This window comes from Streptomyces sp. NPDC047974 (genome assembly GCF_040653375.1).
Classification (GTDB): Bacteria; Actinomycetota; Actinomycetes; order Streptomycetales; family Streptomycetaceae; genus Streptomyces.
In genome coordinates this window covers 1-53563 of sequence record NZ_JBEZNU010000023.1, presented here as the reverse complement: position 1 = coordinate 53563, position 53563 = coordinate 1, and the positions used below count along the sequence as shown (strand labels likewise).

The 53563-nt window shown below is 74.9% G+C and carries 60 protein-coding genes (1 of these 60 cut by a window edge); 25 read left to right on the top strand and 35 right to left on the bottom strand.

What is annotated here, in order from left to right; genetic code table 11:
- Both AB0E19_RS27990 and AB0E19_RS27985 read left to right on the top strand, forming a co-directional pair.
- Positions 1-1052: the 3' portion of a carboxylesterase family protein gene (locus tag AB0E19_RS27990; RefSeq protein WP_362185027.1), read on the top strand. The gene continues 544 nt to the left of window position 1, outside the view; the window shows 1052 of its 1596 coding nt (coding positions 545-1596); the start codon falls outside the window, past its left edge; its stop codon occupies positions 1050-1052.
- Positions 1053-1161: 109 nt separating this feature from the next.
- Positions 1162-1602: a CoA-binding protein gene (locus AB0E19_RS27985; RefSeq protein WP_362184954.1), complete on the top strand. Its 441-nt coding sequence runs from the start codon at positions 1162-1164 to the stop codon at positions 1600-1602.
- A gap of 37 nt (positions 1603-1639) precedes the next feature.
- Here AB0E19_RS27985 and AB0E19_RS27980 read toward each other — a convergent pair whose 3' ends face one another.
- A complete protein-coding gene (locus tag AB0E19_RS27980) occupies positions 1640-2203 on the bottom strand; it encodes a YbaK/EbsC family protein (protein ID WP_362184953.1) in 564 nt (187 codons plus the stop codon).
- 92 nt (positions 2204-2295) lie between these two features.
- Positions 2296-2868 carry an XRE family transcriptional regulator gene (locus tag AB0E19_RS27975; protein ID WP_360606827.1) on the bottom strand — a complete coding sequence of 191 codons (573 nt, stop codon included), beginning with the start codon at positions 2866-2868 and terminating at the stop codon, positions 2296-2298.
- A 118-nt stretch (positions 2869-2986) separates the two neighbouring features.
- Here AB0E19_RS27975 and AB0E19_RS27970 point away from each other — a divergent pair, with 118 nt between their 5' ends.
- Positions 2987-3850, top strand: a complete 864-nt coding sequence (locus AB0E19_RS27970) for a DMT family transporter (RefSeq protein WP_362184952.1) — start codon at positions 2987-2989, stop codon at positions 3848-3850.
- A 10-nt stretch (positions 3851-3860) separates the two neighbouring features.
- Here AB0E19_RS27970 and AB0E19_RS27965 read toward each other — a convergent pair whose 3' ends face one another.
- Positions 3861-4625, bottom strand: coding sequence for an acyltransferase (locus tag AB0E19_RS27965; RefSeq protein WP_360606832.1), 765 nt, complete (start codon positions 4623-4625; stop codon positions 3861-3863).
- Between the two features lie 150 nt (positions 4626-4775).
- Between AB0E19_RS27965 and AB0E19_RS27960 the strand changes: the two genes are divergently transcribed.
- Entirely contained in the window at positions 4776-5303 is a 528-nt protein-coding gene (locus tag AB0E19_RS27960; protein ID WP_362184951.1) for a gamma carbonic anhydrase family protein, read from the top strand.
- A gap of 97 nt (positions 5304-5400) precedes the next feature.
- Here the strand turns inward: AB0E19_RS27960 and AB0E19_RS27955 are convergent, their stop codons facing one another.
- The 3 genes from AB0E19_RS27955 to AB0E19_RS27945 all read right to left on the bottom strand — a co-directional run bounded on the left by AB0E19_RS27955 (position 5401) and on the right by AB0E19_RS27945 (position 9421).
- A complete protein-coding gene (locus AB0E19_RS27955; RefSeq protein ID WP_362184950.1) occupies positions 5401-6075 on the bottom strand; it encodes a DedA family protein in 675 nt (224 codons plus the stop codon).
- A gap of 92 nt (positions 6076-6167) precedes the next feature.
- Positions 6168-8798 (bottom strand): glycoside hydrolase family 3 C-terminal domain-containing protein, encoded by a 2631-nt coding sequence (locus AB0E19_RS27950; RefSeq protein ID WP_362184949.1) that lies wholly within the window; start codon positions 8796-8798, stop codon positions 6168-6170.
- A 161-nt stretch (positions 8799-8959) separates the two neighbouring features.
- A complete protein-coding gene (locus tag AB0E19_RS27945; protein WP_360606840.1) occupies positions 8960-9421 on the bottom strand; it encodes a DUF4442 domain-containing protein in 462 nt (153 codons plus the stop codon).
- Between the two features lie 119 nt (positions 9422-9540).
- On the opposite strand from AB0E19_RS27945, the gene AB0E19_RS27940 reads away from it, so the two are divergent.
- Positions 9541-10611, top strand: coding sequence for a hypothetical protein (locus AB0E19_RS27940; RefSeq protein WP_362184948.1), 1071 nt, complete (start codon positions 9541-9543; stop codon positions 10609-10611).
- Between the two features lie 60 nt (positions 10612-10671).
- A complete protein-coding gene (locus tag AB0E19_RS27935; RefSeq protein WP_362184947.1) occupies positions 10672-12009 on the top strand; it encodes an MFS transporter in 1338 nt (445 codons plus the stop codon).
- Here AB0E19_RS27935 and AB0E19_RS27930 read toward each other — a convergent pair.
- Both AB0E19_RS27930 and AB0E19_RS27925 read right to left on the bottom strand, forming a co-directional pair.
- Entirely contained in the window at positions 11971-12816 is an 846-nt protein-coding gene (locus AB0E19_RS27930; RefSeq protein ID WP_362184946.1) for a fused MFS/spermidine synthase, read from the bottom strand. The genes AB0E19_RS27935 and AB0E19_RS27930 overlap by 39 nt on opposite strands.
- Before the next feature lie 67 nt (positions 12817-12883).
- Entirely contained in the window at positions 12884-13669 is a 786-nt protein-coding gene (locus AB0E19_RS27925; RefSeq protein WP_362184945.1) for a DNA alkylation repair protein, read from the bottom strand.
- A gap of 26 nt (positions 13670-13695) precedes the next feature.
- Between AB0E19_RS27925 and AB0E19_RS27920 the strand changes: the two genes are divergently transcribed.
- From AB0E19_RS27920 to AB0E19_RS27910, 3 genes are all read left to right on the top strand, one after another.
- A complete protein-coding gene (locus AB0E19_RS27920) occupies positions 13696-14430 on the top strand; it encodes a TVP38/TMEM64 family protein (RefSeq protein WP_362184944.1) in 735 nt (244 codons plus the stop codon).
- Between the two features lie 80 nt (positions 14431-14510).
- Positions 14511-15386: an undecaprenyl-diphosphate phosphatase gene (locus tag AB0E19_RS27915; RefSeq protein ID WP_362184943.1), complete on the top strand. Its 876-nt coding sequence runs from the start codon at positions 14511-14513 to the stop codon at positions 15384-15386.
- A 219-nt stretch (positions 15387-15605) separates the two neighbouring features.
- Complete coding sequence (locus AB0E19_RS27910) at positions 15606-16901, top strand: trypsin-like serine protease (RefSeq protein WP_362184942.1); 1296 nt, start codon at positions 15606-15608, stop codon at positions 16899-16901.
- 4 nt (positions 16902-16905) lie between these two features.
- Here the strand turns inward: AB0E19_RS27910 and AB0E19_RS27905 are convergent, their stop codons facing one another.
- The gene (locus tag AB0E19_RS27905; RefSeq protein WP_362184941.1) at positions 16906-17499 is read right to left on the bottom strand and encodes a flavin reductase family protein; all 594 of its coding nucleotides are present in this window, start codon (positions 17497-17499) and stop codon (positions 16906-16908) included.
- Between the two features lie 83 nt (positions 17500-17582).
- On the opposite strand from AB0E19_RS27905, the gene AB0E19_RS27900 reads away from it, so the two are divergent.
- Entirely contained in the window at positions 17583-18029 is a 447-nt protein-coding gene (locus tag AB0E19_RS27900; protein ID WP_362184940.1) for a nuclear transport factor 2 family protein, read from the top strand.
- Between the two features lie 38 nt (positions 18030-18067).
- A complete protein-coding gene (lnt, locus tag AB0E19_RS27895; protein WP_362184939.1) occupies positions 18068-19615 on the top strand; it encodes an apolipoprotein N-acyltransferase in 1548 nt (515 codons plus the stop codon).
- On the opposite strand, the gene AB0E19_RS27890 is transcribed toward lnt, so the two are convergent.
- A complete protein-coding gene (locus AB0E19_RS27890) occupies positions 19560-20465 on the bottom strand; it encodes a Gfo/Idh/MocA family oxidoreductase (protein ID WP_362184938.1) in 906 nt (301 codons plus the stop codon). The genes lnt and AB0E19_RS27890 overlap by 56 nt on opposite strands.
- Before the next feature lie 58 nt (positions 20466-20523).
- Positions 20524-21714: an FAD-dependent monooxygenase gene (locus AB0E19_RS27885; RefSeq protein ID WP_362184937.1), complete on the bottom strand. Its 1191-nt coding sequence runs from the start codon at positions 21712-21714 to the stop codon at positions 20524-20526.
- Between the two features lie 154 nt (positions 21715-21868).
- Here AB0E19_RS27885 and AB0E19_RS27880 point away from each other — a divergent pair, with 154 nt between their 5' ends.
- From AB0E19_RS27880 to AB0E19_RS27870, 3 genes are all read left to right on the top strand, one after another.
- Entirely contained in the window at positions 21869-22480 is a 612-nt protein-coding gene (locus tag AB0E19_RS27880; RefSeq protein ID WP_362184936.1) for a TetR/AcrR family transcriptional regulator, read from the top strand.
- A gap of 43 nt (positions 22481-22523) precedes the next feature.
- Positions 22524-23051: a DinB family protein gene (locus AB0E19_RS27875; RefSeq protein ID WP_362184935.1), complete on the top strand. Its 528-nt coding sequence runs from the start codon at positions 22524-22526 to the stop codon at positions 23049-23051.
- A gap of 99 nt (positions 23052-23150) precedes the next feature.
- Positions 23151-23675: a hypothetical protein gene (locus tag AB0E19_RS27870; RefSeq protein WP_362184934.1), complete on the top strand. Its 525-nt coding sequence runs from the start codon at positions 23151-23153 to the stop codon at positions 23673-23675.
- Positions 23676-23694: 19 nt separating this feature from the next.
- On the opposite strand, the gene AB0E19_RS27865 is transcribed toward AB0E19_RS27870, so the two are convergent.
- From AB0E19_RS27865 to AB0E19_RS27835, 7 genes are all read right to left on the bottom strand, one after another.
- A complete protein-coding gene (locus AB0E19_RS27865; protein WP_362184933.1) occupies positions 23695-24168 on the bottom strand; it encodes a hypothetical protein in 474 nt (157 codons plus the stop codon).
- A gap of 71 nt (positions 24169-24239) precedes the next feature.
- Positions 24240-24923 carry a uracil-DNA glycosylase gene (gene ung, locus AB0E19_RS27860; RefSeq protein ID WP_362184932.1) on the bottom strand — a complete coding sequence of 228 codons (684 nt, stop codon included), beginning with the start codon at positions 24921-24923 and terminating at the stop codon, positions 24240-24242.
- A 90-nt stretch (positions 24924-25013) separates the two neighbouring features.
- Complete coding sequence (locus tag AB0E19_RS27855) at positions 25014-26594, bottom strand: ABC transporter substrate-binding protein (RefSeq protein ID WP_362184931.1); 1581 nt, start codon at positions 26592-26594, stop codon at positions 25014-25016.
- 149 nt (positions 26595-26743) lie between these two features.
- Positions 26744-27511 carry an SDR family oxidoreductase gene (locus AB0E19_RS27850; RefSeq protein ID WP_360606880.1) on the bottom strand — a complete coding sequence of 256 codons (768 nt, stop codon included), beginning with the start codon at positions 27509-27511 and terminating at the stop codon, positions 26744-26746.
- A 29-nt stretch (positions 27512-27540) separates the two neighbouring features.
- Positions 27541-28302, bottom strand: coding sequence for a 3-oxoacyl-ACP reductase FabG (gene fabG / locus AB0E19_RS27845; RefSeq protein WP_189947116.1), 762 nt, complete (start codon positions 28300-28302; stop codon positions 27541-27543).
- 166 nt (positions 28303-28468) lie between these two features.
- The gene (locus AB0E19_RS27840) at positions 28469-28852 is read right to left on the bottom strand and encodes a DUF3037 domain-containing protein (protein ID WP_360606882.1); all 384 of its coding nucleotides are present in this window, start codon (positions 28850-28852) and stop codon (positions 28469-28471) included.
- A complete protein-coding gene (locus AB0E19_RS27835) occupies positions 28849-29688 on the bottom strand; it encodes a HipA family kinase (RefSeq protein ID WP_362184930.1) in 840 nt (279 codons plus the stop codon). Before AB0E19_RS27835 ends, AB0E19_RS27840 begins: the two co-directional genes overlap by 4 nt.
- A gap of 259 nt (positions 29689-29947) precedes the next feature.
- On the opposite strand from AB0E19_RS27835, the gene AB0E19_RS27830 reads away from it, so the two are divergent.
- Both AB0E19_RS27830 and AB0E19_RS27825 read left to right on the top strand, forming a co-directional pair.
- Positions 29948-30826, top strand: a complete 879-nt coding sequence (locus tag AB0E19_RS27830) for a dienelactone hydrolase family protein (protein ID WP_362184929.1) — start codon at positions 29948-29950, stop codon at positions 30824-30826.
- A 117-nt stretch (positions 30827-30943) separates the two neighbouring features.
- Complete coding sequence (locus AB0E19_RS27825) at positions 30944-33409, top strand: helix-turn-helix transcriptional regulator (RefSeq protein WP_362184928.1); 2466 nt, start codon at positions 30944-30946, stop codon at positions 33407-33409.
- 22 nt (positions 33410-33431) lie between these two features.
- Here the strand turns inward: AB0E19_RS27825 and AB0E19_RS27820 are convergent, their stop codons facing one another.
- The 7 genes from AB0E19_RS27820 to AB0E19_RS27790 form a co-directional block, all read right to left on the bottom strand.
- On the bottom strand, positions 33432-34091 hold the full coding sequence (locus tag AB0E19_RS27820) for a GPP34 family phosphoprotein (RefSeq protein WP_362184927.1): 660 nt from the start codon (positions 34089-34091) through the stop codon (positions 33432-33434).
- A 76-nt stretch (positions 34092-34167) separates the two neighbouring features.
- Positions 34168-34872, bottom strand: a complete 705-nt coding sequence (locus tag AB0E19_RS27815) for a DUF6230 family protein (RefSeq protein ID WP_362184926.1) — start codon at positions 34870-34872, stop codon at positions 34168-34170.
- Positions 34869-35498 carry a hypothetical protein gene (locus AB0E19_RS27810; protein ID WP_362184925.1) on the bottom strand — a complete coding sequence of 210 codons (630 nt, stop codon included), beginning with the start codon at positions 35496-35498 and terminating at the stop codon, positions 34869-34871. Before AB0E19_RS27810 ends, AB0E19_RS27815 begins: the two co-directional genes overlap by 4 nt.
- Positions 35495-35911 (bottom strand): DUF6114 domain-containing protein, encoded by a 417-nt coding sequence (locus AB0E19_RS27805; RefSeq protein WP_362184924.1) that lies wholly within the window; start codon positions 35909-35911, stop codon positions 35495-35497. The genes AB0E19_RS27810 and AB0E19_RS27805 overlap by 4 nt, the downstream gene beginning before the upstream one ends.
- On the bottom strand, positions 35905-36690 hold the full coding sequence (locus tag AB0E19_RS27800) for a DUF6230 family protein (protein WP_362184923.1): 786 nt from the start codon (positions 36688-36690) through the stop codon (positions 35905-35907). The genes AB0E19_RS27805 and AB0E19_RS27800 overlap by 7 nt, the downstream gene beginning before the upstream one ends.
- Positions 36687-37208: a DUF6114 domain-containing protein gene (locus AB0E19_RS27795; RefSeq protein WP_362184922.1), complete on the bottom strand. Its 522-nt coding sequence runs from the start codon at positions 37206-37208 to the stop codon at positions 36687-36689. The genes AB0E19_RS27800 and AB0E19_RS27795 overlap by 4 nt, the downstream gene beginning before the upstream one ends.
- Positions 37209-37348: 140 nt before the next feature.
- Positions 37349-38029 (bottom strand): DUF6230 family protein, encoded by a 681-nt coding sequence (locus AB0E19_RS27790; protein ID WP_362184921.1) that lies wholly within the window; start codon positions 38027-38029, stop codon positions 37349-37351.
- A gap of 208 nt (positions 38030-38237) precedes the next feature.
- Between AB0E19_RS27790 and AB0E19_RS27785 the strand changes: the two genes are divergently transcribed.
- Positions 38238-38855: a TetR family transcriptional regulator gene (locus tag AB0E19_RS27785; protein ID WP_362184920.1), complete on the top strand. Its 618-nt coding sequence runs from the start codon at positions 38238-38240 to the stop codon at positions 38853-38855.
- 34 nt (positions 38856-38889) lie between these two features.
- Here AB0E19_RS27785 and lepB read toward each other — a convergent pair whose 3' ends face one another.
- A complete protein-coding gene (gene lepB / locus AB0E19_RS27780; RefSeq protein ID WP_362184919.1) occupies positions 38890-39498 on the bottom strand; it encodes a signal peptidase I in 609 nt (202 codons plus the stop codon).
- Positions 39499-39613: 115 nt separating this feature from the next.
- Positions 39614-40759, bottom strand: a complete 1146-nt coding sequence (locus AB0E19_RS27775; protein ID WP_362184918.1) for an AraC family transcriptional regulator — start codon at positions 40757-40759, stop codon at positions 39614-39616.
- Between the two features lie 178 nt (positions 40760-40937).
- On the opposite strand from AB0E19_RS27775, the gene AB0E19_RS27770 reads away from it, so the two are divergent.
- Positions 40938-41357, top strand: a complete 420-nt coding sequence (locus tag AB0E19_RS27770; protein ID WP_362184917.1) for a Rieske (2Fe-2S) protein — start codon at positions 40938-40940, stop codon at positions 41355-41357.
- A 51-nt stretch (positions 41358-41408) separates the two neighbouring features.
- Here AB0E19_RS27770 and AB0E19_RS27765 read toward each other — a convergent pair whose 3' ends face one another.
- A complete protein-coding gene (locus tag AB0E19_RS27765; RefSeq protein ID WP_362184916.1) occupies positions 41409-42062 on the bottom strand; it encodes a cysteine hydrolase in 654 nt (217 codons plus the stop codon).
- A gap of 94 nt (positions 42063-42156) precedes the next feature.
- Here AB0E19_RS27765 and AB0E19_RS27760 point away from each other — a divergent pair, with 94 nt between their 5' ends.
- Positions 42157-42624: a pyridoxamine 5'-phosphate oxidase family protein gene (locus AB0E19_RS27760; RefSeq protein ID WP_362184915.1), complete on the top strand. Its 468-nt coding sequence runs from the start codon at positions 42157-42159 to the stop codon at positions 42622-42624.
- 55 nt (positions 42625-42679) lie between these two features.
- Here the strand turns inward: AB0E19_RS27760 and AB0E19_RS27755 are convergent, their stop codons facing one another.
- Positions 42680-43582, bottom strand: coding sequence for a LysR family transcriptional regulator (locus AB0E19_RS27755; RefSeq protein ID WP_362184914.1), 903 nt, complete (start codon positions 43580-43582; stop codon positions 42680-42682).
- A gap of 73 nt (positions 43583-43655) precedes the next feature.
- On the opposite strand from AB0E19_RS27755, the gene AB0E19_RS27750 reads away from it, so the two are divergent.
- Positions 43656-44684 carry a DMT family transporter gene (locus AB0E19_RS27750; protein ID WP_362184913.1) on the top strand — a complete coding sequence of 343 codons (1029 nt, stop codon included), beginning with the start codon at positions 43656-43658 and terminating at the stop codon, positions 44682-44684.
- On the opposite strand, the gene AB0E19_RS27745 is transcribed toward AB0E19_RS27750, so the two are convergent.
- Positions 44594-45094, bottom strand: coding sequence for a hypothetical protein (locus AB0E19_RS27745; protein ID WP_362184912.1), 501 nt, complete (start codon positions 45092-45094; stop codon positions 44594-44596). The two genes, AB0E19_RS27750 and AB0E19_RS27745, sit on opposite strands and share 91 nt — an antisense overlap.
- Before the next feature lie 49 nt (positions 45095-45143).
- Complete coding sequence (locus AB0E19_RS27740; protein WP_362184911.1) at positions 45144-46478, bottom strand: aminotransferase class I/II-fold pyridoxal phosphate-dependent enzyme; 1335 nt, start codon at positions 46476-46478, stop codon at positions 45144-45146.
- Positions 46479-46527: 49 nt separating this feature from the next.
- Between AB0E19_RS27740 and AB0E19_RS27735 the strand changes: the two genes are divergently transcribed.
- Both AB0E19_RS27735 and AB0E19_RS27730 read left to right on the top strand, forming a co-directional pair.
- Positions 46528-47238 (top strand): pyridoxamine 5'-phosphate oxidase family protein, encoded by a 711-nt coding sequence (locus AB0E19_RS27735; RefSeq protein WP_362184910.1) that lies wholly within the window; start codon positions 46528-46530, stop codon positions 47236-47238.
- Positions 47239-47247: 9 nt separating this feature from the next.
- Entirely contained in the window at positions 47248-47901 is a 654-nt protein-coding gene (locus tag AB0E19_RS27730; RefSeq protein WP_362184909.1) for an FMN-binding negative transcriptional regulator, read from the top strand.
- 4 nt (positions 47902-47905) lie between these two features.
- On the opposite strand, the gene AB0E19_RS27725 is transcribed toward AB0E19_RS27730, so the two are convergent.
- The 3 genes from AB0E19_RS27725 to AB0E19_RS27715 all read right to left on the bottom strand — a co-directional run bounded on the left by AB0E19_RS27725 (position 47906) and on the right by AB0E19_RS27715 (position 50799).
- A complete protein-coding gene (locus AB0E19_RS27725) occupies positions 47906-48916 on the bottom strand; it encodes a DMT family transporter (RefSeq protein ID WP_362184908.1) in 1011 nt (336 codons plus the stop codon).
- Positions 48917-49115: 199 nt separating this feature from the next.
- Entirely contained in the window at positions 49116-50114 is a 999-nt protein-coding gene (locus AB0E19_RS27720; RefSeq protein ID WP_362184907.1) for an EamA family transporter, read from the bottom strand.
- 91 nt (positions 50115-50205) lie between these two features.
- Positions 50206-50799, bottom strand: a complete 594-nt coding sequence (locus AB0E19_RS27715; RefSeq protein ID WP_362185026.1) for a Clp protease N-terminal domain-containing protein — start codon at positions 50797-50799, stop codon at positions 50206-50208.
- A 225-nt stretch (positions 50800-51024) separates the two neighbouring features.
- Between AB0E19_RS27715 and AB0E19_RS27710 the strand changes: the two genes are divergently transcribed.
- Entirely contained in the window at positions 51025-51246 is a 222-nt protein-coding gene (locus AB0E19_RS27710) for a hypothetical protein (RefSeq protein ID WP_362185025.1), read from the top strand.
- Between the two features lie 70 nt (positions 51247-51316).
- Positions 51317-51745, top strand: a complete 429-nt coding sequence (locus AB0E19_RS27705; protein ID WP_362184906.1) for an SRPBCC family protein — start codon at positions 51317-51319, stop codon at positions 51743-51745.
- Between the two features lie 111 nt (positions 51746-51856).
- On the opposite strand, the gene AB0E19_RS27700 is transcribed toward AB0E19_RS27705, so the two are convergent.
- The gene (locus tag AB0E19_RS27700; RefSeq protein WP_360606975.1) at positions 51857-52486 is read right to left on the bottom strand and encodes a PadR family transcriptional regulator; all 630 of its coding nucleotides are present in this window, start codon (positions 52484-52486) and stop codon (positions 51857-51859) included.
- A gap of 179 nt (positions 52487-52665) precedes the next feature.
- On the opposite strand from AB0E19_RS27700, the gene AB0E19_RS27695 reads away from it, so the two are divergent.
- A complete protein-coding gene (locus tag AB0E19_RS27695) occupies positions 52666-53484 on the top strand; it encodes a PhzF family phenazine biosynthesis protein (RefSeq protein ID WP_362184905.1) in 819 nt (272 codons plus the stop codon).
- Positions 53485-53563 lie beyond the last annotated feature (79 nt).

Sequence of the window (53563 nt, the reverse complement as noted above, 5' to 3'; positions counted from 1 at the left end):
GGCTCGGCGTGGAGGGGTTCGGGGTCTTCCCGGACGCGCCGGCCAACCTCGGCCTGCGCGACCAGCTCGCCGCGCTCGCCTGGGTGCGGGGGAACATCGCGGCCTTCGGGGGCGACCCGGAGCGGGTGACGGTCTTCGGGGAGTCGGCGGGCGCGATCTCGATCGCGGCGCTGCTCGCCTCGCCGCTGGCGCGCGGGCTGTTCCGGCGGGCGGTCGTGCAGAGCGGGGCGCCCATGGCGCTGCCGGTGGAGCGGGCGCGGCGGACGACCGAGGCGGTGGCGAAGCGGCTCGGGGTCCCTGCGACGGCGGAGGCGTTCGCCGCGGTGGACCGGGAGCGCCTGCTGGCGGCGCAGACGGAGGTGACGGCGAAGGGCTCGCCGCTGACCGGTGGCGGGCACTCCTTCCAGCTCGTCGTGGACGGCGAGGTGCTGCCGCGCGATCCGGCGGAGGCGCTGCTCGCCGGCGGGCCGGACACGGCTTCCGGCGAGGTCGACCTGCTGCTCGGGACGACGGCGGAGGAGTACCGGCTCTGGTTCGTGCCGAGCGGGCTCGTGGAGCGGCTGTCGCCGCTCACACTGCGGCTGGCGCTGTGGAAGACCCGGGTGCCGTCGCGGACGGCGCGGGTCTACCGGGCGAACCGGCCGGGGGCCAGGCCCGGCGAGGTCCTGGGCGCGCTGGCCACCGACAAGCTGCTGCGGGTGCCGCTGAACCGGCTCGCCGACGCGCGGCTGCGGTCGGGGGCGGCGGGGCGGACGTACCTGTACGAGTTCGGCTGGCGGTCGCCGGTGCTCGGCCTCGGCGCCTGCCACGCCCTGGAGCTCGGCTTCGTCTTCGACACCCTGCACACCCCTGAGGCGCGGGCGCTGACGGGTCCGGACGCGCCGCGCGCGCTGGCGGCCGCGATGCACGCGGCCTGGGTGGCGTTCGCGGCGGACGGCGATCCGGGGTGGCGGGCGTGGGACCGGGAGCGGCCGGTGCTGGCCTTCGGCCCGGGCCGTCCGTCCCTGGTCCTGGCTCCCCGGGAGGACGAACGGCGCGCCTGGGACGGCTGAACCGCCCGTCGTGCCCCCGCCCGGTCCGGTGCGGGAAGGATCCGGGGGCGCGGCGGGTTCGTACGGAGGACGGGGGACGACCCGTACGCGACGAAGGAAGGCATCAGGGATGAGCGTCGACACCACGATCACCGAGGCTGCGGAGCGCTCCGAGGAGGAGATCGTCCGCCGGATCCTGACGGGCACGGGCGACACCTGGGCGATCGTGGGCCTCTCCGCGAACCGGGAGCGCGCCGCGTACGGGGTGGCGGCCGTGCTCCAGCGCTTCGGCAAGCGGATCGTGCCGGTCCACCCGAAGGCGGAGACGGTCCACGGGGAGCAGGGCTACGCCTCCCTCGCCGACATCCCCTTCCCGGTCGACGTCGTGGACGTCTTCGTCAACAGCTCCCTGGCGGGCGCGGTCGCCGACGAGGCGCGGGAGGTCGGCGCGAAGGCGGTCTGGTTCCAGCTCGGCGTCGTCGACGAGGCCGCCTACACCCGCACGACGGAGGCGGGCCTGGACATGGTGATGGACCGCTGCCCCGCGATCGAGATCCCCCGCCTGGGCTGAGGCACCGCGCCCCGGACGGCGCGCCGCCGACGGACCGTCACGCCGCGGGCCGGCCGAGGCCTTCCAGGACGACGGCGTTCGGGAGCTGGGCGAAGGCCTTGCCCGGGAGGATGAGCTTTCCCCGGCGGCGGCCGCTGCCGACGAGCACCCAGGGGGTGTCGACGACGGCGGCGTCCACGAGGAGGGGCCACGCGGCGGGCAGGCCGACGGGGGTGATGCCGCCGTACTCCATGCCGCTGTCGCCGGTGGCGGTCTCCATCGGCGCGAAGCTCACCTTGCGGGCGCCGAGTTCCTTGCGGACGACGCCGTTGACGTCGACGCGGTGGGCGGACTTCACCAGGCACGCGGCGAGCGTCGTCGTCTCGCCGCGCTTGCCCGCCACGACGACGCAGTTCGCGGACTCGTCCAGGAGTGACGGGCCGTAGTGCTCCACGAAGACGGCGGTGTCGGCGATCGCCGGGTCGGTGTCCACGTAGAGGATCTGCTCGGCGGGTACGGGTCCGGTCCAGGCGCGGACGGCCGCGGCGACGGGCGGCGTGAGGAGGTCCAGGCAGTCGGGGGCGGGCAGGGCGTCGTCGAAGTCTCCGATGGGTGCGCGCATGCGCGCCACGCTAGCCGCTCGCGCCCGCCGCACGGCCGGCCGTCTCAGCGTACGGCCGTCTCGGCGTATGGGTGTCTCGGCGTACGGCCGCCTCAGCGTACGGGCGGCACCGAGACGGCCATGGTCAGCTCGACGGTCTCGTCGCCGTCGTTGCGGTACGTGTGCGGGGCCGAGGCCTCGAAGACGGCGGAGGTGCCGGCGGGGACGGCGTGCTCGACGCCGTCGACGACGAGGGTGAGCACGCCGGCGGTGACGTGGAGCAGCTCGGTGGTGCCCGGCGGGTGCGGGTCGGAGGAGCTGCCCTCGCCGGACACGAGGGACCAGGACCAGAGCTCCAGGGGGCCGCGTGCCTCGGTGCCGGCGAGCAGGGTGGTGTGGCTGCCGGCGGGGGTGGACCACATGCGGACGGCCTGTTCCGGCGGCACGAGCCGGACGTGGGTGCCCTGCTCGTGGTCGAGGAGGGTGGTGATGGAGACGCCGAGGGCGTCGGCCAGCTTCACGGTGGTGCCGACGCTCGGGTTGGTGCGGGCCTGTTCGATCTGGATGATCATGCCGCGGCTGACGCCGGCGCGGGCGGCGAGCGCGTCCAGGGTGAAGCCCCGTTCCTTGCGCCAGCGCTTGAGGTTGCGGGCGAGCGACTGGGTCAGCTGGTCCAGGTCCGACACATTCCGTCCAATATTCTTGATGGCAGAGTTCAATGAACTGCACTACGGTGAAGCGCACCCGATCGTGCACTGCACTGTACTGCCCCGGCCACGCCCGTACCTGCCTGCGAGGACCCCCATGACCGCCGCGTTCGCCCTGGCCACCGCCCTCCTCTGGGGCCTCGCCGACTTCGGGGGCGGACTGCTCACCCGGCGCGTCCCGGCCCTCACCGTCGTCGTGGTCTCGCAGGTCCTCGCGGTGCTCGTCCTCGGGGCGGTCGTCCTCGCGACGGGCGCCTGGACCGAGGCGGGCCCCGACCTCTGGTACGCGGTCGCCGCCGGCGTCGTCGGCCCCGCCGCGATGCTCGCCTTCTACAAGGCCCTCGCGCTCGGCCCGATGGGCGTCGTCTCGCCGCTCGGCTCGCTCGGCGTGGTCGTCCCCGTCACCGTGGGCCTCGTCCTCGGCGACCGTCCCGGCCTGCTCCAGGTCGGCGGCATCGTCGCCGCCGTCGCGGGCATCGTCCTGGCCGGCGGCCCCGAGCTGCGCGGCGCCCCCGTCCAGCGGCAGGCCATCGCCCTCACACTCTTCGCCGCCTTCGGCTTCGGCGCCGTCATGGCGCTCATCGCCGAGGCCTCGACCACGGTCACCGGCCTGTTCCTCGCGCTCTTCGTGCAGCGCGTCACCAACGTCGCGGTCGGCGGCGGCGCGCTGTACCTCTCCGTGCGGCGCGGCGGCCGGGCGCTGCCCGAGGAGGGCTTCCGGGTGGTCCTCGGCGCGCTGCCGGCGCTCGCCTTCGTGGGCCTCGCCGACGTCGCCGCCAACGGCACGTACGCGCTCGCCGCGCAGCGCGGCCCGGTCCTGGTGGCCGCCGTGCTCGCCAGCCTCTACCCGGTGGTGACCGCGCTCGCCGCCTTCGGCGTGCTCCGCGAGCGGCTGCGCGCGGTCCAGGCGGCGGGGGCGGGGCTCGCGCTCGTCGGCACGGTCCTCATCGCGGGCGGCTGACCCGCGGGCGTCAGGACGTCGACGCCTCGGCCTGCTCCTGCCGGACCTCCCAGGCCGCGAGCGCCGCCAGCTGCTCGGAGGTGACGTCCTCCGGTATCGGCCTCGGGGCCGGCGTGCGCAGCGGCGGCTGCCAGCCGCTCTCCGGATCCCAGCGGCGTACGACCCTGGCCGGGGCGCCCGCCACCACCGAGTGGTCGGGCACCTCGCCGCGGACCACCGCGCCGGCCGCGACGACGACGTTCCGGCCGATCCGCGCGCCCGGCAGGATCACCGCCCCGGTGCCCAGCCAGCAGCCGGGGCCGATCGAGACCGGCTCGGAGCGGGGCCACTGGCGCCCGATGGGCTCGTGCGGATCGTCGTAGCTGTGGTTCGTCGAGGTGATGTAGACGTACGGACCGCAGTAGGTGTCCGAACCGATGGTGATCGTCGTGTCCGCGATGACATGGCTGCCGCGGCCGAGGACGACGCCGTCGCCGAGGGTCAGCACCGTCTCCGTGCCGAGGTCGAGCCCCGGCAGCATCCCGGCGGTCAGGGTCACCTGCTCGGCGATGATGCAGCACTCGCCGATCTCGATCCACCGCTCGCCGAAGACGGTGCCCTGCGGGAAGGCGAGCCGGGTGCCCGCGCCGAGCCGCCGGAACCGCAGCCGCCCGGGGTGCTCCGCCGTCACCGCGCCCGCCTGCTGCGCCCAGCGCAGGCCGCCCTGGAGTGCGTGGGCGACGACCCGGCGCCGCCAGGCGGTCAGGGATGAGAACGTGTTTCCGTTTCTGGGCACCCCGACACCGTAGTGGGCGGCGTCGCGGCCGGTCGGCGCCGTCCCCTGTGATGTCCGTCATGGGCCCGGCATAGGGTGCGGGCAGAACACCGGTTGGCGCGACACCACCACGGCCGCACGGGCCGTACGGACCCCCAGGAGTGAGACCCCATGGCAGAGGCGTTGATCAAGGCCGTCGGCGGCAAGGAGCCCGACGTCGACCCGACCGCCTTCACGGCCCCGACCTCGGTGGTGCTCGGCGAGGTGACGCTCGGGGCGCGCGCCGGTATCTGGTACCACGCGGTGCTGCGCGCCGACTGCGGCCCCATCACCGTCGGCGAGGACTCCAACGTCCAGGACAACTGCACCGTCCACGTCGACCCCGGCTTCCCCGTCTCCATCGGCGACCGCGTCACGATCGGGCACAACGCCACCGTCCACGGCTGCGTCATCGAGGACGACGTCCTCGTCGGCATGGGCGCGACGGTGCTCAACGGCGCCCGGATCGGCGCGGGTTCGCTGATCGCGGCGCAGGCGCTGGTGCCGCAGGGCATGGAGGTCCCGCCCGGCTCGCTCGTCGCGGGCGTGCCCGCGAAGGTCCGCCGGGCGCTGACCGAGGAGGAGCGGGCAGGCATCCGGCTGAACGCCGAGATGTACCTGCACCTGGCCAAGACCCACGCGGAGGCGTACGAGGACTGACCGCGCCCGTCCCCCGGTGCACCGGGTACGCGACGGAGGGCGGCGCCCGGAACACTCCCGGGTGCCGCCCTCCGTCACGTACGGACGCGTTACGCGCTCACTCCGCCGCGACCGGCTCCCGCGGGGCCTCAGGCGCCGGCTCCGGCTCCGGCTGCCGTCGCGCCTCGGCGGCCGCCTTCCTGGCGCGGTTCCTGATGACGAGCATCGAGGCGACGCCGACGAGGACGGCGAGCACCAGGCCCAGCCAGGAGAAGCGCTTCAGCCACGCCTCGGCGACGATGCCGACGGAGTAGATGACGGCGGTGGTGCCGCCCGCCCAGAGGATGCCGCCGAACACGTTGGCGATGAGGAACTTCCAGTACGGCATCTTCAGGACGCCCGCGAGCGGGCCGGCGAAGATCCGCAGCAGCGCGATGAAGCGGCCGAAGAAGACCGCCCACATGCCCCACTTCTGGAAGGAGCGCTCGGCGAGCGCGATGTTCGCCTCGCTGAAGTGCTTGGGGAACTTCCCCCCGAGCCAGGCGAGCAGCGGCCGGCCGCCCCTCCGGCCGATGGCGTACCCGATCGAGTCGCCGATGATCGCGCCGGCGGTGGCACAGCCGCCCAGCACCCACGGGTTGATGTCGCCGTGCTGCGAGGCGAGCAGGGCCGAGCTGACGAGGACGATCTCGCCGGGGAGCGGGATGCCCAGGCTCTCCAGTCCGATCACCACCCCCACCAGCGCGTAGATGGCGACGGCCGGGATCGTCTCCAGCCACTCCTGGACGTGCAACGCGGGTTCCTCCCGTTGAGCCGACACGGCCCCGGTCGCGGGCCGCTGCGGTGGCGCGCCCCGCGTCGGGCACGCCGGGGCAGCCTACCCGGTCAGCCCGAACGGACCTCGACCGTGGCCCGGAGCCCCGGGTCCGCGGCCGACCGGGCGACGCGCAGCGCCCGCCGCCCGGTGCCGAGGACGAAGCCGCCGACCGCGGTCGACCAGGAGGAGAGGGTGCGGGCGGTGAGGTGGACGGTGACGCGGCGCCGCTCCCCCGCGGCCAGTTCGAGCCGCCGGTAGCCGGCGAGGAGGGAGCGGGGCTGGTCGATGCCGCGCGCGGCGAGGTCGGGCGAGGGGCCGAGATAGATCTGGGGGACGTCGACGCCGGGGCGGTCGCCGGTGTTGCGGACGGTGAAGGTGACGTCGACGCCGCCGCCCTCCCCGGGGGCCGCGGCGAGGTCCTCGTGGGCGAAGCTCGTGTACGACAGGCCGTGCCCGAAGGGGAAGAGCGGGGCGACGCCCTCCTTCTCGTACCAGCGGTGGCCGATGTGGACGCCCTCGGAGTACTCCTCGATCCCGTCCTGCCCCGGGTAGCGGCGCGGGTCGCCGGCGGTCGGGTGGCGGTCCTCGGCGGCGGGGAAGGTCTGGGTGAGCCGGCCGCCGGGGTCGGCGTCGCCGAAGAGCACGGCGGTCGTCGCGGCGGCGCCCTCCTGCCCCGGGTAGTACATCTGGAGGACGGCGGCGGTGCGGTCCAGCCACTCCATGGTGACGGCCGAGGAGGTGTTGAGGACGACGGTCGTCCTCGGGTTGACGGCCGTCACCGCCTCGATGAGGGCCCGCTGGTGCCCGGGGAGCGCGAGGCTCGTCCGGTCCTGGCCCTCGGTGGCGTCCTCGTAGGCGAAGAGGACGACGGCCTCCGCCACGCGCGCGTGCCCGACGGCCTCGGCCGCGTCGGCGGCCCGGTCGGTCCCGGAGACGGCGCGGAGCCGGAACAGCTGCCCGTCCGTGCCGCCCGCCGCGGTGACGGCGAGGGTGTGGTCCCCGGCGGCGAGCCGCAGGGTGACGCGGCGCACGGCGAGGCCGTCGGGGGCGGCGGCGAGCAGTCCGCCGGCGAAGAACTCGGCGACGCCCTGGCGGACCGGGAAGAGTTCGGCCCCGTCGAGGACGACGGTGGGCCGGGTGCCGCTGTAGTGGACGAGGAAGGTCCACTCGTCGGCCTCGGCGGTGGTGAGCGTGGCGGTGCGGCTCCAGGTGGCGCCGGCCTCGACCCGGACGGCGTCGAGGTCCACGGCGGGTACGAGCGGCGGCAGCGGGCGGCCGAAGAGGTCCTCGCCGACGGCGTGGGCGACGGTGGCGCCGGCACCTGCCCGCGCGCGGATCGCGTCGAGGGGGCGGGCGGCGGCGTCGGGGACGACGTGGGCGCTGCCGCCGCCGCTGACGAAGGGGACGGCGGCGGTGGGCCCGATCACGGCGATCGAGCGGGCGGCCGGGCCGGTCAGCGGGAGGGCGGCGCCCTCGTTGCGGAGCAGGGTCGCGCCCGCGGTGGCGACGCGCAGCGCGAGCCGCGCCCCGGAGGCGGCGTCCCGCCCCGGCCGGGACGCGACCGGCTCGTCGAGCAGCCCGAGCCGGTCGCGGACGGCGAGGGCGCGGCGTACGGCCCGGTCGACGGCGGCCTCCGGGATCCGGCCCGCGCGCACCGCCTCGCCGAGCGGGGCGCCGTAGCGGGCGCCGCCGGGCATCTCCATGTCGAGGCCGGCGGTGAGCGCGCCGGCGGTGGTGTGGACGGCGTCCCAGTCGCTCATGACCCAGCCGTCGAAGCCCCAGCGTTCGCGCAGGACCGTGGTGAGGAGGGCGGCGCTCTCGGCCGCGTGGACGCCGCCGACCTTGTTGTACGCGGCCATGACGGCGCCCGCGCCGGCCGCGACGGCGGCCTCGAAGCCGCGCAGCTCGGTCTCGTGGGCGGTCTGGTCGTCGGCGCGGACGTCGACCGAGTCGCGGTCGCGCTCCTGGTTGTTGAGGGCGAAGTGCTTGACGGTGGCGACGAGGCCCTCGGCCTGCACGCCGCGGACGAGTTCGGCGACGAGGTCGGCGGAGAGGAGCGGGTCCTCGGAGAAGGTCTCGAAGTTCCGCCCGGCGTACGGGGTGCGGATCAGGTTGACCATCGGCGCGAGCAGGACGTCCTGGCCGAGCGCGCGCCCCTCGCGGCCCAGCACCCGCCCGTACGCGCGGGCGAGGCCCGGGTCGAAGGCGGCGGCGAGCATCACCGGCGCGGGCAGCGCGGTGGCCGTCCGGCGCACCCGGATCCCGGCGGGCCCGTCGGCGAGCCGCAGCGGCGGGATGCCCAGCCGGGGCACCCCGGGCACGTACCCGGCCTGCCCGAGACCCGCGGGATCGGGAGCCCCGTGGAGAAGGCCGACCTTCTCGTCGAGGGTGAGCCTTGTGAGGAGACCGTCGACCCGGCTTCCGGAAGCGCCGGGAGCGGCCCGTGGCCCCGCGTGGGCGGTCCCCCGGGCGAACGCGACCGTGGCGGCGACGCCGCCCCCGCCGGCCAGCGCCAGCAGCACCGCCCGCCGGGACAACCGGCCCCGGCCGCCCCGCACGCGCGCGTGAACCCGGCCCGACGCGCCCGAAGCGCCCGAAGCAGGGCCGGCGGCGCCCGGTGCGCCGAAGGCCCGGGGCGTGTCCGCGCCTTCCGTGGCGGGGCGTTCGGGGTGGGCGGAGGGTGTCGGCTCGTCCGGCATGCGGCGGCTCCTCGGGGCGGACGGCCGGCCGCCTGCCGGTCCGGCCCGTGCCCGCAGTGTGCGGGACCGTCCGGCCGCTTCCGGGTCGCCGCCCCGGGACGCGACCGCCCCCGCACCCGAAGGGAGGGTGCGGGGGCGGGGAGGCGGTGCCTACCGGCGGCTCACTTGCCGAAGCCGTTGGGCCGCAGCGTCCACAGGACGGTCATCTCGCCGGTGACGGCGCCGTCCTCGCGGGTGATGTCGATGCGGACCGGGAACTCGGGGCGCTCTCCGGCGTCGAGCTCGGCGACGACGTCGGCGATCGGGCGGCCGAGGGTGGCCGTCGCGGTGACGACGCCCATGGCGAGCTTCTTGTAGGCGATCTCCGCGTTGACGGCGAGCGGCACGGCGCGGCCGAGCTGGTCGCCGAAGGCGGCGAGGACGATGGCGCCGCTGGCGGACTCGGCGAGGGTGAACATCGCGCCGGCGTGCGGGCCGCCCACGTGGTTGTGGTACGCGGGCTGGTCGGGCAGGCGCACGACGGCGCGCTCGGCGGTGGTCTCCAGGAACTCCAGGTTGAGGGTTCCCGCCATGGGGACCGTGGCGGCGAGCATCTCGCCGACGGACTTCTGGTCTGCGCTCATGGGCCGTGATGTTACCCGCGAGTAGAACTCTTGGCCATGCCTTCCCGGACCGAACCGTGACCGCCCCGGGCGGGGCCGGGCGTGGCCGGGCCCGCGCCGCCCCTCTATCGTTACGGCCCATGTGGCCAGGACAGCAGCCGCCCGGGGGCGAGCAGAACCCGCAGGACCAGAACCAGAACCCGTACCAGCAGCCGGGGTACCAGCAGCCGAACCCGTACCAGCAGCCGACGCAGCCGGGGTTCCCGCAGCAGGGCGGCTACCCGCAGTACCCGCAGCAGGGATACGCGCAGCCCAACCCGTACCAGCAGCCGACCGTGCCGCAGTACCAGGTGCCCGGCCCGGTCCCGCCGCAGGGCCCGGGCGGCGGCCGCAAGCGGACCACGCTCGTCGCGATCGTCGCCGCCACGGCCGTGGTCGTCGCCGGCGGCGTGACCGCCTTCCTCGTCATGGGCGAGGACGAGGGCGGGAAGGACGTCGCCGGCAAGCCGACGGCCGGCTCCTCCGCGCCCTCCTCCCCCGCGACCGCGTCGAGCGAGCCCTCGCAGGCGCCGACCTCCGAGATCGACAACCCGCGCGGCGCCGGCGAGGAGTACCAGCCGACGATCCCCGGCTGGAAGGTCGTCCACAACCCCTCGTACGGCACGCTCTTCGACGTGCCGCCGGAGTGGGAGGTCGGCAAGCCGACCATGAGCGTGGGCTTCGAGGACGCGAAGAAGGGCGACGGCAGCCCGCTCGTCGTCATGTCCGGACCCGCCGACTTCAAGAGCCAGTGGTGCGCCTTCGACTCGGACAAGAACGGCAGTCCCGAGTACTCGGGACTGGCGGGCGCCGGCACGAAGGGCGCCCAGGGCGCCAAGGACGCCGCCTCCGCCGCGCGCGGCCAGGCCGGCATGTGGGTGTGGGCCGCGTTCGCGCAGCACATGCCGGAGAAGACCATCAAGATCACCAACCCCGTCCCGTACACCACGGCGTCCGGCCTCAAGGGGAGCATGGCCACGGCCGTCGCCCCCGGCGTGAAGAAGCGCAACAAGTGCGAGACCGACGGCAAGTCGATGGCCTTCAGCTTCCTCAACGCCAAGAACGACCTCTCGACCTTCGTGCTCTACGCGGCGGACGGCGTGAAGGACGAGCTCCCGGACGCGACGATGCGGAAGATCCTCTCCACGGTCCGCCTCACGCCGAGCTCCTGAGCGTCCGGCGAGGACGTAATCGGTTTGGCAGGAAGGGGAGGCGGCGGGGATAGTCCCCCAGTGACGAAACGCTCCGCCTCCCCCCGCGCCACCCGCCGCCCCGCGTGGGCCGGCCGCAACTACGTGCTGCTCACCGCCGCCACCATCGTGACGAGCCTGGGTGCGAACGGCGCCCTGATCGCCACCACCTGGGCCGTCTTCGAGTCCGGCGGCGACGCGGGCGACGTGGGCCTCGTCGCCATGGCTCGCTTCCTGCCGCTCGTGCTCTTCCTGCTCATAGGCGGCGCGGTCGCCGACCGCTTCCCCCGGCACCGCGTGATGGTCGCCGCGAACACGATGAACTTCGTCTCCCAGGCGGTCTTCGCGGCGCTTGTCCTCTCCGGCACCGCCGAGATCTGGCAGATGATGGTGCTCACCGGGCTCTGCGGTGCCGGGCAGGCCTTCTTCAACCCGGCGGCCGAGGGCATGCTCATGTCCAGCGTCTCGGGCGAGCAGGCGAGCCGGGCCTTCGCCTTCTACCGGATGGCGATGCACGGCGCGGGCATCGGCGGCGCCGCGCTCGGCGGCGCGCTCGTCGCCTTCGTCGGTGCCGGCTGGGTCCTCGCCGTCGACGCCGCCGCCTTCGCCGTGGCCGCCGCCCTGCGCGCCTTCCTCGACGTCAGCGGCATCCCGGAGCGCAAGCCCGGCGGCGGGCTCCTGTCCGATCTGCGCGAGGGCTGGCAGGAGTTCGTCGGCCGCCCGTGGCTGTGGTCGATCGTCGCCCAGTTCTCCGTCGTCGTCGGGCTCATCGGCGCGGTCGAGTCGGTGTACGGACCGCTGGTCGCCCGGGACGAGCTCGGCGGCGCCCGCCCCTGGGGCATCGCGCTCGCGGGGTACGGCGTGGGCACGGTCGTCGGCGCGATCCTGATGACCCGGTGGAAGCCGCGCCGGATGCTCCTCGTCGGCACCCTCGGCGTCTTCCCGATCGCGCTGCCCTCGGCGGCGCTCGCCGTCCCGCTGCCCGCGATCGGGCTCACGGCCGTGATGTTCGCCAGCGGCGTGGCGATGGAGATCTTCGGCGTCTCCTGGATGACCACGCTGCACCAGGAGATCCCGGAGGAGAAGCTGTCCCGGGTCTCCGCCTACGACTGGTTCGGCTCCACCGCGCTGCTGCCCCTGACGACCGCCCTCGCCGGACCGTCCGAGACGGCCTTCGGCCGGACGGCCTCGCTGTGGGGCGCGGCGGCCCTGATGACCCTGGTCACCGCGCTCGTCCTGTTCGTCCCCGACGTCCGCAACCTGACGCGGCGTCCGCACCGGGAGGAGCCCGCGGCGGGCGGCGGCACGACGCCCGCCGCCGTCCCCGCGCAGGGCGGCGCGTCAGCCGATGCCGAAGGCGCCCTCGGGCGGCGCGGGTGACCCGACGGCCTCCGCGTCGCCGACCGGGGCCGCGTCCCCGGTGAACCGCGCCAGCGCCTCCCCGTGCTCCACCCGCGCGGGGAAGGCGTCCGCGGCCGCCCGGCGGGTCAGCCCGGCCACGTCGAGCGCCTCGTCGGAGGCGACCAGGACCGCGTTCCCGAACCGCCGGCCGCGCAGCACCGCCGGCTCGGCGATCAGCGCGAGCTCGGGGAAGACCGCCGCGAAGGTGGCGAGCTGGCCCCGGAGGAAACCGAACGGCGCCCCGTCGGCGAGGTTGGCCGCGTAGATCCCGCCCGGGCGCAGCACCCGCCGGACCTCCCGGGCGTACGTGAGCGAGGTCAGGTGCGCGGGGACCCGCGAGCCGCCGAAGACGTCGCCGACGATCAGGTCGGCGGAGGCGGTGGGCGCCGCCTCCAGCCAGGCGCGGGCGTCGGCCATGTGCACGGTGACGCCGGAGCCGTCCGGCAGCGGCAGGTGCTCGGCGACGAGCGCGACGAGCCCGCCGTCGGCCTCGACGACGTCCTGGCGCGACCCGGGCCGGGTGACGGAGACGTACCGGGGCAGCGAGAGCGCCCCGCCGCCGAGGTGGAGCACGTCCAGCGGCGCCCCCTCGTCGGCGGCCACGTCGACGACGTGCCCGAGCCGGCGGGCGTACTCGAACTCCAGGTGGCCGGGCTCGTCGAGGTCGACGTACGACTGCGGCGCCCCGTCGACGGTGAGCAGCCAGGCCCGCTCCCGGTCCACGTCGGGCATGAGGCGCGCGGTGCCGTGGTCGACCTCGCGGAGGACGGGAATCTGCTCGTTCACCCCTTCATTGTCCTCCCGCGCGGATCATGCTCGCGCAGCCGCCCGGCGCGGTCCCCGGCAGGGTGGATCACAGGTGCCTGAGGGCCTCGCGGACGGAGAGCGGGGAGAGGAGGGAGCGGTTGTCGGCGACGAAGGCGCGCACCTCGCCCGGGGCGGTCCTGCCGTACTCGCGCAGGCTCCAGCCGATGGCCTTGCGCAGGAAGAAGTCGGTGTCGGAGGCGCGCCGCAGGCAGTACGCGAAGAGCCGGTCGGCGTCCGTGTCCTCCTTGAAGCGCAGCTGGTGGAGGAGGGCGGTGCGGGCGGTCCACAGGTCCTCGTCGTCGATCCACCGGTCCATCTCGGCGCCGAGCGCCGGGTCGGCGGCGACGAGTCCGCCGACGACGTGGGCGGCGAGGTGGTCGACGGTGTCCCACCAGGAGACCGTGGTCACGAGCCGCCGGGCGACGGGCAGGAAGCCGGACGAGCACCGCTTCACGTGGCGGCGCAGGTAGTCGACGGCGAAGTAGTGGTACTCGCGCTCGGGGAGCGCGAAGCAGCGCAGCGCGACGGCCGCGCAGTCGTCCTCGCCGGGCCGCGGGGTGCCGTCGAGGACGGTGCGGGAGAGGGCGCGGCGCTCCGGCGTCCGGATGCCGAGGAAGGGCGCCACGCCCTTCATGTACGCGACCATCTCCTGCGCCCGGAAGGGGTTCCCGGCGGCGGGGTAGAGCGTGGTGAGCCGGCCGAGGACGGTGTCGGCGAGCTCGCTGCGGGGGACGTCGTGCGGGAGCGGCCCGGGGACGTCGTACGGAGGCTGACCCGGCCCGGGGTCGAGCGGCCGGCCGGGGTCGGACATGGCGCACATTACGGCGATCATACGGAGGTCTCCGCTACTCTCCCCGGATGCTCGCTCCCGTGCCCCGGCCGACGGACCCGTTCGCCGTCCGCTGCTCCCGGGCCCTGCTCTCGCCCCGCTCGCGCCTCGCGCTGCTCGCGCTCGTCCTGCTGACCGCCGGCACCCTGGTGGTGCTGTACGAGCCGCAGCGCCTGCTGGCCTCGGGGTGGCCGCGGACGGACGGCGCGGGCGCGGGCGCGGTGCTGCTGTTCGGTCTGGCGTACGGGCTGTGCACGGCGGCGTTCGTGCCGCGCCCGGTGCTGAACCTCGCGGCGGGGGCGCTCTTCGGTTCCGCGTACGGGCTGACGGCGGCGGTGGCGGGGACGGTGCTCGGCGCGGGCATCTCGTTCACGCTGGGCCGGGTGCTCGGCCAGGACGCGCTGCGGCCGCTCCTCAAGGGGCGCTGGCTGCGGGCGGCGGACGGGCAGCTGAGCCGGCACGGCTTCCGCTCGATGCTGGCGGTCCGGCTCTTCCCCGGCGTGCCGTTCGCCGCGGCCAACTACTGCGCGGCGGTCTCGCGGATGGGGTACGTGCCGTTCCTGCTGGCGACGGCGATCGGCACGGTGCCGAACACGGCGGCGTACGTGGTGGCCGGCGCCCAGGCGGGCGAGCCCGGTTCGCCGGCGTTCCTGTTCTCGGCCGGTTTCATCGTGGTGTCGGGGCTCGCCGCGGCGGCGGTCGCCTGGCGGAAGCGGCACGCGCTGCGCCGGCCGCCGGTGCCCGCGACCGCCGACGCCACCTGATCACGGACACGTCACCTTGGGGCGGTACGCTGCGCTCGACCTTCTGACCGCACACGTACATACGGGACGGCCCAAGCCCCATGAGTTGGTTCGAATCGTTCATCCTCGGACTCGTCCAGGGGCTGACGGAGTTCCTTCCCATCTCCTCCAGCGCACATCTCCGGCTCACCGCCGCCTTCGCCGGCTGGGAGGACCCGGGCGCGGCCTTCACGGCGATCACGCAGATCGGCACGGAGACCGCCGTCCTGATCTACTTCCGCAAGGACATCGGCAGGATCCTCTCGGCGTGGTTCCGCTCCCTGACGGACAAGTCGATGCGCTCCGACCACGACGCCCAGATGGGCTGGCTGGTGATCGTCGGCTCCATCCCGATCGGCGTCCTCGGCGTCACGCTCAAGGACCAGATCGAGGGCCCCTTCCGTGACCTGCGGCTCATCGCCACCACGCTCATCGTCATGGGCATCGTCCTCGGCATCGCCGACCGGCTCGCCGCCCGCGACGAGATCGGCGGCCGCCACCGGGTGGTGCGGGAGCGCAAGACGCTGAAGGACCTCGGCGTCCGCGACGGCCTGATCTTCGGCTTCTGCCAGGCGATGGCGCTCATCCCGGGCGTCTCCCGCTCGGGCGCGACGATCTCCGGCGGTCTGCTGATGGGCTACACCCGCGAGTCCGCCGCCCGCTACTCGTTCCTCCTGGCGATCCCCGCCGTGCTCGCGTCGGGCGTCTTCGAGCTGAAGGACGCGACCGAGGGCGGGCACGTCTCCTGGGGTCCGACGATCTTCGCGACGATCGTCGCCTTCGGCGTGGGCTACGCGGTGATCGCCTGGTTCATGAAGTTCATCACCACCAAGTCCTTCATGCCGTTCGTGTACTACCGCATCGCGCTGGGCGTCCTGCTGTTCGTCCTGGTCGGCACGGACGTCCTCAGCCCGCACGCGGGCGAGTCCGGCGAATAGCCCGGGGCAGAAGGGCCCGTACAGCCTCCGCTGTACGGGCCCTTTCCCGTTCCCCGCCCCGGCCGAGCGGGTGCGCGCCCGTCCCGTGCGCCGCACGCACTCCCGTACGCCGCCCTCGCATGCCTCGGGCGACGGCCGCGCCCGCTTGCCGCACCCCCCGACACTCCCTAGCGTCACGCACCGTAGTCGTCGTATGCGTACAGTGAGCATGGGAGTTCGATGAAGAAGGTTCTGTGGCGCCCGGTCGCGTTCGCGGCGGCGCTGGCCGTCCTGCCGCTCGCGGCCGTGTCGGCCGAGGCGAAACCCCCGACCCGGGCACCGCTGTCCGCCGACGCCCTGGCGGCGATGACGCCGGAGCGCCAGGGCGAGGTCCTGGAGCCGCTGCGGCTCGTGGCCGACGCCGCGGCCCGGGTGGGCCGGAGCAGCCAGGCGGACGTCTACACCCAGGTCGAGATGGCCCCCGACTACCGGTCCGTCAACGTCTACCTCACCGACCCGGCCCGGCGCGCGGCCTTCGTCGACGCGGTGCGCGCGGCGAACCCGAAGGCCGACACGGGTCTGCTGAACGTGCGCCGCGGCGCGAAGTCCCGGCAGCAGCTCAGGAAGGAGATGAAGGCGCTCCTCGACCGGCGCGACCTGCCGTTCACGGTCGAACGGGCGCACAGCACGGTCGACGGCGGCGCGATCGAACTCGGCGTGGACGACACGAAGGCCGCGGAGGCGTACCTCGCCCGCCCGGCCGTCGCCCAGGAGCGCGCGGACGCGGGGGCGACGCCCGTCCGCGTCCGCCACTCGCCCGCGATGGTGCCGCTCTCCCGCTGGGACGACAGCCCGCCGTTCTTCGCCGGGGCCGCGCTCGGACCCGTGAGCCCGGGCGGGCGGACGACGTGCACCACCGGCATTCCGGCCATCAGCACCGTGGACCGGCGTGAGTGGATCGTCACGGCCGGCCACTGCTACGACCTCGACGAACTCGTCACCACCGCCGGCGGCAGGCAGGTCGGCCGGGTCAGGGCCAAGCTGGCCGACATCGACTCGGCGTTCATCGAAGCGACCGCGAGCCGGTACACCTGGGACGGCACCGACGCCCAGGGGTACAGCCGCTACCTCAACGGCACGCGGAACATCGCGGTGGGCGACTTCACCTGCCAGCTCGGCTACGGCTCCAAGGTCGTCTGCAACATCCGCACCGAGCAGGCCGGCGACGCCGGCTGGGTCCTGAACGGGAACTCGGTCTTCGGCAGCATCGGCGTCCCGCACAACGGGGGCTGGGTCTCGCAGCAGGGCGACAGCGGCGGCCCCGTGATCACCGTCAACGACTCGGTGTCGCGGCAGCTGAACGGGATGGTGGCGGCCGGCTTCGGCTGCACGCACGCCGAGGGCTACCCCATCTGCCTCAGGGCCGTGGGCTGGATCGACGTGCACGACGTGTTCGAACGGTTCGCCCTCACCCTCGCCCCCATGGTGCATCCCGCGGGCGACGGGACGACCGGCGTGAAGCCCCGCGTCTCGTAGTCCGTCAGCGCTGGTAGGGCACCCGGGCGATCTCCCTGACACCGCCGAGGGTGCCCCACTCGTTCTTCCCGAGCCGGGTCAGCGGGCGCATCCGGGTGATCTCGGGATGGCCGTCGTCCAGGAACGCCTCGTCGACGGCGACGTGCACGACCCGGCCGAAGACCACGGTCGAGTCGCCGATCCGGAGCGTGCTGTGCAGCTCGCACTCCAGGGCCACCGGGGACGCGGCCACGCGGGGCGCCTTCACCCGGCGGCCCGGCTCGCGCTCCACCCCGCAGGCGTCGAACTCGCTCGTGCCGCGCGGGAAGTCCGTGGCCGTCGCGTTGATCTGCTCGAAGAGCCCCTCGGGGGCGAGGTTCACCACGAACTCGCCGGTCTCCTCCACGTTGCGCAGCGAGTCCTTCCGGCCGACGGAGGTGAACTGCACGACCGGCGGGTTCACCGAGGCGATGGTGAAGAAGGAGTGCGGGGCGAGGTTGTCCGTGCCGTCGGCGGCGCGGGTGGAGACCCAGGCGATCGGCCGGGGCACGACCGTCGCGGTCAGCAGCCGGTAGACGGCGGTGGGGTCGGTCAGAGCGGGGTCGACGTCGATGCGCATCCGGCCAGTATGACCGTGGCCCGGGACGGGACGGCGGGCGCACGCCTCTTGGCGCCGTGCGCCCGCTGCCCGACACTGAGGCGATGACGCAGCGCGTGGACCTCGCGAACGTGATGGACCGGCTCGCCGTCGACGACCTGGTCACCGGGTACGCGGCGGCCGTGGACGACGCCGACTGGCCCGGCTACCGCGCCCTCTTCACCCCGGACGGACGCGCCGACTACTCCGGCTCCGGCGGCATCGAGGGGCCCGCCGCGGAGGTCGCCGACTGGCTGGCGGCGACGATGACCCTCTTCCCGGTGCGCCAGCACCTGATCGTCAACCGCCGGGTGACCCTGCTCCGGCCCGGCGGCTACGCGGAGACCGGCGACGGGGCCGAGGTCCGCGCCGACTACGTCAACCCGATGCGGATGGCCTCCGGCGACGACTTCGTCTGCGGCGGCCGGTACGCCTTCACGGCCCGCCGCACCGCGGACGGCTGGCGGCTGCGCTCGGTCGTCGTGGAGGAGCGCTGGCGCCGGCTGCCCTGACCGGGCGCAGACTGGAGGCGACGGGCGGGAGGCACACGATGCGGAACCCCCTGGGGCGCGTGAGGCCGGTGCGGTCGCTGCTCGCCGTCGTGTGCGGCGCGCTGCCGGCGCTCGCCTTCCCCGCGCCCGGGCTCTGGTGGTGGGCGTACGTCTGCCTGGTGCCCTGGCTGCTGCTCGTCCGTACGGCTCCGAGCGCGCGCCGGGCGGCCCTGGACGGCTGGTGCGGCGGTGTCGGCTTCCTGCTGGCCGTGCACCACTGGCTGCTGCCGAGCGTCCATGTGTTCCTGCTGGTGATGGCGGTGCTCCTGGGACTGCTCTGGGCGCCCTGGGGCGTGCTCGTACGGGCGCTGCTCGGCGGGGCTCCGACTCCGGCGCGGGCCGCCGTGGCGCTGTGCGCGGTGCCGTCGGGGTGGCTGCTGATCGAATTGGTGCGGTCGTGGGAGGGGCTCGGCGGCCCGTGGGGGCTGCTCGGCGCGAGCCAGTGGGAGGTGCCGGCAGCGCTGCGGCTCGCCTCGGTGGGCGGGGTGTGGCTGGTGAGCCTCCTGGTGGTGGCGGTGAACACGGCGGTGGTGCTGCTCGTCGCCGTGCCGGGGCTGAGGTCGGTGGGGGTGGCGGGGCTCGCCGCGTGCGCCCTGGTGGCGGGGACGGCGGCGTGGGGCGTCGGGCCGCCGCGGCCGTCCGGGGCGGTGCGGGTGGCGATGGTGCAGCCGGGGGTGCACGGCGGGCCGGAGGGCGCCGAGCGGCGCCTGGACCGGGCCGTGGAGCTGACGCGCGGCCTCGCCGGGCAGCGGCTCGACCTGGTGGTGTGGGGCGAGAGCGGGGTGGGCCGGGACCCGGCCGGGGATCCGGCGCTGACGGCCCGGCTGACCGCGCTCGCGCGGACGGTCGACGCGCCGCTCCTGGTGAACGTGGACGCGCGCCGGGCGGACCGCCCCGGCATCTACAAGAGCGCGCTGCTGTTCGCGCCGGACGGACCGACCGGTGACCGGTACGACAAGATGCGGCTGGTGCCGTTCGGCGAGTACGTGCCGGCGCGGGCGCTGCTCGGCTGGGCGACCTCGGTGGGGAAGGCGGCCGAGGAGGACCGGCGGCGGGGCACGGCGCCGGCGGTGATGGCGCTGCCCGGCGCGGGGCGGCCGGCGGTCGGGCCGCTGGTCTGCTTCGAGTCCGCGTTCCCCGACATGGGCCGGCGGCTCGCCCGGGACGGGGCGGACGTGATCGTCGTCCAGTCCTCGACCAGCACCTTCCAGGGCAGCTGGGCGCCGGCGCAGCACGCCTCGCTCGCGGCGCTGCGGGCGGCGGAGACCGGCCGTCCCGTGGTGCACGCGACGCTGACCGGGGTCAGCGCCGCGTACGGCCCCGACGGCCGGCGCGTGGGACCGTCCGTCGGCACCGGCGCGAGCACCGCCGTCGTCCGCGAACTGCCGCTGTCGGGGACGACGACGGCGTACGTCCGCTGGGGCGACTGGCCGCTGTACGGCGCCTGCGCCGTGATCGGGGCGGTGTGCGCGGCGGCGGGGGCCGGGGCGCTCAGGAGGCCTGCTCCAGGACGTCCCGGACGACGCGCTCGCACAGGGCGTGGGTGAGCAGCGCGTCGCGGGCGCTGAGGACGGTGCCGTCGCGGACGGCGTCGAGGAAGGCGTGGACGGCCTGCTCGATGCCCCGCTGGCGGGCGACCGGGACCCAGTCGCCGCGGCGGCGGACGCTCGGCTGGCCCTTGTGGTCGACGATCTCGGCGAGGTTGAGGACCTGGCGCTTGGTGTCCTGGCCGGAGACCTCCAGGACCTCCTCGGTGGAGCCGTTCATCCGGTTCATCATGCCGATGGCGGTGAAGCCGTCGCCGGAGAGCTGGAGCACCACGTGGTGCAGGAGGCCGTCGCGGATCCGGGCCCGGACGTCGATGTGGTCGGCCTCGCCGGGGAGGAGGAAGCGAAGGGTGTCGACGACGTGGATGAAGTCGTCGAGGACGAAGGTGCGCGGGTCCTCGGGGAGCCCGATGCGGTTCTTCTGCATCAGGATCAGCTCGCGCGGGTGGTCGAGGCACTGGGCGTAGCCGGGGGCGAGGCGCCGGTTGAAGCCGACGGCGAGGGAGACCCCGCGCTTCTCGGCCAGTTCGACGATCCGCTCGGAGTCGGCGTACTCGTAGGCGATCGGCTTGTCGACGTAGGTGGGGACGCCGGCGTCGATGAGGCGGCCGGCGATCTCGGCGTGGGCGGCGGTGGAGGCGTGCACGAAGGCCGCGTCGAGTCCGGTGGCGAGCAGCGCGTCGAGGTCCCGGTGGCGGCGGGCGGCCGGCACGTGGAAGGTGTCGGCGACGCGGTCCAGGGTGGCCGGGGTGCGGGTCTGGAGGTGGAGTTCGACCCCGGGGAGGGTGGCGAGGACGGGCAGGTACGCCTTCTGCGCGATGTCGCCGAGTCCGATGCAGCCGATCTTCACGGGGTCTCTCCCTCTGCGGTGGTCCGACGGCCCGTGGCACGGGGGCCGTTCGCGCTGGTCAGCTTACGCGGGAGGGCTCGGCGACCGGGGGCCGCCAGTCGGCGATGCCGTCGAAGCCGCGCAGGACGAATCCGGGGCCGAAGCGGGAGACCGTCCGCACGAGCGTGTCGCGCAGGGCGACGGCCGGGCGGGCCGACACGAGGGTGAGGGCGCCGGTGCGGGCCGCCTTGCGGACCAGGGCGGTGGTGCGGGGCAGCCGGTCGGCGGTGTACGCGGCGAGCGCCGGCCCCGGGTCGAACGCGGCCGGGACGCGGGCGTGGTGGGCGAGGACGACGGCGTCCTCGACGGCCTGGTTCCCGCCCTGTCCGAGGGTGGGCATCATGGCGTGCGCCGCGTCGCCGAGGAGCACGGTACGGCCCTGGTGGAAGGCGGGCAGCGGGTCGGTGAGGTGGTGGACGTCGTGGCGCAGCACCCCCGCGGGGTCGGCGGCGGCGAGGATCTCGGGCACGGGGTGGTGCCAGTCGCCGAAGAGCCGGCGGAGTTCGGCGAGTTCGCCGTCGGGCGCGTGGGATCCGGCGGGCGCGGCGGCCATGGCGTAGGAGTAGATCCGGCCGTCCTTGAGGGGCTGGGTGCCCCAGATGCGGCCGCGGCCCCAGGTCTCGTGCGGGGCGAAGGGGCGGTCGGGGGCGGGGACGACGATCCGCCAGGTGGTGCAGCCGGAGTAGCGCGGTCCGGGGTGGCCGGGGAAGAGCGTCGTCCGGGCGGCGGAGCGGATGCCGTCGGCGGCGACGGCGAGTTCGGCCTCCAGGTCGCCGTCGGGGGTGGTGACGCGGGCGGGGGTCCGGGCGTCGCCGGGGTGGGCGAGGGCGGCGGGCGTGCCGGTGCGGACGGCCTCCGGCGGGAGGGCGGAGGTGAGGATCTCGACGAGGGTGGCGCGGTGGAGGAGGACGAGGGGGTCGCCGAAGCGCTCGGCGGCGGCGCGGGCGTCGGTGCGGGCGAGCCAGCGGCCGTCGGGGGAGCGCATGCCGCCGTCGCCCTGCCAGGCGGCGAGGTCGCGGACGCGGTCGCCGAGGCCGAGGGTGTCGAGGGCGCGCAGGGCGTTGGGGGCGAGGCCGATGCCGGCGCCGACGGGGGCGAGGCCGGCGGCGCGTTCCAGGACGGTGACGTCCCAGCCGCGCCGGTGGAGGCCGACGGCCGCGGTGAGGCCGCCGATGCCCGCTCCCAGGACGACGGCGCGGTGCTGTGTCATGACTGCTCCCTCGGTGCGACGGCTGCGCCGCGGGCTGCGGAGGCCCCCGCGAACTACAGCTGTAGTAGCCGGACACCACGACCGTACTACAGCTGTAGTCACGACGGAAGCGGGGGAGGCGGAGGGGGCGCCCCCATGACCTAGGTTGGTCCCCATGACCCCGCACACCCCCGCCCCGGACCCCGCCCCGACCCGCGCCGAGCGGATCGGCGACGCGGCCCTCGACCTGCTGGTGGAGCGCGGGATGCGGGGGCTCACCCACCGCGCGGTGGACGAGCGGGCCGGACTGCCGCAGGGCTCCACCTCCAACCACGCGCGCACCCGCCAGGCCCTCCTGGAGACGGCCGTGCGCCGCCAGGCCGAGCGCGAGGCGCGGGTCCTCGCCCCGGACGAGCTGCCGCCGCCGGGCGCGAGCCCCGAGCTCCTCGCGGACGCCCTCGCGCTCGCCCTGCACCGCTATCTGACCGACCACCGCTCGCTGCTCGTCTCCCGCTACGAGCTGGCCCTGGAGGCGACCCGCCGCCCCGAGCTGCGCGGCTTCTTCGACCGCGCCGGCGCCGCCTTCCACGGCCCGGTGATCGCGATGATGCGCGGCGCCGGCTCGCCCTCCCCGGAGCGGCACGCCCTCTCGGTGATCGCCTGGTGCGAGGGGCTGATGTTCTCCTGCGCCGCCGGCTCCTTCCACGCCGCCGTGCCCAGCCGCGGGGAGCTGCGGACCGGCTTCGACGAGCTGCTGCGCGGCATGCTCACCGGTCCGTCGCGCTGAAAGCGCTGGCGCGCCGCCGCGCGCCTCCGCCACGATTCCCCGCATGACCATCGATCACACGGCAGCACCCGAGCGCGTCGTACCCTCCACCACCGCGGACGAGCGCCAGGCCCTGGAGCAGTGGCTCGACTACCACCGTGCGACCCTGGCGACGAAGTGCGCCGGCCTCACCGAGGAGCAGGTGCGCACCACCTCCGCCCCGCCCTCCGACCTGAGCCTCCTCGGCCTCGTCCGGCACATGGCCGAGGTCGAGCGCGGCTGGTTCCGCAAGGTCCTCGCCGGCGAGGAGACCGGCTGGCTGTACGCCACCGACGAGGACTACGACCGGGACATCCACGCCACCGAGGAGGACACCTACGCGGAGGCGTACGCCACCTGGCAGGGCGAGATCGCCCACGCCCGCGAGGTCGCGGCCGAGCGGTCCCTGGACGACCTCGGAGCCGGCGTCCACCGCAGCGGCGAACTGTTCAACCTGCGCTGGATCTACCTCCACATGATCGAGGAGTACGCGCGGCACAACGGACACGCCGACCTCCTGCGCGAACGGATCGACGGCGCCACCGGCGACTGACCCGCCCGGTCAAGGAGGGTGACCGGCCGCTCACCCGTGCGGGGCATTCCCCGCCGGTAGGGGTTCGAAGACCGGCACCGGACCAGCAGAGTGGCGCGGGTGCAAGGAACCCGAACCCCCGCGCGGCTGCTGGCCGGTGCCGCCGTCGCCGTCGCCCTGACCGGGTGCGTCGCCGTCGACGGCCCGCCCCCGGCGCCCGCGCCGTCCCCCGCGCCCGCCACCGACCCCGCACGCCCCGCCCAGGACGTGGAGCCGCAGATCGTCCTCCAGGGACCGGCCCGGGAGGCCCTCGAAGCGGCGCTCCCGGCACCGGCCCGGAGCGCGGCCGCGCCGCGTGGCGAGACCCGTCGCACCACCGGGCACGCGGCCCCGTCCCGGACCGCGACCGCGCCCCCCGCGGCCTCCTCCCCCTCCCCCACCGCCGCCCGGCCCACCGCCGGGCACCTGGCGCGGGTGCCGCCGCCCGCCGCGCCGGAGGTCCGGGAGCTGGAGCGGCTGGCCGAGCGGCTGCGGAAGGCGCCGCCGGTCACCGGGAAGGACGTCTGCGAGCTCGGCGAGCGGTACGCCGCCCTGGACCCCGCCGGCGTCCACGGCGGGCTGTGCCGGGGCGCGTACGAGCGCTGAGGCGGCACGGGGCGCGGGCTCAGCCTTCGCGGAGCCGCCGGTCGAGGCGGTCGATGGCGGCCCGCACCCCCTGGCCGTACCGGTCGTCGTCGAGGGCGTCCGAGGCGGCGCGGGCCCGCTCCAGGTGGGCCCGCGCGGCGTCCGGCCTGCTCAGCTTGGCGTAGTCCGCGGCGAGGTCGAGGTGGAGCTTGGGGTAGAGGGCGCGCAGGGCGGCCGCCGAGTCGTGCGCGGCGAGCCGCCCGTCCTCCAGGCCCTCGGCGGCGCTGAGGGCGCGCAGGTCCCAGGCGAGCTCGGTGTCGGGGTCGTCCTGGGTGTCGGCCAGATAGTGGGCGAGGGTGCAGCGGTGCAGGGGGTCCCCGTCGGGGCCGAGCTGCTGCCACAGGGCCCCGAGGCGGTTGCGCGCCTCTTCCCGGTCTCCGCCGTGGAGGAGCATCCTGGCCTGGCCGATCCTGGTCAGGACCCCCTCGTCCGACGTCCGCTGCTGCTCGGTCACCGCGGCCTCCCGGCGCTCACCCTGCGTGGAGATCCGACGCTAACCGGCGACGGCCCCGATCGCGCCGAGGCTCAGCCGAGGTCGGGGATGCGCCAGTCGATCGGCTCGTGGCCCTGGGCGGCGACGGCCGCGTCGATCCGGGTGAACGGCTGGGAGCCGAAGAACTTCTTCGCCGACAGCGGCGAGGGGTGGGCGCCCTTCACCACGATGTGCCGCTCCTCGTCGATGAGCGGCAGCTTCTTCTGGGCGTAGTTGCCCCACAGGACGAAGACGGCCGGGTCCGGGCGGGAGGCGACGGCCGTGATGACGGCGTCGGTGAACTTCTCCCAGCCCTTGCCCTTGTGCGAGTTCGCCTCGCCGGCGCGGACGGTGAGGACCGCGTTGAGCAGCAGGACGCCCTGCTCGGCCCACGGCATCAGATAGCCGTTGTCCGGGATCGGGTGGCCGAGCTCGGCGTGCATCTCCTTGTAGATGTTCCGCAGCGACGGCGGCGTCTTCACGCCGGGGCGGACGGAGAAGCACAGGCCGTGGCCCTGACCCTCGCCGTGGTACGGGTCCTGACCGAGGATCAGGACCTTCACCCGGTCGTACGGGGTGGCGGACAGCGCCGCGAAGACCTCGTCCTTCGGCGGGTAGACCGGCCCGGCGGCCCGCTCCTGCTCGACGAACTCGGCGAGCTGGGCGAAGTACGGCTTGTCCAGCTCCTCGCCGAGGACGCCCCGCCAGGACTCGGGCAGCATGTTGATGTCGGTCACGGTCCACAACCTCCGGTGGTTCGGCAGTTCCGGATACGGAACCTACCGGGGCCCACTGACAACGGGCCCCGGCGGCCCTCCGTACGCCGACTACCAGCTGGCCCGGCGGTGCAGCTCCCACAGCTGCATGACGGTCTGCGGGTCGAGCGCGCGCTCGCCGCCGCCGATGTCCTCGCGGGCGGCGATGTACAGCTTGCCCTGCCACAGCGGCAGCAGCCGGACGTCCTCGACCATGATCGCCTGGGCCTCCTCGAACTCGTCGGTGACGGCCCCCCGGTCGCTCTCGCGGCGGGACTTGGGCAGCAGTTCGTCGGTGATGCGCGGGCTCAGGTAGGGGGTGCCGAGCACGTTCTTCTTGCCCAGGAAGGGCGCGATGAAGTTGTCCGGGTCCGGGAAGTCGGGGAACCAGCCGCGCCCGAAGACGGCGTACTCGCCCTGCTGGTAGGCGGCCTGGTACTCGGTCCACGGCTTGCCCTGGACGGTGACCTTGAAGAGGCCGGACTCCTCCAGCTGGCGCTTCAGCTCGGCGAACTCGGCGGCCGTGGAGGAGCCGTACCGGTCGGTCGTGTACCAGAAGCTCAGCTCGACCTTCTCGGTGATCCCGGCCTTCTGCAGGATCTTCGCGGCCTTCTTCTTGTCCGGGTGGCCGTAGGTGTCGAAGTACTTGGTGGTGTGGGCGGCGATGCCCTTGGGCACCATCGAGTACAGCGGCTCGGCGGTGCCGCGGTAGACCTTGCTGACCAGCTGGTCGCGGTCGACGAGCTGGGCGATGGCCTGGCGGACGGCCGGGTTCGCCACCGACTCGTCCTCGGTGTTGAAGACCAGGTAGCGGATGTCGGCGCCGGTGGACTCGACGAGCTGGAGACCCTTGTTCTCCTCGCTGTCCGACTCCAGGGAGGTGACCTCCTCCGCGGTCAGACCGCGGTAGGTGGCGTCGATCTGCTCGTCGCGCAGGGCCTTGACCATCGCCTCCGACTCGTCGAAGTACTTGATGGTCACGCCGCCGTTCTTGCGGTCGGCGAAGCCCTTGTAGCTCGGGTTGCGGGTCAGCTCGGCCTGCTTGCCCACCTCGTACGCGTCGAGGACGTACGGGCCGGAGCCCGCGATCTTGCCGTCCTTCTCGCGGAGCTTGTCGGCCGGGTACTCGGCCGGGTCCACGATCGACATCGCGGGGGTGGCGAGGACGAAGGGGAAGGTCGCGTCGGCCTTGTTCAGCTTGAAGACGACGGTGCGGTCGCCGACCGTCTCGACGGAGGCGAGCGAGCCGAGCATGCCGTTGGGGCCGCCCTCGGCGTCGATGGTGCGGATGCGCTCGATGGAGTGGCGCACGGCCTCGGCGTCGAGCTTGTGGCCGTTGGAGAACTTGAGACCCTCGAAGAGCGTGCACTCGAAGACCCGGCTGGACGCGTCGGCGAATTTGCATTCGGCCGCGTCGGGCTTCGGAGAATTGGATCCCGTGGGGAAGCTCACCAGGGTCTGGTAGACGTTCCGGAAAAGCTCCCAGGAATTGTCCCAGGAAGCCGCGGGATCGAGCGTCGTGGGAGAACTCGTCGTCCCGATGGTGATCCTCTGCTCCCCGGCGGACTCGGTATCCGAGAAAACACCGCATCCGGATACCAGGGATATGGACGCAAGGGCTGCAGCGGCCTGCAGACTCGTCCGGTTGAACACGTGCACGCTCCTCGTTCAGCCTGGGGTCGGCCGACGATACCGCAGTACCCCGCCAGGTCAATGGGCGAGCCCGGCGGGGCACTTGAGACGATCGAGACATAACCGGGGCCAATCCGGACAGGAAACTCCGGAAAGTGTCCGGTAATCGGTCACCCGACTCCGGCGTTCAGGAAAATGCCGCCGTCCACGACCAGGGTCTGGCCGGTGATCCACCCCGACTGGTCCGAGGTCAGGAAGGCCGCGGCGCCCCCGATGTCCTCGGGCACGCCGAGCCGGCCCATGGGGTACGCGGCGGCTGCCTCGGCCTCCCGGCCCTCGTACAGCGCCTGGGCGAATTTCGTCTTCACCACGGCCGGGGCGATCGCGTTCACCCGGACCACCGGCGCGAATTCGTGCGCCAGCTGCTGGGTCAGGTTGATCAGAGCGGCCTTGCTGACGCCATAGGCGCCGATGAAGGGCGAGGCGGAGATTCCGGCGACGGAGGCGATGTTCACGATCGTGCCGCCGTTCTCCTTCTGCCACGCGTGCCAGGTCCGCTGCGCGAATCCGAGCGCCGAGACCACATTCGTCTCGAAGACCTTCCGGGCCACGTCCAGGTCCAGATCGGCGATGGGGCCGAAGACCGGATTCGTGCCGGCGTTGTTCACCAGGTGGTCGATACGCCCGAAGGCGTCCATCGCGGCCTCGACGGCGGCGGCCTGGTGGGCGGTGTCGTGGGCCTTGCCCGCGACACCGACGGCCCGGTCGGCGCCCAGGCGCTCGACGGCCTCCTTGAGGGCCTCCTCGCCGCGCCCGGTGATGACGACCCGGTCGCCCCGGGCGACGAGCGCCTCGGCGATGCCGAAGCCGATGCCCCGGCTGGCGCCGGTGACGAGCGCGACCCTGCCGGAGAGCTCCGGCGGCTGCTGTGCGGTCATCCCGCTCTCCTTCTCTCTTGTCGCCGGAGTCAGTTGAGTGGGCCGCCGGCCACGTACATGACCTGGCCGGAGACGAAGCCGGCGTCGTCGCCCGCGAAGAAGGCGATGGCGTTGGCGACGTCCTCGGGGCGGCCGACGCGCTGGACCGGGATCATCGACGCGGCGGCCGCCTGGAAGTCCTCGAAGCCCATGCCGACCCGCTCGGCGGTCTGGGCGGTCATCTCGGTGACGATGAAGCCGGGGGCGACCGCGTTGGCGGTGATGCCGAACTTGCCGAGCTCCTTGGCGAGGGTCTTGGTGAAGCCCTGGAGTCCGGCCTTGACGGCCGCGTAGTTGGCCTGGCCGCGGTTGCCGAGCGCCGAGGAGGAGGAGAGCGAGACGATCCGGCCGAAGCCCGCGTCCACCATGTGCTTCTGACAGGCCTTCGCCATCAGGAACGCGCCCTTGAGGTGCACGTTCATGACCAGGTCCCAGTCGGCCTCGGACATCTTGAAGAGCAGGTTGTCGCGGAGCACGCCGGCGTTGTTGACGAGGATGGTGGGCGCGCCGAGCTCGGCGGCGACGCGGGCGACCGCGGCCTCCACCTGGGCGCCGTCGGAGACGTCGCAGCCGACCGCGAGGGCGCGGCCCCCGGCGGCGGTGATCTTCTCGACGGTGTCCTTGCAGGCCGCCTCGTCCAGGTCGAGGACGGCGACGGCGCGGCCCTCGGCCGCCAGGCGGATCGCGGTGGCGGCGCCGATGCCCCGTGCGGCACCGGTGACGACGGCTACGCGCTGCTCGGTGGTGGACATGCTTGCTTCTCCTCGCCCTCAGGGGGTTCCCGGGTCTCCGCCGGGACATGAGCGACCGCTTAGTACGACCGCTGGACGAGACGCTAGAAGCCCTGGCACCCGGTGTCAACGGCCCACCGGGTGCACCCCGTCACTCCGCCGTCACCCGGCGGACGGGCGCCGTCCCCTAACGGACGAGGACGTCGAGCAGGCGTTCCACCTCGGCCTCGGGGTCCCCGGTGAGGCCGGTGTGCACCGGGCCCGGCTGCACCACCGTGGAACGCGGCGCGATCAGCCACCGGAAGCGCCGCCCCGCGTCGTCCCCGGAGGCCTGCCCCGCCGCCTCGCCGCCGAGGCAGACGCCCTCGACGGCCCGCAGGGCGGCACGGACGCCGGTGACGTCCGCCGCCGGGTCGAGCGCGGCCAGCTTCGCCTCGTCCAGGTGGGTGCGGGCGGCGACGAAGGACCGGGCGCGGCAGTAGACGACCACGCCCGCGTTGAAGCACTCGCCGCGCTCCACGCGCGGCACCACGCGCAGCAGCGCGTACTCGAAGACATCGCGGTCGGTCACGGGGTGGCGTCCTTCTGGGCGGGGCGGGGGGCGAGGCGCTCGGCGAGCCAGCCGGGCGGCCGCTGCGGACGGCGGTCGGTGCGCGGGCCGAGGGTGATCCGCTCGTGGATGGTGGCGGCGCGGGGCAGCAGCGCCTCGACGTACGCGGCGCGCAGGGCGTCGGTGGAGTCGAAGCCGGGCTCGTCGACCAGCCACTCGTCGGGCACCTCGGCGGCGACCTCGTCGAGCAGCTCCCGGGTGACGAGCGGCGCGAGCTCGGCGGCGGCCGCGGCGACGTCCGGGCCGAAGGGGGCGAGGGCGTGGTCGGAGGCGTCGTACGGCTTGGCGGCCGAGGCGGCGGCGCCCGGCCAGTTGTGGTGCCAGATCATGGTGGCGCCGTGGTCGATGAGCCAGATCTCGCCGTGCCAGACGAGCATGTTCGGATTGCGCCAGGACCGGTCGACGTTGTTGATCACCGCGTCGAACCAGACGACCTTCCCGGCCTCCGCCGGGTCGACCTCGTACGCCAGCGGGTCGAAGCCCAGCGAGCCGGGCAGGAAGTCCATGCCCAGGTTGAGCCCGCCGCTCGCCTTGAGCAGCTCCTGCACCTCCTGGTCGGGCTCGGAGAGCCCGATGACCGGATCGAGCTGGATGGTGACCAGCTCGGGCACCCGCAGCCCGAGCCGCCGGGCGAGCTGCCCGCAGATCACCTCCGCGACGAGCGTCTTGCGCCCCTGTCCCGCGCCGGTGAATTTCATGACGTACGTGCCGAGGTCGTCGGCCTCGACGATCCCGGGGAGCGAGCCGCCTTCACGCAGGGGCGTGACATAGCGGGTCGCTACGACCTCTTCCAACACTTTCCCAGGCCACCCATCTCTTCAGCCTCGAAATCAACGGTCGACTTCGTCGGCCACCGGCATGAAGCTTGCATAGTAACCGGGTGTGATCGTCGGCGAGGGACACGCACCGGCCGGGTGGCGGCCCCTCCGAGACCGGTGGTTTCGCCGATGCCCCGGGGCCGTGGCGGCTGGACAGTGGCGGCGTCCGCCAGGACACGGCCCGCCGGCCGGCGCTGCCGGAGGCGGGTGCCCCACGACACGAGAGGACGGCTTCGTCGTGAGACGACACCTTTCCCTGCCCGCCGCCGCGGCGTCCGCGTGCTTCGCCCTGCTCCTCGCGCCCGGCGCCCAGGCCGCCGGGACGGCGGCGGAGAATCCGTACGAGCGCGGTCCCGCCCCGACCCAGTCCGGCATCGAGGCGCCGCGCGGGCCGTACGCCGTGGCGCAGACCGGCGTCTCCTCGCTGGCCGCGACCGGCTTCGGCGGCGGCACCATCTACTACCCCACGTCGACCGCCGACGGCACCTTCGGCGCGGTGGTGATCTCGCCGGGGTTCACCGCGTACCAGTCGTCGATCGCCTGGCTCGGGCCGCGCCTCGCGTCGCAGGGGTTCGTGGTGTTCACCATCGACACCCTCACCACGCTCGACCAGCCGGACAGCCGCGGGCGGCAGCTCCTCGCGGCCCTCGACCACCTGACGCAGCGCAGCTCCGTACGCGACCGGATCGACGCGAGCCGGCTCGGCGTGATGGGGCACTCCATGGGCGGCGGAGGCACCCTCGAAGCGGCGAAGAGCCGGCCGTCCCTGAAGGCCGCCATCCCGCTGACGGGCTGGAACACGGACAAGACCTGGCCGGAGATCTCCACGCCCACGCTCGTCATCGGCGCGGACGGCGACACCGTCGCGCCGGTCGCCACCCACTCGGAGCCCTTCTACGAGAGCCTCCCGGACACCCTCGACAAGGCCTACCTGGAGCTCAACGGCGCGACGCACTTCACCCCGAACACCTCGGACACGACGATCGCGAAGTACAGCGTCTCCTGGCTCAAGCGCTTCCTCGACGACGACGTGCGCTACGAGCAGTTCCTGTGCCCGCTGCCGCGGCCCAGCCTGACGATCGAGGAGTACCGGGGCAGCTGCCCGCTCGGGTCCTGACCCGCGGCGGCCGCCGCGCGCCCTGTGCGCGGTCACAGAACGGGGTCCCCGGGACTGGGCCGGTGCCCAGCCCCGGGGACCTTCCACGGTCCGGTACGGGTCGGTAGCGTGGTCCGGGTGATCGGAGCGACGCCCTCCGCCGAAGGCCCGGAGCTCTACGGGTGCGGGGCCCCACTCGCCGCCGTGGCCAGGCTGTCGGCCCGCGCCGCGGACGGCTCCGGCGGTCTGCTCCTCGTCACCGGCGACCCCGGCACCGGGCGCTCCGCGCTGCTGGCCCGCGCGGCCCGCGGCTTCCCCGGCGCCGCCTTCGGCGTGGCCGCCCCGGGCCACCGGGCGCCGTGGAGCGGCGTGCGGGCGCTCCTCGCCGCGCTGGCCCCGTCGGCGCCGGCCGCCCGCCGGGCGCTGCGGGAGGCCCGCGGACCGGCCGGTCTCGGCGCGGCCCTCGCGGGGCTGCTGTCCGGGCGCGGCGCGCTGGTGTGCCTGGACGACCTGCACGCGTGGGACGCGCACTCGCGGGCCGCGCTCGCCGCCGCCTGGCGCGAACCGGCCGGACCGGGCTGGCTCGTGGCGCTGGCCGCGCACCACCGGCCGCCCGAGGTGCCGGGGGCGGAGAGCGTCCGCCTCGGCCGCCTGGTGCCGGACGCGGCCCGGGCCCTGCTCGACGCGGTGTCCCCGGTGCCGGTGCCCGCCGTCGTGCGGGAGCGGCTCCTCCACGAGACGGCCGGGCATCCCGGGGTGCTCGTCGCGGCCGTACGGCGCCTGGACGCCGAGCGGCTCTCCGGACGTGCGCCCCTGCCCGATCCCGTCGTCGACGACGACGTCCTGGGCCGGGTGTACGGCGGGCTGTTGCGCTCGCTGCCCGTCGACTCGCGCCGGCTGCTCTGCCTGGCGGCCGCGGCCACCCGGTCCGGCGGAGGCGTGGCCGCCGCCGAGACGGTGCGGACGGCGGCACGGGCGGCACGCACGCCGGCCAGAGCCCTGGACGGTCTCGTCGCCGGCGGGCTCCTCGGGCGCACCGGCTCCGCCCTGCGCTTCGCCGACCCCTTCCTCGAACGCGCCGCCGTGGCCGCCGCCGGACACGGCGGACCGGCTCTCGCCTGGGGCGAGCGGCGCCGCGCCGAACCGGCGACCCCGGAGCGGACGCTCGCCGCGGGCCGCGCCCTGCTCCTGCGAGGCCTGGCGGCGGCGGCCGGCGGTCCGGTGCGGGAGGCCCACGAGGCGCTGCTCCAGGCGGGCCGGCTGTTACGGGAGGAGGCGCCGGCCGAGGCGGCCGACGCGCTCTTCCTGGCGATGGAAGCGGCCTGGGCCGGCGGTGACGCCGCCGCCTGCCTGGCGGCGCTGGACGGCGCGCGGGGCGCCGCGGGCCCGGAGCGCGACTTCTCCGACGGGCTGCGGGCGGCCCTCGGCGGACGGCTCGCCGAGGCCCGGCCGCCGCTCGCCCGCGTGGTCGCCCGGGACGGCGCGGAGGCCGAGCCGCGGCTCCTGCTGCGGGCGGGCTCGGCGGCCCTCGTGCTGGGCGACACCGCCGCCGCGGCCCGGATCCACGCCCGGGCGCTCGCCCTTGCCCGGGCGGAGCTCCGCGGGACGCTGGTCCCGCGCGCCCTGGAGCACCTCGCCTACGCCGAGCTGCGGGCGGGGCTGTACAGCCGGGCCGCGCGCCACGCGCGGGAGGGGCTGCGGGCCGCCGGACGGACCGGCCAGCCCAATGCGGCGGCCCATCAGCACGCCGTGCTGGCCCTCGCGGCCTCGGTCCTCGGGGAGGACGGGCGGCGGGTCGCCGAGCACGCGGGGGCCGCCCTCGCGACCGCCCGCGCGCACGGGCTCGTCCAGGCCGCGACGCTCGCCGAGTGGGCGCTCGCCCGGGCGGAGCTCGGCGTCGGGCTCGCCGCCCAGGCGGCCGCCCGGCTGGCACCGCTCGTCCGCCCCGGGCCCCGGGGCGGGCACTTCGCGCTCCGCATGCTGGTGGCCCCCTGCTTCGTCGAGGCCGCGGCCGCCTCGGGGCGCCGCGCGGAGGCCCGGGAGGTGACGGAGGAGTACGCCGGCTGGGCCGCGCAGGGCCTCGACCGGGCGGCCCCGGCCCAACTGGCGCGCTGCCGGGCGCTCCTGGCGGAGGACGAGCGGACGGCGTACTGGTTCGGCGAGGCGGTGCGGCACCACGACGGCTGCGGCAACGACTTCGAGCGGGCCCGGACGCTGCTCGCGTACGGGACCTGGCTGCGGCGCCGGCGCAGGCCGGGCGACGCGCGCGGTCCGCTGCGCGACGCCCTGGTCACCTTCGAACGGGCCGCGGCCGTCGGCTGGGCCGAGCGGGCCCGCTGGGAGCTGCGCGCGACGGGCGGCGTCGAGGGCTCGGGCGGCTCCGGCCCGGCCGCCCTCGCCGTCCTCACCCCGCAGCAGCAGCTGATCGCCCGCCTGGCGGCGCAGGGGGCGACCAATCAGGAGATCGCGGACCGGCTCACGCTGAGCCCGCGCACGATCGACCACCATCTGAGGAACGTCTACGCCCGGCTGCAGATCCGGTCGCGGGTGCAGCTGTCCGGCGTGGTGGCGGCCCTCCCCCGCCCTGGCGCGGGCGCGGAGTGAGGAGGGCCGGCCCGGCGGCTGCTCAGACGCCGCGCCAGAGGTTGGCGAAGGCGGAGGCCTCGATGGTGCGGCGCTGGCGTACGGCCTCCAGTTCCATGACCGCGTCGTGCACGGCGGCCACCACGGCCGTGACCGCCTCGTCCTCGAAGCCGGGCTCGATCACGGCGAACTCGACCTCGCCCTCGTCCTCGCCCTCGTCCGCGTCGTCGGCGGGGGCGGGAGCGGTGACGCCGATGCCCAGGGCCGAGGCGAGGGCGGTCAGGACGGGCTCCCGCTCCTCCCAGCGCTCGGCCGCGCGGCGGCGGGCGGGCGTGTCGAGCGGTTCCACGCGCTTCCTGCCGAAGGGCATCCGGCCGCCGCGCTGCGGCGCCAGCTCGCCGTCCTCCTCCAGGGCGGTCTGGTAACCGGCCGAGAGGTCGCGGCCGCGGCGCCAGAGCCAGTCCTCGATCCGCTCGTACGGGGCCTGCCGGGTGAGACCGGCCACGGCCTCGCCGAGGAGCCGGTCGCCCGGCTCCGCGGATCCGCCGGGCACGACGCGGTCGTCGTCGACGGTGACGGCCTGCGCGCCGAGGAGATCGATCAGTTCGGCTCCCGCGAGGGCGAGCGAGAGGTCGCCCTGCCCCACGGCGCGTCCGGGATCCTGGTCCATGGCAAGGATGAACAGGTCTTTCGCCGTGGTCATGAAAGGGTTCCTCCCGGAGGCGACGACGGAGCGGCCGCCACGATCACTACCACCTCCCCCGCCGGCCGTCGAGCCCTCACGGCGTGCCCGGCGTCCCCGTGGGCGCGGCGGGGGCGGGGCAGGCGACCGCGCCGGACTTCACGGAGAGCTTGAGCCGGGGCGTCGTGAGCAGTCCGGGGATCTGGAAGTCCTGCGCGGTGCCGGTGATCCGGTCGAACTTGGCGTAGCGGGCCTGGATGCCGAAGCGGTGCTGCGGGGCGCCCAGGGGGTTGGGCAGGTACGCGCCGGAGGCGTCCTTCACGGTGCGGACGTCGGCGCCGTTGACGTTGAGGTCGACGATGCCGTCCATGTCGAGCTCTCCGGTGGCGTTCCTCAGGTCGAGGACGGTGTTGTGGGTGCGGATCTCCCAGGAGCCGGGGTCGTCGTCGCCGAGGGTGAGCAGCAGGGTGTACGTGGCTCCCGCGATCTGCTGGCGCTGGCTGAGGCAGAGCCCGTTGAGGACCCCGTCGGCGAAGCCCATCCGCAGCACCCGCACGCTGCCGGTCGTGCCGTCGGGGCGTACGACCTGCTGGTCGACGACGGCGGCGCCGTACTGGGTGCCGTACAGGCTGCTGGTGGTGAAGTCGACGGGCCGGTCCTGGACGCTCAGGCCGACGGCGAGCGCCCCTGTGGCCATCGCCGAGCCGAGTCCGCCGGCGGCGAGGAGCGCGGGGACGGCGACGGCGAGGGTGCGCCGCCAGTGGGTGCGGCCCTCGGGCCGGAGCGGTGCGGAGCTGGTCATGGCGTGGTCACCGTGATCGTTCCGGGGAGGTGGACGGGGTTGTCGGTGGAGTCGAGGGCGGCGTGGTCGTCGACGGTCCTGATGGCGTAGATCTCGCCCTCGAACTCCTCCGCGCCGGCCGTGAGCGGGATGAGGGAGCCGAAGAAGTCGAGCAGCCCCTGGACCTCGCAGATCTGGAAGATCACGCGGACGCAGACCCGGTCGATCTTCCCCCACATCGTCGTGGTCTCCGGCCGGCCGGCACTGTCGTAGCCGCCGAGCGAGCCCTCGTTCGGCACGTCGATGACGAGGGTGTGGCCGTCGGCCCGCTGGGTCACGTTCATGTGGGAGCGGATCTTCAGCTTGGTGAAGGTGTACTTGTTCGTCACGACGGGGGTGCCGTCGGAGAGCCGGATGGTGACGCCCTTCTCGACGGTCAGGGAGACGGCGACCATGCTGTCGATGCGCACCCGGAGCGGGTACGGGCTGGGCAGGAACGGTACGCCGAGCGGTTCCACGGCCGCGGGCGGGCGGCCGGCCGCGCTGCTCGGCCCGCCGGAGGTGAGCGCGGTGGCGACGGCGAGCAGCAGCGCGGCCACCACGGCGACCGCCTTGCGCCGCCCCCGTACGCCCGCCCCGGCCGTCATGCCTCCACCGCCTCGGGTGCGGCTCCGGTGGCGGCGCGCGCCGCTGCGCGCGGGCGTTTGGCACCCCAGCCGACCATCATCGAGCCGCCGAGGACCCCGAGGGCCATGCCGAGGAGGAAGCCGCCGAGGTTGGAGACGACGAGGGAGACCACGGCGAGGACGCAGCCGATGAGGCCGAAGGTGTACCGCTGGCGGGGGGCGGCCAGCGGGATGAGCCCGCAGAGGATCATCCCGCCGCCGACGAGGTAGCCGGCGACGCCGCCGAAGCCGGTGCTGACGATGAGCTGCACGGAGCTGAGCGAGAACTTGAGCACGGTCCAGCCGCCGGCCGTCATCCACAGCGCGCCCCAGAAGGGGCGGGTGCGCCGGAAGGCCCGGAACCACCGGTACGCGGCGCGGGCCCGGCTCAGCATGTGGTGGCCGTTCCGGCGACGACCCTCAGCTTCAGGTTCGGCAGCACCAGCGCGCCGGCCATCTCGGCGTCGTACGCGGTGGCGTTGAGGCCGTGCAGCCGGATGGAGCTGCCGCCCTCGCCGCCCGCCGAGCCGAGGCCGAAGCCGCCGGGGAGCGCGCCGGTGAGCGGCTTGCCGGCGACGGTGACCTGGTCGGCGGACTGGCCGAGGACCGCGTTCTGGAGGGTGGTGGGGCCGTAGGCCTGCAGCTCGGTGGCCTGGATGTAGAGGTTGGAGGCGTCGATGTCGGTGGTGAAGGCGGTGGGCGGGGTCGCGGTCACCGTCTGGCCGCCGGTGAGCAGGAGCGAGTAGGGCACGCCCGCGATCGACTGGTGGACGATCCCGCACAGTCCGGCGAGGCCCGCGCTGGCGAAACCGACGCGCGCCATCGCGGTGTCGGTGGTCGTGGTGCCGTCGGGGCGCCCCACGGCGGGGGTGTTGACGATGGCGCCGAAGCCGCTGCCGGAGACGCCGTTGGAGGTGAGGGTGAACGGCTGTCCGGTGACGCTGAAGTTGGCGGCGAGGGCGCCCTGGGCGAGGGCCGCGCCGAGCGCGCCGATCGCGAGGCAGGAGGGGACGAGGGCGAGGGCGCCGCGGCCCCAGCGGGTGCCCCGGCGGGTGCCGTCGGCGGCCTCGGCGAGCATCCGGGCGTTCCAGCCGGCGGCGGCGCGGACGCCTTCGGCACCGAGCCGGGCGAGCGGGCCGCCCGTCGTGCGGGGCGCTGCGTGGAGGGGGTTCATGCGGAGCCGCTCCCAACGGATGCGGGGGACGCGGGGGTCCCGTCGGTGACACGGTCACGGCGGCGCGCCAGGCGGCCGGGGCGCTTGGCGGGCTTCTCGGGCAGCCAGGCGAAGGCCATGGCGCCGCCCAGGACGGAGAGGCCCATGCCGACGAAGAGGCCGCCGAGGTTGGAGAGGGGGAACGAGGCGACGCCGGCGATGACGGCGAGGGTGCCGGCGGTGTGGCGCTGGCCCGGCAGGGCGAGGACGAGCAGGGCCATCGCCATGATGACGACGCCGCCCGCCATGCCGGCGATGCCGCCGACGCCGACCTGGAGGATCCGGCCCAGCGGCGCCAGCGGCAGGAAGAAGATCACGAAGCCGCCGAGGGCCATCCAGAGCGCGGCCCAGAACGGCCGGGTGCGGCGCCAGCGGCGGAAGCCCTGGCGGGCGCGGGCCGGGGCGGAGGGGCGCGGCTCCGGGGCCCCGGCGGACGTCGGCTCGGGGGCCTCGGGGGCGGGCGGGTCGGTGCTGGTCACGGGTGCCTCGCAGGGGCGGTCCGGAAGGGGCGGGCGGTGGGCCGGTCCGGGGCGGCGCGCCCCGCGGTGGCGCGCCGTCCCGGTCCGGGTCGTGCGGTGGTGCCGTGGTGCGGTGGTGCTCATGGGGTGCGGAGGGGGTGTCAGCAGCCCGTGTCGCCGTGCTTGATGGCGATCGCGAGGTCGGGGAGCGTGATGGCCCCGGCGATCGTGGCACCGTTCGCGTCGGCGTTCAGGTTGCTGATGTCGGTGCGGCCGCCGGTGGCGTCGAGGCCGAACTGGCCCGCGGCGCCGTCCTGGATGCCGGTGGACTTGATCCCGGCGCCGTCGGCCGCGGCGCCGATGACGTTCGGGGTGGCGTCGCCGGCGTTCAGGGTGGCGGTGGCCGCCTTGAGCGCCTGGGCGTCGAGGATGAGCTTGTTGGCCTGGAGTCCGGCGCCGTTGGCCAGCTGGTCGCTGGTGAGCGGGGTCGCGGCGGCGGGCGAGGAGATGTTGAGCGACCAGGTGCCGAGGCTGCCGATCACCGGGAGGGCGACCGACTGGGTGGCGTGGACGCAGATCCCGTCGAGACCGGCCTTGGCGATGCCGACCTGCGCGGCGCCCTTGGGGCCGCCGGCGTCGATGGTGTGCATGACCGCGCCGATGCCCTGCGGGGCCGCCACCGTCTTGGAGCTGAGGGTGAACGGCACGCTGGTCAGGGAGAGGTTCGCCGCGAGGGCGCCCTGGACCATCGCGGTGGCCATGGCCGCGACCGCCGCGCAGGCGGGGACGGCGAGGAAGGCCGATCTGCGCCAGCGGGTGACGCCTCTGGGCTCGTTCTGCATGAGGGTTCTCCAACCGTGGGTCCGCGCGGTGGCGCGGGGTGGGATGGGGGACAGCCGTACGCCCGGGGCCGGCGGCCGAGGGCGATGGACACTCTGTGGCTGCCTGTTCGAGAATTGGACACTACGAGAAGTTGTGTCAATAGTGCGGACGGACTCGGCAGTTCTGTCACCCCCCTGAGGGGTTCCGGCGCTGCTCTAGGCTGGCGCGATGGCACGCTTCAGGGAGACGGTCAGGACACTGCTGCGCGAACGGCTCCTCGACGCCGCCTTCGAGCGGGTCGCGGAGCACGGCTTCGACAAGCTGCGCATGGCACATCTCGCGAGTGACGTGGGCGTCAGCCGGCAGACGCTGTACTCCGAGTTCCCCTCCAAGGAGGCGGTCGGCGAGGCGCTGTTCCGGCGCGAGCTGGAGCGCTGCCTGGTCGGCATCCAGCAGGGGCTCGACGCCCACCCGGACGACCTCCGCGCGGCCGTGGAGGCCGCCGTCGGCTTCACGCTGACGCTGGCCCGCCGCAATCCGCTGATCCGGGCGATGCTGACGAGCACCGGCGAGGGCGGCCTCCTCCCCTATCTGACGACCCGTTCCGCCGCCGCGTTCGAGCTGGCGACGACGATGGCGGTGACGTACGCGGCGGAGACCTGGCCCTCGATCGACCCGGTCGCGCGGGACCTGGCGGTCGACACGGCGGTCCGCCTGACGGCGAGTCACGTCGTGCAGGCCGCCGCCTCCCCCGAGGAGTCGGCCCGCCGCATCGCCGACACGACGGTGCGGGTCGCCCTCAGCACCGGCCGGGAACGCCTGCCGACGGTCACCGCCCGCGCCTGAACCCGCCGCCTCCCCCGCGGCCCCGGCCCCTCTCCTACGGCGGCGGCCCCCCGTACTCCTCCAGGACGGGCCGGTTGCCGAGCCCCGGCGCGCCGGTGACGGGGTAGGCGCGCAGCCCGACCCGCCCCTCCACCCGGTCGATCGCGCCCCAGCCGTACTGCCGGGAGTCGTCCGAGAGGTCGGGGTTGTCGCCCAGGTAGAAGAAGCCGCCCTCGGGCACGGTCCGCAGCTCCGGGCGCGCCGACCGGGTGCCCTCCGCCGAGCAGCAGGCGCCCGCGCGGTGGGCGCGGCCGGTCCACTGGGCGGCGGCCACCCGGCGTACGGGCCCCCTGCCGCCCTCCTGGAGGAGGACCTGGAAGGGGTCCGCGCCGGTCGACACGATCGCCACCCGGTCGCCGGGCAGGCCGATCACCCGTTTCACCATGAGGGAGTCCTGCCGGCCGCCGCGCAGCAGGACCACGTCGAAGCGGTCCACCCGGCCCTCCGAGCCCGGCGAGACGAGGATCCGGTCGCCCGGGCGGAGGGTCGGGTCCATGCTGGACCCGTCGACCCGGACGCCGAGGGCGGTCACGGCCACTCCCGCGAGCAGACAGAGCAGGGCGCCGGTCCCGAGGACGGCGCCGAGGATGCGCCCCGCCCTCATCGGCGGCCCCTTCGGCCGCCGTGTCGGCCGGGGTGCGGTACGGCCCCGGACCGGTCGAATTCGGTCATGCCGGGACGGTAGGCCGGGCGGCGGGCGGCGGCTGTGACCGTACCGCTCAGGCTTGTTGACCGCGCGTCAACAAGGGCGGGGGCGCAGGTCCGGGCCCCGGTCCGGCGTCCCGGTCGCGGACCTGGTAGGCGCGCGGGGTCTCGCCGGTCCAGCGGCGGAACGCCCGGTGGAAGGCGCTGGGTTCGGAGAAGCCGAGCCGCCGCGAGAGCCGCTCGATGGAGACCCGCCCCGCGGTGAGCTCCGCGATGGCGTGATCCCGGCGCACCTGGTCGCGCAGCCGCTGGTACGTGGTGCCCTCGGCGGCCAGTTGCCGGCGGAGGGTCTGCGGGCTGACCGAGAGCCGCTCGGCCAGCTCCTCCGGGGTGGGCACGGGCCCGGCCGGCAGCGCCCGCCCGATGAGGTGGCGCACCCGCCCGGTGACGGTGCTCCCCCATTCCGAGCAGGCCAGCACGCCGTCGGGGGCGCGGCGCAGGAAGTCCCGGAGCGCCGCCGCGTCGCGCAGCACGGGCTCGTCGAGGTCGGCGCGGTCGAAGACGGCGGCGGTGCGCCCGGCGCCGAAGACGCAGGGGGCGCCGAACAGCAGGGCGTACTCGGCGGAGTGGCGGGGCTCGGCGTGGGCGAACTCGACCCGGCGCAGCCCGATCCGGCGGCGGATCAGCCAGCCGGCGAAGCGGTGGGCGACGAGGACGGTGGCCTCGGCGCCGAAGTGCAGGGGGTCGTCGTAACCGGAGACGTCGAATTCGAGCCGGACCTCGTCGGGGCCGTGGCGCTCCGGCCCGTCCTCCCTGTCGCCCTCCCTGTCGCCCTCCCTGTCGTCCGTCCCCTTCGGCGCCGCCGGTTCGACGAGTCGGAAGCTCGGCCCGCCGGGGAGGAGGGAGTAGAAGGTCCGGGCCCGGTGCAGGGCCTCGCGCAGGTCGCGGCTGCCGTGGACGACGAGGTGGCCCATCATCGCGAAGGCGCCGACCTTGGTGGGTGCGCCGCCGAAGCCGAGCAGCTCGTCGTCGAGGCTCGCCCAGAGCAGCCGGACCAGCCGCCCGAAGCGCGCGGAGGGCACCCGGTCGGGCGGGAGGCCGGTGAGCAGCGCGGGCGACAGCCCCGCGCGCGCGAGCAGCGGTCCGGCGTCCATCCCGCGCCGCTCGGCGGCCAGGGCCACGGCCCGTACGTGATGGGCGCTGACCGATCCCGTCCGCATGCCCGTCGCCTCCGTTCGACGCGTTTGACACTTCGCCCGGTGGTTGTCCAGGTTCGGACACTCTAATGCGGACTGTAAGGCGACCGGAGGGAGTCTGCGCCGAACGGGGCCTACGTCACAGGAACTCCGTCTACCGTCGCTTCCGGAAGACTCCAGCGGTGCATCGAGAGGGGCAGGCATGAGCGGAGTGGCACGGCGGACCGTGGTCGCGGCCGGCGGGGCGGGACTCGCGGCGGCGGCGCTGACCGCCTGCGGCGGGGGCACGAACGCCGAGGGCGACACCGGCACGGGCGGCGCGGACGGCGCCCCGGAGGGTCCGCTCGCGAAGACCGGGGAGATCCCGGTGGGCGGCGGCAAGGTCCTGGCCGGCAAGGGGGTCGTCATCACCCAGCCGAAGGCCGGGGAGTTCAAGGCCTTCTCGTCGAAGTGCACGCACGCGGGGTGCGCGGTGAGCGAGGTGAAGGACGGCGTGATCGTCTGCCCGTGCCATCAGAGCAGGTTCGACATCTCGGACGGCAGCGTGAAGGGGGGTCCGGCGACGTCGTCACTGCCGCCGGAGCCGATCGAGGTGAAGGGCGAGGACATCTCCTTCGGCTGACCCTCGCCACCCCCCGCGTCCCCTCACCCGCTTCTCCTCACCCGCTTCTCCTCACGCGCGGGCGGAGGAGCGCCTCGGCGCCTTCCAGGCCGTGAGCAGCTCGTCGGTGGTGGCGATGGTGGCGACGAGGGAGAGGGTGTTGCGGATCATCGCGGGGGTGTAGTCGGCCGGCACCCCCGCGATGGCGTCCTGCGGCACGACGACGGTGTAGCCGAGGTTCACCGCGTCGAAGACGGCGTTGGGTACGGCCACGTTGGCGGAGACCCCGGTCACCACGAGGGTCCGGCAACCGAGGTTGCGCAGCAGCGCGTCCACGTCCGTACCGGCCAGCGGGGAGAGGCCGTGCAGCCGCCGCACCACCAGGTCCTCGTCGGCCACCTGGATCGGCTCCGCGATCCGCACCGCCGTGGAGCCGCTGTGCTGCTGCACGGGCAGCCGGGCCGCGGCCCGGAAGAGTCGGGCGTTGCTGTTGGAGCCGCGCCCGTCGGGACGCCGCTCGGCGACGGCGTGCACCACCTGGACGCCGGCGCCGTGGGCGGCGTCGACGAGCCGGGCGATGTTGGCGAGGGCGCCGGACCTCCGGGCGACGGCGGCGAGTTCGGGCAGGGCGCTCTCCGCGCCGACGACCCCCCGCTGGCATTCGACGGTGAGCAGCACGGCCCCGTCCGGGCGCAGCCGCTCCTCGCGCTCTTCCCCGCGTCCCATCGCTCCCCCTCGCACCGGCCCGCCTCTTGCACGGGCGCACAAGAGGGACCCATGATTTCTGACGTCTCATCAGAAATCCAGAAGGGTGCGGACGATGACCGTCGCACAGCGCCATGGACGCAGGATCATGATGACCCCGGAGGAGCTCGACTCCTTCCTCGCCGAGCAGCGCACCTGCCGGGTCGCCACCGTCTCCGCCGACGGCCGCCCCCATCTCAGCGCGCTCTGGTACGCCTGGGACGGCACCTCGCTCTGGCTGTACTCGCTGACCCGCAGCCGCCGCTGGGCCGAGCTGCGCGCCGACCCCCGGATCTCGGTCCTGGTCGACGACGGCGAGGAGTACGGCGACCTGCGCGGGGCCGAGCTGTCGGGGACGGCGGTCTTCGTCGGCGAGGCTCCGCGCACGGGCGAGCCGTGTCCGGAACTCGACGCGGTGGAGCGCCTCTTCGCGGCGAAGAACTTCGGCCTCGACGCCATGCCGCACGACGGCCGGCACGCCTGGCTCCGGCTGACCCCGGACGCCGTCGCGTCCTGGGACTTCCGCAAGCTGGCGACGCTCTAGGGAGGGCGTCGGGGCTCCGGGGAAGCCGGCGGGCCTCCGGGGAAGCCGGCCGGGCTCAGTCGGCGTGCGGCCGCCCCGCCTCCCGCAGCGCCTCGACGACCGCGCGCAGCGACGGGCGGCGGCCGGCGTCGGTGCGCCAGGTGGCGTAGATGTGCCGGCGCACCTGCTGGCGTACGGGCACGCAGACGACCCCCTCCGGGTGCGGCCGGCCGAGCCGGGGCGTGACGCACACGCCGAGTCCGGCGGCGACGAGGGCGAGCTGGGTGTGGTGCTCGCCGGCGAAGTGGGCGATGCGGGGCTCGATGCCCTGGGAGCGGAGGGTGAACATCAGCCAGTCGTGGCAGAACTCGCCCTCCGGCCAGGACACCCACTCCTCGTCGGCGAAGTCCGCCAGGTCCACCGCCTCCCTCCCGGCGAGCCGGTGCCCTGCCGGCAGGGCCACGTCCGCCGAGTCGTCGAGCAGATGGGCCCGCTCCAGCTCGCCGGGGACGGGCGCCCGGCGGTTGCTCCAGTCCAGGACGATCGCCAGGTCGGCGTCGCCGCGCAGCACCGCCCGCACCCCCTGCTCGGGCTCGAACTCGGCGGTGCGGACCCGCAGGTCGGGGTGGCGGGCGCGGAGCGCGGCGAGGGCGGCGGGGAAGAGGCCGCGGGCGGCGGTCGGGAAGCCGACGAGCCGCACCTCGCCGACGACCTGGCCGCGCTGGGCCTCGATGTCGGCCTGGGCGAGCTGGACGTGGGAGAGGATCCGGGCGGCGTGCTCGGCGAGCAGCATGCCCGCGTCGGTGAGCCGCACCCCTCGCCCGTTCTTGGCGAGGAGCCGCTGGCCCACCTCCCGCTCCAGCTTGGACAGCTGCTGGGAGACGGCGGAGGTCGTCACGTGCAGACCGTCGGCGGCGCCGCTGACGGAGCCGTGCCGGGCGACGGCGTCGAGGGTGCGCAGGCGCTCCAGGTTCAACATGTAAGCAATGCTAAGCGAAAGGGTCGACGTAATCTCGCTTGTCCTACGAAGTCGTCGCCGTCACCCTGAGTACATGACCCGAGAAGCCGCCCCGACCCGCTCCCCCTCGCCCCTCCTCGACTGGCGCGTCCGCTTCGGCCTGCTGGCCCTGATCTGGGGCTTCAGCTTCCTCTTCATCAAGGTGGGCACGGACGGCGTCGCGCCCTTCCAGGTGACCTTCGGCCGGCTGCTCTTCGGTACGGCGGTGCTGGTCGTGGCGCTGGCCGTGAAGCGGGACCGACTGCCGCGCGGGGCCCGGACCTGGGGCCATCTCGCGGTGGCGGCGTTCCTGCTCAACGCGCTGCCGTTCTCGCTCTTCGCGTACGCGGAGCTGACGATCCCGTCGACGCTGGCGGGGATCTGCAACGCGACGACCCCGCTGTGGGGCATGGTCCTCTCGCTGGTGGCGCTCTCGGAGGACCGGCCGACCCGGGTGCGGGCGGCGGGCCTCGGCATCGGCTTCGTCGGCGTCCTGACGGTCCTCGGCGCGTGGCAGGGCTTCTCGGGCATCGACGTCACGGGCACGGCGCTGGCCCTCCTCGCCTCCTTCAGCTACGCGGTCGGCTGGATCTACGTCCGCCGCACCCTGAGCGGCACGGGCTCCTCGCACCTGTCCCTGGCGACCGCCCAGGTCGGCACGGCCACCCTGCAACTGGCCCTCGTCACCCCCTTCTTCACCTCGCTCCCGGACTCCGTCGAGCTCCTGCCGCTCCTCGCGGTGGTCGCCCTCGGCGCCCTCGGCACCGGCTACGCGATGCTGCTCCAGTACGGCGTGGTCGCGGAGGTCGGCCCGACGACGGCCTCGATGGTCACGTACTTCATCCCCGTCATCGCCACGGCGGCGGGCGTCGCCTTCCTGGACGAGCACCTCGCCTGGAACACCCCCGTGGGCGCCGCGATCGTCCTCCTGGGCGCCGCCCTCACCCAGACCCGCACCTCCCGCCGCACACCCACGCCCACATCCACGCCGCCTCAGTCCGGCACCAGGACCCCGTCGGCCCCCGCCGCGGCCTCCTCGGCGAACTCCTCGAACCCCAGGTTGCCGAGCTCCAGATTGACGTGAACCGACTCGACGGAGGCCGGCGAGAGCCGGAACTCCCTCGGCGCGGGCGAGTCGACGAGTTCCCGGTAGTACACGGGGTCGAGCGCGCTCTCGTCCTCCCACAGCGTGTCGACGGCGAGCAGCGCCCGCACGGGCGACTCCATGGTGTGTCCGTCCGCGAGGAAGAGGGCGTGCGGCCCCTCGTCGCCCGCCATGGCGACCAGCACCTCCTCGGCGCTCGCCCCCGACCAGCACGGCGCGTCGAGCACCAGCACGCCGACGTCGGCGTCCCCGTCCGGCCGGCCGAGCTCCGCGAGCACCCGCCGCCACGCGGCGTCGTCCCCGAAGTCGGTCCTGACGACGAACGCCGCCCACGTGTCCCATGCCTCGATCGCGCGCCGCGCGTCGTCCCGTCGCTCCTGAGCCGTCATGCCGAGGACTCTCGCACGCCGGTCGGACACCGCCCCGGTGCCGGACTCCTCAGCCGTAGCTGCGGGCCGGGGCCGGGCCCGCGGCCGCCGCGACCGCGTCGGCGAGGGGGGCGATGTCGCCGGGGGCGAGCGGGGAGACGGTGAGGCGGACGGCGGGCCCCGAGGCGATACGGAAGCGGGCGCCGGGGGCGACCGCCCAGCCGGCGGCGAGCAGGCGCGCGACGGCGCCGGTCTCGTCGGCGACGGGCACCCAGACGTTCATGCCGCTGCGCCCGTGGGCCTCGACGCCCCGCCGGGCGAGGGCCAGGACGAGGGCGTCGCGCCGCTCCCCGTACGCGTCGGCGACGGTCTCGGGGTCGACCGCGCCCGTGGTCCACAGGTGGACGACGGCCTGCTGGAGGAGGCGGCTGACCCAGCCGGGGCCGAGGCGCTGACGGCCGAGGACCCGGTCGACCGTCTCGGGGTCGCCGGTGAAGGCGGCGATGCGCAGGTCGGGGCCGTACGCCTTGGCGACCGAGCGGACGAGCGCCCAGCGGTCGGTGACCCCGGCGAGCGGCCTCAGCCGCCGGGTGACGATGCCGTGGCCGTGGTCGTCCTCGACGAGCAGCACGCCGGGGTGCGCGGCGAGCACCCGCCGCAGCTCCGCGGCCCGCCCTGCGCCGACGCAGGCGCCCGTGGGGTTCTGCACCCGGTCGGTGACGATCACCGCGCGGGCGCCGTCGTGCGTGATCGCCCGCTCGACCCGGTCGGCGAGCGGCCCGTCGTCGTCGACGGCGACCGGCACGGGCCGCAGCCCCAGGGCGGGCACGAGATCGAGGAGGCTGCCCCAGCCGGGGTCCTCGACGGCGACGGCGTCACCGGGCCTGAGGTGCACGGCGAGGATCCGCTCGATCGCGTCGAGCGAGCCGGAGGCGACGCCGACGGGCCCGTCGGGCACCCCGTCCGCGTCGAACGCGGCCCGGGCGAGCCGCGCGAAGTCGGGGTCGACGGGCGCCTCCCCGTACAGGCCGGGCCGCTCCGCGTACCGCCGGGCGGCCTCGGCCAAGGCCTCGCCGAGCGGCGGCAGCAGGGCCGGGTCGGGGTTGCCGCGGCCGAGGTCCCGGACCCCCGGCGGCGCCTCGACGCGCAGCGAACCGCGCGCGGTGGTGGCCGGCCGCGGCCGCACCCGGCTGCCGCGCCGCCCGTCGGTCTCGATGACCCCGCGCTCCCGCAGCGTCCGGTAGGCGGCGGCGACCGTGTTCGGGTTCACCCCCAGCGCGGCGGCCAACTCCCGCATGGGCGGCAGCACATGGCCGGGCTCCAGCGCCCCGCTCCCGACCCCCCGCTCCACGCTGGCGGCGATCTCCGATGCGCGACGACCCTCGATCCGATACTCTCCTAGCACAAACCACATTATGCACTAGTGCAATACGAGGGGCAAGGGAAGCAGAACCATGAGCGTCATCGACGGCCACACCCCCGCGGACGGCTACACGCCCACCGACCGCACCGTGCCCACCCGCTCCCGGCAGCGCGCCTCCTACGACCGGGCGCTCGTGCACGCCATCCTCGACGAGGGGTACGTCTGCCACCTCGGCTTCCTACGCGACGGCGCCCCCGTCGTGCTCCCCACCCTCTACGGGCGGATCGGCGAGCGGCTGTACGTCCACGGCTCCACCGGCTCCCGCCCGCTGCGCATGGCCGCCGCCGCGCAGCCCGGCACCACCGGCGCCGCCACCGAGGACCCCGGCCTCCCCGTCTGCCTCACCGTCACCCACGTCGACGGGCTGGTCCTCGCCCGCTCCGCCTTCCACCACTCCCTCAACTACCGCTCGGTCGTCGTCCACGGCACCGCCCACCAGGTCACCGACCCCGAGGAGCGGCGCGTGGCGCTCGACGCCCTCGTCGACCAGGTCGTCCCGGGCCGCTCGGCCGACGCGCGGTCGGCCGACGCCAAGGAGCTGGCCGCCACCGCCGTCATCCGGCTCGACCTGGAGGAGGTCTCCGCCAAGGTCCGCTCCGGCGGCCCCAACGACGACCCCCGGGACCTGGCCCTGCCGCACTGGGCGGGCGTGGTCCCGGTCGCCCCGCGCGCCGGCGCCCCCGTCCCGTCGGCGGACCTGGACCCGTCGATCACCCTGCCCGCCTACCTGACGACGCTCTGAGGGGCCCCGATGCTCATCCACCCCTGGGACGCCGCCGGCGACGAGACCGAGTGGCGGGAGTGGCTCGCCCGCCACGACTTCGGCCAGATCGCCGCCAACGGCCCGCCCGGCGAACCGCCCCTGGTACAGCCCGCGCACTTCCGGTACGAGGCGGAGCCGGGCCCGTACGGCCGCGTCCTCACCCACCTCGCCCGCCCCAACCCGCTGTGGCCCGCCCTGGAGGCGAACCCCCGGGTGCTGCTCAGCGTCGTCGACGACTACGTGTACGTCCCCGGCACCTGGACCGCCCCCGAGGGCGCGCCCTCCGGACACGGGACGCCGACCTCGTACTACGCGGCCGTGCAGCTGCACTGCCTCGCCCGCGTGGTGGACGACCCGGCGGAGAAGGCCGAGCTGCTGAACCGGCAGGTCGGCCACTTCCAGCCGGACGGCGGGACCGCACGGGTCGCGCCCGGCGAGGCCCCCTTCGGGCGGCTGCTCCCCGGCATCCGGGGCCTGGTCCTGGAAGTGACGGAGGTGCGCGCCAAGTTCAAGTACGCGGGCAACAAGCCGCCCGAGGTGCAGCGCCGGATCGCTGCCCGGCTCGCGGAGCGGGCCGGCCCGGGCGACCTCGCCGCCCGGGCCCACCAGCTGCGCCGCCTCGCCGCGGAGGCCGGCGGCTGACCCGCTACGCGGCCGCGGGCTCCACCGCGCGGCGCCGCTCCGCGGCCGTCCTGGCCTCCGCGAGGGCGAGCCCGGTGACGGCGGCGAGCAGCAGCACGGTGCCGAGCACGGTCGTGGCCGTCAGCTCCTCGTCGAGGAGGGTGACGGCGAGGAGCGCGGCGCTGACCGGTTCGAGCAGCATGATCACGGAGACGGTGGCGGCCCGGACGACCGCGGCGCCCGCGAAGTACAGCGCGTAGGCGAGGGCGGTCGGGATGGCCGCCACGTACAGCAGCAGGAGCAGCAGCCGGACGAGGTCCTCGGTGTGCGGGAGCAGTCCCTCGACGACCGCCAGGGGCAGCACGACGAGCGCCGAGACGCCGAAGGTCCACGCCGTGCTCGCGAGCGAACCGGCCTCACCGGTGCCGGCCCGGCCGAGCCACCGGGTCAGCAGGGTGAGGGCGGCGAAGCCGGCGGCGGACAGCACCGCGTAGCCGATGCCGGCGAACCGGACCTCCGCTCCCCCGCCGCCCAGGACCAGGACGACGAGCCCCGCGAGCGCGCCGGCGACGGCCGCGAGGCCGCCGATGCCGAGGCGCTCGCCCATGGTGACGCGGGCGCCGACCGCGATGAGGACGGGCCCGGCGCCGAGGGTCACGACGGTCCCGACGGCGAGCCCGGTGGACTCGACGGCGGCGAAGTAGGCGGTCTGGAAGACGGCGAGTCCGACGCCGGTGCCGACGATCCGGATCAGCCGAGTCCGGCGCGTCTCGGCGACGGCCGCGGCGGTGCGTCCGGACCGTCGCGTCCGCCGCGTCCGCGGCAGGCGCAGCGCCGGGACGGCGAGGAGGAGCAGGAGCCCGCCGGCGCAGCGCCAGAACGAGAGGGCGAGGGGACCCATGTCGCTGCTCCGGAAGACGAGGGAGCCGGCGGCGCCGGCGGTCCCCCACGCGATTCCGGCGACGACGAGGTAGACCAGGCTCCGCCCGACGGGCAGGGCGGGGTGCGCGGCAGGACGGGACTGCGGGTTCGACACGTGGTTTCTCCGTGAAGACGGTCGTCCGTGCGGACGGACCGGGGTGAAGGGTGGTCGCCTGCTCCGCGCGCGGGCAGCGACGGACCGCTCGGGGGCGAGGTGTCGCCCGCCCGAGCCCGGCCGGTCGTCTTCGGGAGGAAGGAGCCGCGCGCGCTAGGCGACGGGCGGCGGAAGAACGGTCGCATGCATGGCCGTCACCCTACGGGGTGGCCCTTCCGCCGGACAACTGCCCTTCGCCTGCCGCCGGGAGGGCTTCGCCGCCGGAGCCGGCGACCGGCCCCTCGGCCGGCGCCTTGGGGGCGGCGGACTGGGCGATGAAGGCACCGACGAGGACGAGCGCGCCGCCGATGAGCTGCGGGGCGTCCAGGTGCTCGCCGAGCAGCACCCAGGCAAGGACGGTCGCGACGACCGCCTCCAGGCAGGCGACGACCCCGGCGACCTGCGGCGAGAGCCGGCGCACCGAGACCACGCCGGTGACGTACGCGAGGACGGTGGCGATCAGGACGATCCAGCCGAGCAGCAGCCAGGCCGGCACGGCGCTCCCGCCGAGGTCGGCGCTGCCGGCCAGGACGGAGGTGTCCATGCCCCACGGGCGGGCGATCACGGTGAGCACGAGGGCGCCGATGAGCAGTCCGTACGCGATCACCCCGAGCGGGTCGGCGGGTTCGGCCTCGTCGGTGCCCTGGTCGGAGAGGACGAAGTAGCCGACCTGGCAGCAGGCGGCGGCGAGCGCGAGCAGCAGGCCGAGGAGGTCGAAGCTGAGCCCGGACCAGATCTGGACGACGCAGGCGAGACCGCCGACGGCGAGCACCACGCCGAGGGCGGCGGCGCGGGTGACCGGCCGCCGCTGGACGAAGCGGACCCAGCCGAGGACCAGGGCCGGGGCGAGGTACTCCAGGAGGAGGGCGACGCCGACCGGGATCCGGGAGAGGGAGGCGAAGTAGAAGGCCTGGACGCCGGCGACGGCGAGGAGGCCGAAGCCGACGAGGAGGCCGGGCCTGCGGCGCAGCAGCCCCCGGTGGTGCCAGGCCACGGGCAGCATGACGAGCGCGGCGCCGGCCACCCGGAGCCAGACGACATGGAGCGGATCGAGTCCTGCCTCGATCAGCGGCTTGGCCGCCACTCCCGAACCACCGAATGCGAAGGCCGAGGCCAGGGCGAGTCCCAGGCCGGCGCTTCTCCCCTGAGACGCGTGCATCGGGCCATGATGACAGGAGCCGGTCAGGCGCGTAACCCCTGTCGCACCTGTTGAGACGGCACCCCGGGAGAACCCTCCCCTGCCCCGGAATTCACCCCTCCGCGCCCTGCTCCGCCGCCCCGCCCCCGGCGGCCGGCTCCTCGCCGTCGAGCGCACCGGCCCCGGACCCGCGCGGCGCGATGACCGAGGCGAGCGCCGCGGCGCGGGCGCCGAGCACGGGCGGGTCGATCCCGGCGTGCCGGAGCACCTCGCCGGCCCGGCTGGCGGGGTCGGCGGCGAGCCCGGCCAGCAGGTCGAGCCCGTGGGGCTGCTCCTCGCCGCGCGCGGCGGCGCGCCGCAGCGCCTCCTCCAGGGCGGCCGCGGCGGCGGGCGACCAGCGGGAGGTGCGGCGGCGCGGCGCCTCCCCGGCCCGTACCGCGGGCAGCGGGCGGGGGGCCGCGTCGCCCTCGGCGGAGCGCTGCCAGCGGAGCCCGTATCCGATCGAGCGCTGGACGAGGTAGCCGAGGACCCGGGCGACCCGCTCCTCGCCGTCGAAGGCGGCGCGGGTCTCGGGGTCGGACTCGACGAGGGCGTGCAGCAGGTGGGCGGTGTCGACCTGCCGGTCGCCGTCCCGCAGGGCCCGGCGGCGGGCTGCGCCGAGCACGGTGGCGAGGAGCGGCGCGGGCCCGGCGGGAGCCGGGGGCACGAGGGGGCGGGACGGGACGGAAGGGTGCACCCTGCCACCTCATCAGGCGCGCCCGCGCGGGTCATCACACGGGAGAACCATGTCCGCGTCCCACCGGAGTCGTGCGCGACCGCGCGGCTCCTCCTCCTCTGGGAGGAGATCCGGGCGATTTCGCTCGCGCGGCGCGCGCCGCCTTGCCTCGCGCCCCGATCGCAACCACGAGCCGCCGCCGAGCGTCCTTCCTGTGTGTTCTGGATGGTCGGTCTGCCCGCGCGCGACGGCCGGCAGTTCGTGTACCGGGTGTACGCACCCCGGGAGGCGCTGCCGGGCGATCTGTTCTGGGCCGCGTTCCACTGCCACGAGGAGGACGGCGGTCCGCGGGTCTCGGACTGCTTCGACGCGGCCGAGATCCGGTGGATCGGCGGTACGGGTCCGGCCGCCGCAGAACTGACGGTTCATCAGTATTGAATGTTCACGCCCCTCCGGCTACGTTCCGCGACACCAGAACCCAGCGGGCACGCGTGAAGGGGTGGTCGTCATGGCCGAAGTCACCGCGGAGGCACGGATCGAGGCACCGGCCGGGAAGGTGTGGGAACGCCTCACCGACTTCGGCTCCTACGGGGAGTGGAACGCCACCCACACCAGCTTCCCGAACGGCGGCCCGGAGACCCTGGCCGCCGGTTCCACCTTCACCGAGAACATGAAGCTGATGGGCTTCCCGGCCGAGGTGCTGTGGACGGTCGAGGAGCTGGAGGACGGCCGGGTCCTCGCCATCCGCGGCAAGGGCCCGATGGGCGTGATCGTCGGCACCCGCTACTCGCTGGCGGACGCGGACGGGGCGACGACGGTCCGCATCGACGGCGAGTTCACCGGGGCGGCGGTCTCCCTGATGGCCGGGAAGCTCAAGGACTCGGCGACGGCGGCGCTGAACGAGTCGCTGCGCAAGCTCGCCGGCCTGGTCGCCTGACCCCGTACGCACGGAAGGGCCCCTCGGCGGCGCACGCCACCGAGGGGCCCTTACCCGTTCACCGCCGGCGCCTGCACCGGCACCGGCCCCGGCCCCGGCCCCGGCCCCGGCTCAGTGCTCGTCCGCGAGGATGAGGTACAGCTTCTTCCGGGCCTCGTTGATGACCTCGACGGCCTTCGTCCGCTGCTCGGCGCTGCCGGTCTTCCAGACCTGGCCGAAGGCCTCCATCAGCCCGAAACCGGCCTGCCGGACCTCGTTCATCGCCTCCCAGTCGACACCGCGGCCGACCTCCTCCCAGGGGGCCTCGGCACCGGCCTCGGCCTCCTCGCGCCCGGAGTCGGTGAGCGAGAAGAGCTTCTTGCCGCCCTCGCTCGCGCTGACGATCAGCCCCTCGTCCTCCAGCAGCTGGAGGGTCGGGTAGACCGAGCCGGGGCTGGGCTTCCAGGCCCCGCCGCTGCGCTCGCCGATCTCCTGGATCATCTCGTAGCCGTGCATCGGGCGGTCCTTGAGCAGCGCCAGGATCGAGGCGCGCACATCACCGCGGCGCGCCCTCCCCCGGCCGCCCCCGCGACCGCGCCCGAAGGGCCCGCCGCCGAAGCCGGGCCCGCCGCCGAAGCCGGGGCCGAAGGGCCCGAAGGCGGCACGCCGTCCCTCGAATTCGCCCCGCGGTCCGGGTCCGCCGAAACCGCGCCCGGGGCCGCCTTCGCAGCCGTGTCCATGTCCGTGTCCATGAGTACGCATCGCAACGCTCCTTCCGTGAGATTCATCGTCGAACTGTCGCGATGGCTCAACGATATATCGGAACTGTTCGTCGAGCAACCCACCGACTGCCACCGACCGCCGTCGTCCGCCGTCGACCGGTCCAGAGATCCCCGATTGGCCTGCGCCCGCCCCCTCGGGCCGCGGGTACGGTCCGTGCCATGCGCATCCGAATCGTCGACGCCTTCACCGACCGGCCCTTCTCCGGCAACCCCGCCGGAGTCCTCCTCCTCGACTCCGCCGACTCCTTCCCGGAGGACGACTGGCTGCGGAAGGTCGCCGCCGAGGTCAACCTCTCCGAGACCGCCTTCGCCCACCCGCTGCCCGCCGGCGGCGAGGCCGACTGGGCGCTGCGCTGGTTCACCCCGACCACCGAGGTCGACATGTGCGGCCACGCGACCCTCGCCACCGCGCACGTCCTGCACACCACCGGCGCCGCGACCGGGCCGGTCCGCTTCGCCACCCGCTCGGGCGTCCTCGGCGCCGTCACCGGCGCGGACGGCGGCATCACCATGGACTTCCCGACCTCGTCGCTCACCCCGGTCCCGGCCCCGGACGGCCTGGCGGAGGCGCTCGGCGCCGAGATCGTCGCCGTCCACGACACCGCCGCCCACATCGGCGACCTGGTCGTCGAGCTGCGCGACGAGGCCACCGTCCGCGGCCTCGACCCCGACCACGCGGGGCTCCGGGCCCGCTCTACCCGCGGCGTGATCGCGACGGCGCTCGCCGCCTCCCCCGCGAACGGCTACGACTTCGTCTCGCGCGGCTTCTTCCCGGCCGTCGGCATCGACGAGGACCCGGTCACCGGCAGTGCCCACACCGCGCTCGCGCCGTACTGGTCGGCCCGCCTCGGCCGCCACGAGCTGACCGGCTTCCAGGGCGGCGCCCGCACCGGCCTGGTCCGCACCCGGCTGCGCGGCGACCGCACCCACCTGACGGGGCACGCCGTGACGGTCATCGAGGGCGAACTGCACGCCTGAGGCCCCGCCCGGAGACACCGGAGGGGCGTACGGCACCGGTGCCGACAGCACGCCCACCACGATCGCCACGAAGAAGTAG

Excerpts from the sequence above, each read along its gene's own strand:
- AB0E19_RS27985 (WP_362184954.1), top strand. The coding sequence starts at position 1,162 with ATGAGCGTCGACACCACGATCACCGAGGCTGCGGAGCGCTCCGAGGAG.
- AB0E19_RS27980 (WP_362184953.1), bottom strand. The coding sequence starts at position 2,203 with ATGCGCGCACCCATCGGAGACTTCGACGACGCCCTGCCCGCCCCCGAC.
- AB0E19_RS27970 (WP_362184952.1), top strand. The coding sequence starts at position 2,987 with ATGACCGCCGCGTTCGCCCTGGCCACCGCCCTCCTCTGGGGCCTCGCC.
- AB0E19_RS27960 (WP_362184951.1), top strand. The coding sequence starts at position 4,776 with ATGGCAGAGGCGTTGATCAAGGCCGTCGGCGGCAAGGAGCCCGACGTC.
- AB0E19_RS27950 (WP_362184949.1), bottom strand. The coding sequence starts at position 8,798 with ATGCCGGACGAGCCGACACCCTCCGCCCACCCCGAACGCCCCGCCACG.
- AB0E19_RS27945 (WP_360606840.1), bottom strand. The coding sequence starts at position 9,421 with ATGAGCGCAGACCAGAAGTCCGTCGGCGAGATGCTCGCCGCCACGGTC.
- AB0E19_RS27940 (WP_362184948.1), top strand. The coding sequence starts at position 9,541 with ATGTGGCCAGGACAGCAGCCGCCCGGGGGCGAGCAGAACCCGCAGGAC.
- AB0E19_RS27925 (WP_362184945.1), bottom strand. The coding sequence starts at position 13,669 with ATGATCGCCGTAATGTGCGCCATGTCCGACCCCGGCCGGCCGCTCGAC.
- AB0E19_RS27920 (WP_362184944.1), top strand. The coding sequence starts at position 13,696 with ATGCTCGCTCCCGTGCCCCGGCCGACGGACCCGTTCGCCGTCCGCTGC.
- AB0E19_RS27915 (WP_362184943.1), top strand. The coding sequence starts at position 14,511 with ATGAGTTGGTTCGAATCGTTCATCCTCGGACTCGTCCAGGGGCTGACG.
- AB0E19_RS27910 (WP_362184942.1), top strand. The coding sequence starts at position 15,606 with ATGAAGAAGGTTCTGTGGCGCCCGGTCGCGTTCGCGGCGGCGCTGGCC.
- AB0E19_RS27905 (WP_362184941.1), bottom strand. The coding sequence starts at position 17,499 with ATGCGCATCGACGTCGACCCCGCTCTGACCGACCCCACCGCCGTCTAC.
- AB0E19_RS27900 (WP_362184940.1), top strand. The coding sequence starts at position 17,583 with ATGACGCAGCGCGTGGACCTCGCGAACGTGATGGACCGGCTCGCCGTC.
- lnt (WP_362184939.1), top strand. The coding sequence starts at position 18,068 with ATGCGGAACCCCCTGGGGCGCGTGAGGCCGGTGCGGTCGCTGCTCGCC.
- AB0E19_RS27885 (WP_362184937.1), bottom strand. The coding sequence starts at position 21,714 with ATGACACAGCACCGCGCCGTCGTCCTGGGAGCGGGCATCGGCGGCCTC.
- AB0E19_RS27880 (WP_362184936.1), top strand. The coding sequence starts at position 21,869 with ATGACCCCGCACACCCCCGCCCCGGACCCCGCCCCGACCCGCGCCGAG.
- AB0E19_RS27875 (WP_362184935.1), top strand. The coding sequence starts at position 22,524 with ATGACCATCGATCACACGGCAGCACCCGAGCGCGTCGTACCCTCCACC.
- AB0E19_RS27850 (WP_360606880.1), bottom strand. The coding sequence starts at position 27,511 with ATGACCGCACAGCAGCCGCCGGAGCTCTCCGGCAGGGTCGCGCTCGTC.
- fabG (WP_189947116.1), bottom strand. The coding sequence starts at position 28,302 with ATGTCCACCACCGAGCAGCGCGTAGCCGTCGTCACCGGTGCCGCACGG.
- AB0E19_RS27820 (WP_362184927.1), bottom strand. The coding sequence starts at position 34,091 with ATGACCACGGCGAAAGACCTGTTCATCCTTGCCATGGACCAGGATCCC.
- AB0E19_RS27815 (WP_362184926.1), bottom strand. The coding sequence starts at position 34,872 with ATGACCAGCTCCGCACCGCTCCGGCCCGAGGGCCGCACCCACTGGCGG.
- AB0E19_RS27810 (WP_362184925.1), bottom strand. The coding sequence starts at position 35,498 with ATGACGGCCGGGGCGGGCGTACGGGGGCGGCGCAAGGCGGTCGCCGTG.
- AB0E19_RS27805 (WP_362184924.1), bottom strand. The coding sequence starts at position 35,911 with ATGCTGAGCCGGGCCCGCGCCGCGTACCGGTGGTTCCGGGCCTTCCGG.
- AB0E19_RS27800 (WP_362184923.1), bottom strand. The coding sequence starts at position 36,690 with ATGAACCCCCTCCACGCAGCGCCCCGCACGACGGGCGGCCCGCTCGCC.
- AB0E19_RS27790 (WP_362184921.1), bottom strand. The coding sequence starts at position 38,029 with ATGCAGAACGAGCCCAGAGGCGTCACCCGCTGGCGCAGATCGGCCTTC.
- AB0E19_RS27785 (WP_362184920.1), top strand. The coding sequence starts at position 38,238 with ATGGCACGCTTCAGGGAGACGGTCAGGACACTGCTGCGCGAACGGCTC.
- lepB (WP_362184919.1), bottom strand. The coding sequence starts at position 39,498 with ATGAGGGCGGGGCGCATCCTCGGCGCCGTCCTCGGGACCGGCGCCCTG.
- AB0E19_RS27775 (WP_362184918.1), bottom strand. The coding sequence starts at position 40,759 with ATGCGGACGGGATCGGTCAGCGCCCATCACGTACGGGCCGTGGCCCTG.
- AB0E19_RS27770 (WP_362184917.1), top strand. The coding sequence starts at position 40,938 with ATGAGCGGAGTGGCACGGCGGACCGTGGTCGCGGCCGGCGGGGCGGGA.
- AB0E19_RS27765 (WP_362184916.1), bottom strand. The coding sequence starts at position 42,062 with ATGGGACGCGGGGAAGAGCGCGAGGAGCGGCTGCGCCCGGACGGGGCC.
- AB0E19_RS27760 (WP_362184915.1), top strand. The coding sequence starts at position 42,157 with ATGACCGTCGCACAGCGCCATGGACGCAGGATCATGATGACCCCGGAG.
- AB0E19_RS27755 (WP_362184914.1), bottom strand. The coding sequence starts at position 43,582 with ATGTTGAACCTGGAGCGCCTGCGCACCCTCGACGCCGTCGCCCGGCAC.
- AB0E19_RS27750 (WP_362184913.1), top strand. The coding sequence starts at position 43,656 with ATGACCCGAGAAGCCGCCCCGACCCGCTCCCCCTCGCCCCTCCTCGAC.
- AB0E19_RS27745 (WP_362184912.1), bottom strand. The coding sequence starts at position 45,094 with ATGACGGCTCAGGAGCGACGGGACGACGCGCGGCGCGCGATCGAGGCA.
- AB0E19_RS27735 (WP_362184910.1), top strand. The coding sequence starts at position 46,528 with ATGAGCGTCATCGACGGCCACACCCCCGCGGACGGCTACACGCCCACC.
- AB0E19_RS27730 (WP_362184909.1), top strand. The coding sequence starts at position 47,248 with ATGCTCATCCACCCCTGGGACGCCGCCGGCGACGAGACCGAGTGGCGG.
- AB0E19_RS27720 (WP_362184907.1), bottom strand. The coding sequence starts at position 50,114 with ATGCACGCGTCTCAGGGGAGAAGCGCCGGCCTGGGACTCGCCCTGGCC.
- AB0E19_RS27705 (WP_362184906.1), top strand. The coding sequence starts at position 51,317 with ATGGCCGAAGTCACCGCGGAGGCACGGATCGAGGCACCGGCCGGGAAG.
- AB0E19_RS27700 (WP_360606975.1), bottom strand. The coding sequence starts at position 52,486 with ATGCGTACTCATGGACACGGACATGGACACGGCTGCGAAGGCGGCCCC.
- AB0E19_RS27695 (WP_362184905.1), top strand. The coding sequence starts at position 52,666 with ATGCGCATCCGAATCGTCGACGCCTTCACCGACCGGCCCTTCTCCGGC.